This is a genomic window from Aquimarina sp. AD10 (genome assembly GCF_003443715.1).
GTDB lineage: Bacteria > Bacteroidota > Bacteroidia > Flavobacteriales > Flavobacteriaceae > Aquimarina > Aquimarina aggregata.
In genome coordinates, this window is sequence record NZ_CP031965.1 from 5,990,001 (window position 1) to 6,047,671 (window position 57,671).

General features: G+C 31.3%; 59 protein-coding genes (1 of these 59 only partly in view). 29 read left to right on the plus strand and 30 right to left on the minus strand.

The window, feature by feature from the left end; translation table 11 throughout:
* Positions 1-100, plus strand: the end of a protein-coding gene (locus D1816_RS25005) for a DinB family protein (RefSeq protein ID WP_066311638.1). 410 nt of this gene lie to the left of the window's left edge; only the last 100 of its 510 coding nucleotides appear in the window; its start codon lies off the left edge, out of view; its stop codon occupies positions 98-100.
* Positions 101-270: 170 nt separating this feature from the next.
* Here D1816_RS25005 and D1816_RS25010 read toward each other — a convergent pair whose 3' ends face one another.
* The 15 genes from D1816_RS25010 to D1816_RS25080 all read right to left on the minus strand — a co-directional run bounded on the left by D1816_RS25010 (position 271) and on the right by D1816_RS25080 (position 17,154).
* The gene (locus tag D1816_RS25010; RefSeq protein WP_066311636.1) at positions 271-513 is read right to left on the minus strand and encodes a DUF6095 family protein; all 243 of its coding nucleotides are present in this window, start codon (positions 511-513) and stop codon (positions 271-273) included.
* Positions 500-1,315 (minus strand): N-acetylmuramic acid 6-phosphate etherase, encoded by an 816-nt coding sequence (murQ, locus tag D1816_RS25015; protein ID WP_118506118.1) that lies wholly within the window; start codon positions 1,313-1,315, stop codon positions 500-502. Before murQ ends, D1816_RS25010 begins: the two co-directional genes overlap by 14 nt.
* Positions 1,316-1,376: 61 nt before the next feature.
* Positions 1,377-2,195 (minus strand): DUF4249 family protein, encoded by an 819-nt coding sequence (locus D1816_RS25020; protein WP_066311632.1) that lies wholly within the window; start codon positions 2,193-2,195, stop codon positions 1,377-1,379.
* Between the two features lie 4 nt (positions 2,196-2,199).
* Positions 2,200-4,578 (minus strand): TonB-dependent receptor, encoded by a 2,379-nt coding sequence (locus tag D1816_RS25025; protein WP_233565327.1) that lies wholly within the window; start codon positions 4,576-4,578, stop codon positions 2,200-2,202.
* 367 nt (positions 4,579-4,945) lie between these two features.
* On the minus strand, positions 4,946-5,497 hold the full coding sequence (locus D1816_RS25030) for an outer membrane protein (protein ID WP_118506119.1): 552 nt from the start codon (positions 5,495-5,497) through the stop codon (positions 4,946-4,948).
* A 34-nt stretch (positions 5,498-5,531) separates the two neighbouring features.
* Complete coding sequence (locus tag D1816_RS25035; protein ID WP_066311623.1) at positions 5,532-6,179, minus strand: hypothetical protein; 648 nt, start codon at positions 6,177-6,179, stop codon at positions 5,532-5,534.
* Between the two features lie 116 nt (positions 6,180-6,295).
* Positions 6,296-7,387: a hypothetical protein gene (locus D1816_RS25040; RefSeq protein ID WP_066311620.1), complete on the minus strand. Its 1,092-nt coding sequence runs from the start codon at positions 7,385-7,387 to the stop codon at positions 6,296-6,298.
* On the minus strand, positions 7,368-7,907 hold the full coding sequence (locus D1816_RS25045; protein WP_066311618.1) for a hypothetical protein: 540 nt from the start codon (positions 7,905-7,907) through the stop codon (positions 7,368-7,370). Before D1816_RS25045 ends, D1816_RS25040 begins: the two co-directional genes overlap by 20 nt.
* A 5-nt stretch (positions 7,908-7,912) precedes the next feature.
* Complete coding sequence (locus D1816_RS25050; RefSeq protein WP_118506121.1) at positions 7,913-8,452, minus strand: RNA polymerase sigma factor; 540 nt, start codon at positions 8,450-8,452, stop codon at positions 7,913-7,915.
* A 189-nt stretch (positions 8,453-8,641) separates the two neighbouring features.
* Positions 8,642-10,864 carry an NADP-dependent isocitrate dehydrogenase gene (locus D1816_RS25055; protein ID WP_118506122.1) on the minus strand — a complete coding sequence of 741 codons (2,223 nt, stop codon included), beginning with the start codon at positions 10,862-10,864 and terminating at the stop codon, positions 8,642-8,644.
* 953 nt (positions 10,865-11,817) lie between these two features.
* Positions 11,818-12,168, minus strand: coding sequence for a 50S ribosomal protein L19 (gene rplS / locus D1816_RS25060; RefSeq protein ID WP_066311612.1), 351 nt, complete (start codon positions 12,166-12,168; stop codon positions 11,818-11,820).
* 184 nt (positions 12,169-12,352) lie between these two features.
* The gene (gene trmD / locus D1816_RS25065) at positions 12,353-13,030 is read right to left on the minus strand and encodes a tRNA (guanosine(37)-N1)-methyltransferase TrmD (RefSeq protein WP_066311610.1); all 678 of its coding nucleotides are present in this window, start codon (positions 13,028-13,030) and stop codon (positions 12,353-12,355) included.
* A gap of 81 nt (positions 13,031-13,111) precedes the next feature.
* On the minus strand, positions 13,112-13,735 hold the full coding sequence (locus D1816_RS25070) for a hypothetical protein (RefSeq protein ID WP_066311608.1): 624 nt from the start codon (positions 13,733-13,735) through the stop codon (positions 13,112-13,114).
* A gap of 413 nt (positions 13,736-14,148) precedes the next feature.
* On the minus strand, positions 14,149-15,597 hold the full coding sequence (locus D1816_RS25075) for a glyceraldehyde-3-phosphate dehydrogenase (RefSeq protein WP_066311605.1): 1,449 nt from the start codon (positions 15,595-15,597) through the stop codon (positions 14,149-14,151).
* A 138-nt stretch (positions 15,598-15,735) separates the two neighbouring features.
* A complete protein-coding gene (locus D1816_RS25080; RefSeq protein ID WP_118506123.1) occupies positions 15,736-17,154 on the minus strand; it encodes a trypsin-like peptidase domain-containing protein in 1,419 nt (472 codons plus the stop codon).
* Between the two features lie 164 nt (positions 17,155-17,318).
* On the opposite strand from D1816_RS25080, the gene dapF reads away from it, so the two are divergent.
* The 4 genes from dapF to D1816_RS25100 all read left to right on the plus strand — a co-directional run bounded on the left by dapF (position 17,319) and on the right by D1816_RS25100 (position 20,654).
* Complete coding sequence (gene dapF / locus D1816_RS25085) at positions 17,319-18,104, plus strand: diaminopimelate epimerase (protein WP_066311599.1); 786 nt, start codon at positions 17,319-17,321, stop codon at positions 18,102-18,104.
* Positions 18,098-18,625: a GNAT family N-acetyltransferase gene (locus D1816_RS25090; protein ID WP_066311592.1), complete on the plus strand. Its 528-nt coding sequence runs from the start codon at positions 18,098-18,100 to the stop codon at positions 18,623-18,625. The genes dapF and D1816_RS25090 overlap by 7 nt, the downstream gene beginning before the upstream one ends.
* Positions 18,615-19,658, plus strand: coding sequence for an endolytic transglycosylase MltG (gene mltG / locus D1816_RS25095; protein WP_118506124.1), 1,044 nt, complete (start codon positions 18,615-18,617; stop codon positions 19,656-19,658). Before D1816_RS25090 ends, mltG begins: the two co-directional genes overlap by 11 nt.
* Positions 19,659-20,009: 351 nt before the next feature.
* Positions 20,010-20,654: a peptidoglycan-binding protein LysM gene (locus D1816_RS25100; RefSeq protein WP_118506125.1), complete on the plus strand. Its 645-nt coding sequence runs from the start codon at positions 20,010-20,012 to the stop codon at positions 20,652-20,654.
* Positions 20,655-20,657: 3 nt separating this feature from the next.
* Here D1816_RS25100 and D1816_RS25105 read toward each other — a convergent pair whose 3' ends face one another.
* The 3 genes from D1816_RS25105 to dnaA all read right to left on the minus strand — a co-directional run bounded on the left by D1816_RS25105 (position 20,658) and on the right by dnaA (position 23,403).
* A complete protein-coding gene (locus D1816_RS25105) occupies positions 20,658-21,386 on the minus strand; it encodes an SAM-dependent methyltransferase (protein WP_118506126.1) in 729 nt (242 codons plus the stop codon).
* 109 nt (positions 21,387-21,495) lie between these two features.
* Entirely contained in the window at positions 21,496-21,960 is a 465-nt protein-coding gene (locus D1816_RS25110) for a low molecular weight protein-tyrosine-phosphatase (protein WP_066311581.1), read from the minus strand.
* Between the two features lie 15 nt (positions 21,961-21,975).
* Positions 21,976-23,403, minus strand: a complete 1,428-nt coding sequence (gene dnaA, locus D1816_RS25115; RefSeq protein WP_066311578.1) for a chromosomal replication initiator protein DnaA — start codon at positions 23,401-23,403, stop codon at positions 21,976-21,978.
* 186 nt (positions 23,404-23,589) lie between these two features.
* On the opposite strand from dnaA, the gene D1816_RS25120 reads away from it, so the two are divergent.
* Positions 23,590-23,994: a thioesterase family protein gene (locus D1816_RS25120; protein WP_066311576.1), complete on the plus strand. Its 405-nt coding sequence runs from the start codon at positions 23,590-23,592 to the stop codon at positions 23,992-23,994.
* Here D1816_RS25120 and D1816_RS25125 read toward each other — a convergent pair whose 3' ends face one another.
* From D1816_RS25125 to D1816_RS25145, 5 genes are read right to left on the minus strand one after another with little or no spacing between them, the layout of a single operon-like run.
* Positions 23,995-24,606 carry a YigZ family protein gene (locus D1816_RS25125; RefSeq protein ID WP_118506127.1) on the minus strand — a complete coding sequence of 204 codons (612 nt, stop codon included), beginning with the start codon at positions 24,604-24,606 and terminating at the stop codon, positions 23,995-23,997.
* A 14-nt stretch (positions 24,607-24,620) separates the two neighbouring features.
* Positions 24,621-25,490 (minus strand): DMT family transporter, encoded by an 870-nt coding sequence (locus D1816_RS25130; protein WP_118506128.1) that lies wholly within the window; start codon positions 25,488-25,490, stop codon positions 24,621-24,623.
* On the minus strand, positions 25,487-26,092 hold the full coding sequence (locus tag D1816_RS25135; RefSeq protein ID WP_118506129.1) for an HAD family phosphatase: 606 nt from the start codon (positions 26,090-26,092) through the stop codon (positions 25,487-25,489). Before D1816_RS25135 ends, D1816_RS25130 begins: the two co-directional genes overlap by 4 nt.
* Positions 26,085-27,131 carry a bifunctional diaminohydroxyphosphoribosylaminopyrimidine deaminase/5-amino-6-(5-phosphoribosylamino)uracil reductase RibD gene (gene ribD, locus D1816_RS25140; RefSeq protein ID WP_118506130.1) on the minus strand — a complete coding sequence of 349 codons (1,047 nt, stop codon included), beginning with the start codon at positions 27,129-27,131 and terminating at the stop codon, positions 26,085-26,087. Before ribD ends, D1816_RS25135 begins: the two co-directional genes overlap by 8 nt.
* A 1-nt stretch (position 27,132) precedes the next feature.
* Positions 27,133-27,594, minus strand: coding sequence for a hypothetical protein (locus D1816_RS25145; protein WP_118506131.1), 462 nt, complete (start codon positions 27,592-27,594; stop codon positions 27,133-27,135).
* 126 nt (positions 27,595-27,720) lie between these two features.
* Between D1816_RS25145 and D1816_RS25150 the strand changes: the two genes are divergently transcribed.
* The 23 genes from D1816_RS25150 to D1816_RS25260 all read left to right on the plus strand — a co-directional run bounded on the left by D1816_RS25150 (position 27,721) and on the right by D1816_RS25260 (position 49,126).
* Positions 27,721-28,206, plus strand: a complete 486-nt coding sequence (locus D1816_RS25150; RefSeq protein ID WP_118506132.1) for a GNAT family N-acetyltransferase — start codon at positions 27,721-27,723, stop codon at positions 28,204-28,206.
* A gap of 16 nt (positions 28,207-28,222) precedes the next feature.
* Positions 28,223-29,071, plus strand: coding sequence for a peptide chain release factor N(5)-glutamine methyltransferase (gene prmC, locus D1816_RS25155; RefSeq protein ID WP_066311559.1), 849 nt, complete (start codon positions 28,223-28,225; stop codon positions 29,069-29,071).
* A gap of 55 nt (positions 29,072-29,126) precedes the next feature.
* The gene (locus tag D1816_RS25160; RefSeq protein ID WP_118506133.1) at positions 29,127-29,717 is read left to right on the plus strand and encodes a TIGR00730 family Rossman fold protein; all 591 of its coding nucleotides are present in this window, start codon (positions 29,127-29,129) and stop codon (positions 29,715-29,717) included.
* A gap of 101 nt (positions 29,718-29,818) precedes the next feature.
* Positions 29,819-31,813: an NAD-dependent DNA ligase LigA gene (gene ligA, locus D1816_RS25165; protein ID WP_118506134.1), complete on the plus strand. Its 1,995-nt coding sequence runs from the start codon at positions 29,819-29,821 to the stop codon at positions 31,811-31,813.
* Positions 31,810-32,496 (plus strand): lysoplasmalogenase family protein, encoded by a 687-nt coding sequence (locus D1816_RS25170; RefSeq protein WP_066311551.1) that lies wholly within the window; start codon positions 31,810-31,812, stop codon positions 32,494-32,496. Before ligA ends, D1816_RS25170 begins: the two co-directional genes overlap by 4 nt.
* Positions 32,497-33,005: 509 nt before the next feature.
* Entirely contained in the window at positions 33,006-33,326 is a 321-nt protein-coding gene (locus tag D1816_RS25940) for a hypothetical protein (protein WP_162900353.1), read from the plus strand.
* Positions 33,327-33,350: 24 nt separating this feature from the next.
* On the plus strand, positions 33,351-34,046 hold the full coding sequence (locus D1816_RS25180) for a hypothetical protein (protein ID WP_118506136.1): 696 nt from the start codon (positions 33,351-33,353) through the stop codon (positions 34,044-34,046).
* A gap of 197 nt (positions 34,047-34,243) precedes the next feature.
* Positions 34,244-34,771: a hypothetical protein gene (locus D1816_RS25185; RefSeq protein WP_118506137.1), complete on the plus strand. Its 528-nt coding sequence runs from the start codon at positions 34,244-34,246 to the stop codon at positions 34,769-34,771.
* Between the two features lie 211 nt (positions 34,772-34,982).
* Positions 34,983-35,543, plus strand: a complete 561-nt coding sequence (locus D1816_RS25190) for a hypothetical protein (RefSeq protein WP_147405063.1) — start codon at positions 34,983-34,985, stop codon at positions 35,541-35,543.
* Positions 35,544-35,660: 117 nt separating this feature from the next.
* Positions 35,661-36,182 (plus strand): hypothetical protein, encoded by a 522-nt coding sequence (locus D1816_RS25195; RefSeq protein ID WP_233565263.1) that lies wholly within the window; start codon positions 35,661-35,663, stop codon positions 36,180-36,182.
* Between the two features lie 2 nt (positions 36,183-36,184).
* Positions 36,185-37,063, plus strand: a complete 879-nt coding sequence (gene dapA / locus D1816_RS25200) for a 4-hydroxy-tetrahydrodipicolinate synthase (protein ID WP_118506139.1) — start codon at positions 36,185-36,187, stop codon at positions 37,061-37,063.
* A 35-nt stretch (positions 37,064-37,098) separates the two neighbouring features.
* Positions 37,099-38,013, plus strand: a complete 915-nt coding sequence (locus D1816_RS25205) for an ion channel (protein ID WP_118506140.1) — start codon at positions 37,099-37,101, stop codon at positions 38,011-38,013.
* A gap of 209 nt (positions 38,014-38,222) precedes the next feature.
* A complete protein-coding gene (locus D1816_RS25210) occupies positions 38,223-39,017 on the plus strand; it encodes an outer membrane protein assembly factor BamD (RefSeq protein WP_118506141.1) in 795 nt (264 codons plus the stop codon).
* Between the two features lie 14 nt (positions 39,018-39,031).
* Entirely contained in the window at positions 39,032-39,364 is a 333-nt protein-coding gene (locus D1816_RS25215) for a DNA-directed RNA polymerase subunit omega (RefSeq protein ID WP_066311532.1), read from the plus strand.
* Positions 39,365-39,368: 4 nt separating this feature from the next.
* Entirely contained in the window at positions 39,369-40,577 is a 1,209-nt protein-coding gene (coaBC, locus tag D1816_RS25220) for a bifunctional phosphopantothenoylcysteine decarboxylase/phosphopantothenate--cysteine ligase CoaBC (RefSeq protein WP_118506142.1), read from the plus strand.
* Positions 40,574-41,461: a DUF4835 family protein gene (locus D1816_RS25225; RefSeq protein WP_066311527.1), complete on the plus strand. Its 888-nt coding sequence runs from the start codon at positions 40,574-40,576 to the stop codon at positions 41,459-41,461. Before coaBC ends, D1816_RS25225 begins: the two co-directional genes overlap by 4 nt.
* Before the next feature lie 93 nt (positions 41,462-41,554).
* Positions 41,555-43,210 carry a DNA repair protein RecN gene (recN, locus tag D1816_RS25230; RefSeq protein WP_118506143.1) on the plus strand — a complete coding sequence of 552 codons (1,656 nt, stop codon included), beginning with the start codon at positions 41,555-41,557 and terminating at the stop codon, positions 43,208-43,210.
* A 104-nt stretch (positions 43,211-43,314) separates the two neighbouring features.
* Positions 43,315-44,133 carry an enoyl-ACP reductase gene (locus tag D1816_RS25235; RefSeq protein ID WP_066311525.1) on the plus strand — a complete coding sequence of 273 codons (819 nt, stop codon included), beginning with the start codon at positions 43,315-43,317 and terminating at the stop codon, positions 44,131-44,133.
* 72 nt (positions 44,134-44,205) lie between these two features.
* Positions 44,206-45,210: a glycosyltransferase family 2 protein gene (locus D1816_RS25240; protein WP_118506144.1), complete on the plus strand. Its 1,005-nt coding sequence runs from the start codon at positions 44,206-44,208 to the stop codon at positions 45,208-45,210.
* A gap of 6 nt (positions 45,211-45,216) precedes the next feature.
* A complete protein-coding gene (locus D1816_RS25245; protein ID WP_118506145.1) occupies positions 45,217-46,173 on the plus strand; it encodes a CdaR family protein in 957 nt (318 codons plus the stop codon).
* Between the two features lie 10 nt (positions 46,174-46,183).
* Complete coding sequence (gene coaE, locus D1816_RS25250) at positions 46,184-46,762, plus strand: dephospho-CoA kinase (protein ID WP_118506146.1); 579 nt, start codon at positions 46,184-46,186, stop codon at positions 46,760-46,762.
* 84 nt (positions 46,763-46,846) lie between these two features.
* Positions 46,847-48,409 carry a sensor histidine kinase KdpD gene (locus D1816_RS25255; protein WP_066311514.1) on the plus strand — a complete coding sequence of 521 codons (1,563 nt, stop codon included), beginning with the start codon at positions 46,847-46,849 and terminating at the stop codon, positions 48,407-48,409.
* 3 nt (positions 48,410-48,412) lie between these two features.
* Entirely contained in the window at positions 48,413-49,126 is a 714-nt protein-coding gene (locus tag D1816_RS25260) for a response regulator transcription factor (RefSeq protein WP_066311511.1), read from the plus strand.
* A 69-nt stretch (positions 49,127-49,195) separates the two neighbouring features.
* Here the strand turns inward: D1816_RS25260 and miaA are convergent, their stop codons facing one another.
* From miaA to D1816_RS25295, 7 genes are all read right to left on the minus strand, one after another.
* Positions 49,196-50,092, minus strand: coding sequence for a tRNA (adenosine(37)-N6)-dimethylallyltransferase MiaA (miaA, locus tag D1816_RS25265; protein ID WP_118506147.1), 897 nt, complete (start codon positions 50,090-50,092; stop codon positions 49,196-49,198).
* Positions 50,085-50,924 (minus strand): ion transporter, encoded by an 840-nt coding sequence (locus D1816_RS25270; RefSeq protein ID WP_099098771.1) that lies wholly within the window; start codon positions 50,922-50,924, stop codon positions 50,085-50,087. The genes miaA and D1816_RS25270 overlap by 8 nt, the downstream gene beginning before the upstream one ends.
* A 34-nt stretch (positions 50,925-50,958) precedes the next feature.
* Entirely contained in the window at positions 50,959-52,929 is a 1,971-nt protein-coding gene (locus tag D1816_RS25275; RefSeq protein ID WP_118506148.1) for a DUF3857 domain-containing protein, read from the minus strand.
* Positions 52,922-54,295: an exonuclease domain-containing protein gene (locus D1816_RS25280; protein WP_066311502.1), complete on the minus strand. Its 1,374-nt coding sequence runs from the start codon at positions 54,293-54,295 to the stop codon at positions 52,922-52,924. Before D1816_RS25280 ends, D1816_RS25275 begins: the two co-directional genes overlap by 8 nt.
* 151 nt (positions 54,296-54,446) lie before the next feature.
* Positions 54,447-55,115 carry a YggS family pyridoxal phosphate-dependent enzyme gene (locus tag D1816_RS25285; RefSeq protein WP_118506149.1) on the minus strand — a complete coding sequence of 223 codons (669 nt, stop codon included), beginning with the start codon at positions 55,113-55,115 and terminating at the stop codon, positions 54,447-54,449.
* 86 nt (positions 55,116-55,201) lie between these two features.
* On the minus strand, positions 55,202-56,440 hold the full coding sequence (locus D1816_RS25290; RefSeq protein ID WP_118506150.1) for a DUF1015 domain-containing protein: 1,239 nt from the start codon (positions 56,438-56,440) through the stop codon (positions 55,202-55,204).
* 15 nt (positions 56,441-56,455) lie between these two features.
* Complete coding sequence (locus tag D1816_RS25295) at positions 56,456-57,580, minus strand: TlpA disulfide reductase family protein (RefSeq protein ID WP_118506151.1); 1,125 nt, start codon at positions 57,578-57,580, stop codon at positions 56,456-56,458.
* Positions 57,581-57,671 lie beyond the last annotated feature (91 nt).

Below are 57,671 nucleotides of genomic sequence, written 5' to 3' on the forward strand. Positions count from 1 at the left end.
AACAATTGGTTATATTTTAGATAATTTGGGAATAGATATCAAAATCCCTGGTTTTGGTTATAATCCAACGACTCCCGTGAATAAAAGGGAAGGTATATAATATATCTTTTAAGTTGTCCTTGTATTTTTTTTTTGATAATCTCATAATTTGAGACTACTAAATCGTATAAATAGTGGAGGGGGTTATGGCCGTCACATGAATACTCATGGAAAACTTTAATTCTTGTTTATAGAAATAACTATATATCTCGTATGAATTTTTATACGGGATTATTTTTTTCCGAACATAGAATCCATAATAGTTTTTAATCCTTTAAATGCCATAAATATTGCAAATGCGGCACTTATTAATCCTAGTATTAAAATAGGAACGTATAATGGGTGCTCCTGGTTTTTGAATGAAGAGTATATTATCACAGGACTGATAAACATAAATATAAGAGCGATCGCCATACGCTGTATACCTTTGCCTAAAAGTTCTTTATCGGTACGTTTAGTTTCAGGTTCTTTCATGATTTTCTATTGCATTTCTGACATTACCATATTTCTCTAATAGATTAGCTGCTACTTCTTCTGCAATATCTAGCTCTTCCATAATCATTTTGGTTCCTCTTTCTACAAGTTTATTATTGCTTAGCTGCATATCTACCATTTTATTCCCTTTAACTTTTCCTAATTGAATCATGGCCGTTGTAGAAATCATGTTTAGAACTAGTTTTTGAGCTGTACCAGCTTTCATACGTGAACTTCCAGTTACAAATTCAGGTCCAACAGTAACTACGATTGGAAGTTTAGCGGTAAGAGCTAAAGGGCTACCCGCGTTACACGTTATGCATCCTGTATGAATATTATTAGAATTGCAATGCTCTAATGCGCTAATAACATATGGAGTAGTTCCAGATGCAGCTATACCTACTACTATATCTTTTTCAGAAATATTATACTCTTTTAAATCACTCCACCCTTGATCCGTACTATCCTCAGCAAATTCTACGGCTTTTCTAATAGCACTATCTCCTCCAGCAATTAATCCTATTACCAAATCATGAGGAACTCCAAAAGTAGGAGGGCATTCACTTGCGTCGACTATTCCTAATCGACCACTAGTACCAGCGCCAATATAAAAGAGTCTACCCCCTTGTTGAAGATTTTTTACAATTTGAGAAATTAGTGCTTCAATTTGGGGAATGGCTTTTTCAATAGCATTTGGAACAGTTTTATCCTCGGTATTAATGTTAGTTAGAATCTCAGTTATGCTCATCTTCTCTAGATGATTATATTTTGAGGATTGTTCTGTAGTTTTTATAAATGACATGTGTCAAAAATACTCATTTTTAGTGTGAGATGGTTATATATTCCTCATGATTAAAAAAGAACTATTTTTCCTGAATAGTAAAGTCTAATTGATTTGCTTCTGAAAGATTAAAATATCCTAAAGCATAATTGTCGGAGTTTGTTGTATTGATTACATTTCCTCTTAACAGAGCAGGAGGAGTTGCAAATGGTCCCCCACCATCAGGATCACTTTGATCTATTAATAAACCCGCGTAATTAAAAAATCGCTTATCAATACCTAGAATCTTGATTGTAATGTTTTGTCCAGCTGTCACGTCCTCATAGAAATACGAAAAATTGAAAGATTCTCCTTGATAAAAACGATCTTCACTTACTTCAAGTAGGTCAAAGTCAAAATTGAAAAGATAAAAGTCATCTCTGGCTCCATCATCTGTAAAACTAACTATTATTTCGGTTTCATCTCCCTCAAAAAGAGTACCATCTCCTTGTTCGATATTATCTATAGGAACTGAAGCAAACATTTGGGTTGTTGCTTTGTAAGTTTCAGAATTATAAATTATAGTAAGTTCATAATCTACATTGAACTCTGGTAAAAAAGTACTGCTTGGGATATAAAATCCAGTTCCGTTGGTTTCGGTATAGTTTATAATTGTTCCATCACTAAGATCCGTAATAAATACAGTTGCATCATTTACTTTTGGGATAGTATTACCAAAGAAAGGAGCAGATAATGATAGTTGAATACTGTTTTTAACAGTTACAGGCACTTCATTAAGGTAGACTTCAAAAGATGCATCTACAACAAGTCTAGGCTCTCCATTGGGTACGTCAACATCAATAACATCTTCACAACTTGTGAATCCTAATAGTAGTATGAATATATAGAATAGCTGTTTCATTAATTTAAAATTTAAAATTATAAGTAACTGCAGGAACAATACCAAAAATGGCTGTTCTGGTAGCTTCATTTACACCTGTATCTGTATTTCGACCAAATGTTATTGAGGCAGCATTTTTACGATTATATAAGTTATAAACACTAAACACCCATTCTCCTTGCCACTTTCGTGATTTGTTTTTTCTTGGTGTTAATGTAGCTGAGATATCTATTCGATGGTATGAAGGTAAACGTTGGTCATTACGTGGACCATCATAAATGGGAATGACTAACCCTTGAAACTCAAATTGACCTGATGGATAGTTTGTTGGTTGCCCTGTTTGGAATACAAAATTGGTCCCAAACTTCCATTTTTTATTTAGTTCATAACTCCCATTAAATGATATGTCGTGCGTCTTGTCATAGGGAGTGTTATACCATTCTCCATTATTAATACCAGTTTCAATAGGCGTTCTTCCGGGTGTTCTTTGTTCAGATTTAGACAAGGTATACGCAAGCCATCCTTTAAATTTCCCTTCGTTTTTTCTTAGCAACAATTCAAGTCCATAAGCTCGTGCTTCACCATTAAGAATGTCTTGTTCAATAGCATTATTAGCGATAAGATCTGCACCATCGATATAATCAATTCTGTTTTTTATGTCTTTATAAAAAATTTCTGTTTCTATAGAGTATTCATTATCCTTTATATTTTTAAAATAGCCGATAGCGTATTGATTAAGTAATTGTGGTTTTATATATCGACCACTGGGAGTCCAAACATCTAGTGGAGTAGGAGAACTAGTATTAGATAGTAAATGTAGATATTGAGCCATTCTATTGTAGCTAGCCTTGATAGATGTATTGTCATTAAAAGCATAAGCAAGAGATACTCTAGGTTCAAAATTGGTAAAAGTTTCTATTTGCTTACTTCTACTAATGCTTTCTGTACCTACTGGTTCTGCTGATTCATAAATTTGTAATTCTGAATTGAATAGTAATGGATTGTCGTTTTGATATATATTAAGCTCATCTTGTCCCAGTCGTATAAAGTGACTTAGACGCACTCCATATTGTAAAGTCAGATTATTTGATACTTTATGTTCAGCATCAATATAAGTACCAAATTCGTTGGCATATTTATCGATTAATTTTTCTCTTAGAATACCCGAATCAGGACTGTTTGGTTTTATTTCACCAGGGTTAAATCTAAAATATATATTATTGATTCCGTAATTAAGTTGAAAATTATCGCTGAGATAATGTTTCAAATCATATTTTAAGTTAAAATTACGAATCCCTGAATTCCATTTGAAACCAACAAAATCAAGTTCTAAACCATAAAAATAATCCGAATATATTAATGAAAGATTAGAAAATAACTTATCTGAAAATAAATGATTCCATCTCAAGTTAAGCACTGTGTTACCATAAATATTTTCAAAACTCTCGTCTATTCTAAACACATCTCTACCAAAATAACCTGAAAGATAAATATTGTTATTGTCGTTTAACTTGTAATTAAGTTTTGTATTTAAGTCATAAAAGTAGGCTATATTATCATTGTCAAATAACGGTAAGAATAGATGGGCATAAGATGCTCGTCCTCCTATTAGAAATGCGCCTTTGTCTTTTACGATGGGGCCTTCGGCTAATAATCTACTTGATACGGCTCCGAGTCCACCACTTAACTTATAATTTTTACTATTTCCTTCTTTCTGATAAATATCAAGGACAGATGAAACACGTCCTCCATATTTTGCAGGAATACCTCCTTTGTAGAGTTTAATATCTTTGATGGCATCTGGATTGAAAACTGAGAAGAAACCAAACAGGTGAGAGGAGTTAAAAATTGTGGCTTCGTCTAACAAAATTAAGTTTTGGTCGGCAGCTCCACCTCGCACATTAAAACCAGAAGCACCCTCACCGCCACTAGTTACTCCAGGTAAAAGGATAATCGATTTGATCACGTCTGCTTCTCCTAAAACTACTGGGATTTGTTTTATAGTGCTTGCAGAAAGTTTATTAAGACTCATTTGAGGTTTCTTAATATTTATTTTTTCTGCTTTTTCAGTGATAATTACTTCATCAAGCATTTCTGAAGACTCATTAAGTTGAAAATTTATCTTTTTGTCTTCATTAAGGTTAATTTGTTGAACAATATCTTTAAAACCAAGGTAGCTTACTTGTAACTTATAATTTCCTTGCGGTAAGGTAATTGAATAAAAGCCATATTCATTTGTTACTACACCTTTACCCACTTCAGGAAAAATAACATTTACACCAATAAGTGTTTCATTACTTGAACTTTCTGAGATTGTACCACTTAGTGTGAATTTTTCTTGACTTATTAGAGATAAGGGTAGTAGAAATGCTAAAACTAAACTAGATACTATATGTTTTTTCAAAAGGAGTTTTTTTTATCAATTAAGCACTTTAATAATATGTGACAAAGAAATGCATACATTACTAATTCTACAATTATACAAGAGTTAATTGTTAGTTATATTATTTTTTTGATAAAATTTATATTATTTCCCATTGAAAATTTGTGGGGAACCACTCATCGCATTTAATACCATTATTTTTGAAAGTTTCAGTATTAGAATGTTTTCTTACAAAAACTTGATTGTTTTTTGAGAATACGTAAATTGTATTTATTGTATTGTTTTGTACTGTCTTTTTTAAATTCTGCATTTTTAATGAGGTTTTATGTTTGAAGTACTAATCAATTTCTATGCCTAAACTAGCAAAAGCTTTTATTCTGTATCCATATTATAATTTATATCCTAAGCCTACTTTTAATATGTTTACATTTCTATTAAAACTTGTATTTGGTATGTCATCTTCTTTACCAAGTTTAATAAAATCATATTGAATTTGGGTAAAAAATCTGTTATTGATATCGTATGAAACTCCAAAATTTAAATTAAATCCATTTTGATTATCTGCGTCAACATCTAGAGGTCTTGATACATCAAATATCATGACTGTATACCCAATACCTATAGAGGGATGTATTTTAGGAAGTGATTCTAAATTCAATTCTCCAAATATTCTGGGTTGTAGTGTATAAGAGGTAATTTTAAAATCATCTCCAACATTATTTTTTAATAATCCTCCGTTTAGTGATACTCCAATGTTTACTGGGTTTAAATTAGCAAACTTATAATCAACTCCTAAGTCGATAATCCCGTTGTAACCATTTTCTATAAAGTTATCTCCTACGGGAATAGGGTAATTTAATTCGAAACTAACTTTTGAATCTTGTGAAAACGTTTTAGAAATAAAGGTCAATACAAATGCTAATAGAAGTAATTTTTTCATGTTTTTTATTTTCTTAATGAGTGTTTATAGCTTATTATTTATCTTTTAATTCTTTCTTATATCTGTTTTTTCCCAAATTGAATACACCGACTTTTACTCCAAGATTTATTGAAATACCGTTAATATTTTCTATGACAGTGGGTACGGGGTCAATAGGAGTTGAATATCGATATTTTACACCTCCTTCGAATTGTATGTATTTGTTTAGATTAAAAAGCGCATTAATTCCGGGTTCAAATACTAGCATCATGTCATTAGACGTTAAAATAGAATCTCTATGAAGTTCTATATATCCTAGACCTATTAGAAAGGGAATAGACAGTTTTATTTTTTTTTCATTAAACAATACATTCTCTACATGTAAGCCTCCGTATACACCATAGATTTCAAAATCTCTATTTAAGGATCGATCAACTTTTTTTAATGGAGAATAAAATGTCTTTACAGCAACGCCCAGTTCCATTGTTCTATTTGCAACATAAGCCAGTTTGGTACCTGCAAGAAAAATTTTATTTCCGCCATCAATTTGTCCATATCCTACATCCACACCGAGATATACACCATGTAAAATGTTTTTTCTGTCATTAAATTCTATATAATCATTATTTTTTTGTTCCTGAGAAAAACAGTTATAGCTATTTGCTAATGTTAAAATAGATATGATGATGATTAGCTTTTTCATTTTCATTAATTTTTGTGTCACTAGTATTGACAATTGGGATAAAGAATGGTTGCATGTGATTTGATTTTTAACAACCATTTAAAATAATCGCTATGTTAAAGAGATAATTATTGATGTTATTCTGATAATACTATGATTCCTTTTTTGCCAATAATTTGAAATTTTCCTTTAGAACTATTTTTGCCATAAGAAGCACTAACATCTCTAATTCTTTTTCGTTTATCAATCATATCCGTTTTTATGTTTGTAAACGATTTAGGAATTCGTAATACTCCTTGTTCGAGAGATGCATTAAAATCTATTGAGGTTCCTGAAATATTAATATTAAGTTCTGAGGATTCTTGAGTTATAATTACGTTTGTATTACTTTTTTTGAGTTTAGAGACCCAAAAATCGGCTACTTCCATCGTAAGATTAATATCATCGCTTACACTATTAAGATTCATATTGCTAAACATAAGTTCACCTTTTATATTTCCTAATTGTTGTATGTTGATTTTGTCTTTACTTGAGTGTATTTCTAAAGAAGCTACATTTTCTATAGATATAGTAGTCCCGCTACTATTTATTTTTAATTCTTTAGATTCTTCTATATCAATTTCTCCGTTTTTGAATTGTATATTTCCGTATGTAATGGATTTAGTTTTTAGTTTACCAAATTTCATTTCAATATTGGCATTTTCTAAACTTTTATTTATCCAAATGTCGCCATGTTGTTGATTCATTTTTAATTTTCCGTTCCAACCGCTCATAATAATATCCCCAAATTTATTTGTGATGTTGATTTCGGCGTTTTGCGGTAAATAGATGTCATAATTAATTTGAATGTTTGCTTTATCAAAATCAAATGGATTGGCTTTTTCAAAAAGACGAGAAAACATACTATTACTTTTTTCTTCGATTAAAGACGTAATGCTTATAAAGTCATTTGTGCTATTAATTTTAGGATTGATACGGGCTAACAAGTCAAGCGCATCTTCTTTCTTCTTTTTACTTACCTCTATTTCAACAACAATTTGAATTGTATTTTCTTGCCAGCCGTTTATGATAATATTTCCATATTTATTGTCTAGGTGTAGTTCTCCTGTATTTGTTAATGGATATGTTTTTTCAATTGTTTTAGATACTTTTTCTTGTGACCATATACTATGAATAGAAAACAACAAAAATAGTATCGCTAATGTGAGATTATAAAATGTAGTCTTCATCACTATTTATTTTTTTGGAATTGTTTATCTGACTTAATAAATTTTCTATTAGTTCTATTCTTTTTTTATAGTTGTTAATAATAGCTTCTAGGATGTACTCATTATTAAGATTTTTTGTCATTTCTAGTTTTAGAATTTCATATTCCTGATCCAGGTCATCCATAAAAGAGAGAAACGCTACTTTATCCTTTTCTTGTAACTTAGGATGTTCTTGTATTAGCTTAACTTGAAAAGAGACTAACCCCTTGTAGTAGGTGTCAATATCACTTAATTCATTGTTTACTATCTGATGTTTTTCGGTACCATTAAATTTAGAAGAAACAAAAAGGTGATATGTAGAGAATCCACTTAATATGATTAAAATACTAGCAGCAATTTTCAAAAAAGGTGATTGCCAAAACGTAGTGGATTTTGGAGTATCTAGACGTTCATCTATAGTAGCCCATATTTTGGCTCTATCAGCTTTATGTTCGTCAAACAAAGGTTTGTTTTCCTTTATATATTTTTCTAAATCTTCCATTGTATTTATGGGGTGTTTATAATTTTGATTAATTTTTTCTTCGCTCTATGATATTGTGATTTTGATGTCGATACAGAAATGTTTAGTATTTCTCCAATTTCAATATGGTCATATCCTTCGATCAAGTATAAATTAATTATCTGTCGATATCCTTGAGGTAACATTGTAATACTTGTTTTTATTTTTTGAATATCAAGTGTTGTAATTACTGGGTAGATTTCTTCATTTAAATGATATTCATGCTGATCTAAGGGAACAAGAGCAATTTTTTTTTGTTTTAATTGATTGATACTTTTATTAATAACTATTCTTTTTAACCAAGAACCAAAAGTACTTTCATATCTAAATGATGATAAATTTTTAAAGGCATCCACAAAACTATCTTGTATAACATCTTCAGCATCTTCTTTGACATTAAGAATTCGCATACTTACATTATACATGGCATCTACATAGAGGTCATACAATTGGTATTGTGAATTTCTGTCCCCAGACTTGCTTTGTTCAACAAGATCCTTATGTGTATAAAGAATTTTGGTTTTCAATAGATTATAAGTTTCTTTAAAGACACTTTTTATTCTTAGTTATTAGTATTGACAAGATAAAGGTACAAAGGTTGCATTTGCGATAAATTAATTTGTTTTTTTTTAGTTGGGTGCAGGTTTGAAATACAAAAAGCCCTGTGTAAATCATTTACACAGGGCTTTTTAGAATTAATTCTTTTTTTACTATTTCTAATTCATAATAGTATTAAATGTTTCACTTGGTCTCATGGCTTTTGCTACCTTATCAACATTTGGCCAGTAGTACCCACCCATATCTACAGTGCTGCCTTGAGCATCATTTAATTCATTAATGATTTTTGTTTCATTTTGAGCTAATGCGTCGGCGATACTAGCAAATTCTTTTTGAAGCTCTGTATCTTGAGTTTGAGCTGCAAGCTCTTGTGCCCAATAAAGAGAAAGATAAAAATGACTTCCTCTATTATCCAATTCATTTACTTTTCTAGAAGGGGATTTTTTGTTGTCAAGAAATTTTATTGTTGCTTGATCAAGGGCTTCAGCAAGTAGTAATGCCTTTTTGTTATTATTTGTTTCTCCTAAATGTTCAAGAGATACAGCAAGAGCTAAAAATTCTCCTAAAGAATCCCATCTTAAATGACCTTCTTTATTAAATTGCTGTACATGTTTTGGAGCAGAACCTCCTGCACCAGTTTCAAAAAGACCACCACCATTCATTAAGGGTACTATTGATAACATTTTTGCACTAGTTCCTAATTCTAAAATAGGAAATAGATCTGTATTATAGTCACGTAATACATTACCTGTAACAGATATAGTGTCCTTACCATCTTTTATTCTTTCTAAAGAAAAACGAGTCGCTTCTACAGGAGACATGATTCTGATATCTAAACCATTAGTATCATGCTCTGGTAAGTATATTTCTACTTTTTTGATTAACTCGGCATCATGAGCTCTGTTTTTGTCTAACCAGAAAATAGCAGGAGTGTTAGTGGCTTTGGCTCTACTAACAGCAAGTTTAACCCAGTCTTTTATTGGAGCATCTTTTGTTTGGCACATTCTCCAGATATCTCCTTTTTCGACTGTATGTTCTGTTAAAGTAGTTCCTGAAGCGTCAACTACTCTTACAATACCATCAGCTTGGATTTCAAAAGTTTTGTCATGAGAACCATACTCTTCGGCTTTTTTAGCCATAAGTCCAACATTAGGAACAGTACCCATAGTTGTTGGGTCAAAGGCACCATGCTTTTTACAGAAATCTATAGTTTCTTGATAAATTCCAGCATAACTACTATCAGGAATAACCGCTTTGGTGTCTTGTTGTTTTCCCTCTGCATCCCACATCTGACCTGAAGTACGAATCATTGCAGGCATTGAGGCATCTATAATTATATCACTAGGTACATGTAGATTAGTAATTCCGAGATCAGAATTTACCATAGCTAATTTTGGACCTTTTTCATAACAAGCCTCGATATCAGCTTTTATTTCGGCTCTCTTATCGTCGGGAACTTTTTTCAGTTTATTTATTAAATCTCCAAACCCGTTATTTACTTCGACTCCTATTTCTTCTAAAACTGCGGCATGTTTTTCAAATACATCTTTAAAAAAGACTTCTACAGCGTGTCCAAAGATGATAGGGTCAGAAACTTTCATCATTGTTGCTTTCATATGTAGTGAAAACAATACATCTTTTTCTTTAGCATCTGCTATTTGTTGTTCTAAAAAAGAAATAAGTGCTTTTTTGCTCATTACAGATGCATCAATTACTTCTCCTTCTAATAAGGCGGTTTTTTCTTTTAATACTGTAACGTTGCCATTTTGTTCTACAAGTTCTATTCTTACATCACCTTGTTTAGAAACTGTAACGGATTTTTCGTTAGAACAAAAATCTCCGTTAGACATAGTAGCAACATGTGTTTTAGAACTAGAACTCCATGCACCCATTGAATGTGGATTTTTTCTAGCATATTGCTTTACAGGTTTAGGAGCTCTACGATCAGAATTCCCTTCTCTTAAGACAGGGTTTACTGCACTACCTTTAATTTTATCATATCTACTTTTGATATTTTTTTCTGTATCATTTTCTGGTTCTTCAGGATAACTAGGTATATCATAACCTTGAAGTTGTAATTCTGCAATTGCTGCTTTCAATTGAGGAATCGAAGCACTTATATTTGGAAGTTTAATGATGTTAGCCTCTGGTTGTTGTGCAAGTTGGCCTAACTCTTCTAAAGCATTAGCTTGTTTCTGCTTATCACTAAGTTTTTCAGGAAATATAGAAAGAATTCTAGCTGCTAGCGATATGTCTTTCGTTTCAATAGTAATATTTGCACTTCTTGTAAATTTTCTAACCAATGGTAGGAAAGAATAGGTAGCTAAAGCTGGTGCTTCGTCAGTTTTAGTGTAAACAATTTTTGAGGTGTTAACTCCCATATTTCTTGCTTTTTGTAAAGGTATCTTGATTTCTTGTACGACTTAGGAATTTGATACCTGATATATTATTCTATTATTTTAAGGAAATATTAGTCGTTTAATTTTTCTGTGACAAACAATATTAGCAGTAATTTTGACAATATATCTTAAATATTTCTATTTGTCATAGAATTTTCCGTGCGCGAAGATACAAATCTAGTCAAGCAAATGCAACCTGTAGATTGTTAGTTTTGAGTTAAAGAGACTGAATTAGAATTTCTTGAAATAATGATAGTAATAAATATAGAATGAAGAATTTTTGACTCAAATTTAAAGGTATTCATAATGCATAAAAAAAGCCATATCAAGAATATAAATATTTTGACATGGCTTCATTAGAAATATTCTTTATGGTAGCTGTTTTACCCGCTATAAAATAAAAACTTTCGTTAGTTATAACATAAATAAAATACTTCTATTTTGAGTAGATTTACTTGTTAAATAATGATTTAACTATTCGATACTACTCATACGACTATTATGAACGCTGCGTTTTTAAATTGTGATTGCAATTTTTCAGTGTATATGTTCATATAGTCAAATGCCATTTAAAATTAAAAAGGTGTCAAAACTTAATTTTTTCCTTCAAACTTCATTTTGAAATGATTTTAAAGTAAGGCCTTTAAATTGATTTCAAGGATGTATTCAAAAAAATAACTTTCGTTTCATATTTATTTTAATTCTAAGCTGGGCTTTTTATGTTCAAAGAACGTTTAGTAAAATTACAAAGCTTTAAGAATCCTTTTGTCATCTTGATGATTTTGTAATCTACTTTAAAGATAAGAAAAATAGATAAGCCTTTTGTGAATTGTTATATTATTAGTTATCAAATGGTTATGAACTACACTTGTTAACTATTGTTCATAAAAAAAGGCTGCCTTAAAGACAACCTTTTTTTTATAAAACTATATGAACTAGCTTCTTTTTTCTTTAATTCTAGCTTTCTTACCAGTAAGACCTCTAAAGTAGAAAATACGAGCTCTACGTACGCTACCTTTTTTGTTTACTTCAATTTTTTGAAGTGCTGGTAAATTTATAGGGAAAATACGCTCAACTCCCACAGTTCCCGACATTTTTCTGATTGTAAAAGTTTCTGTAGAACCAGAACCTCTTCTTTGTATAACAACTCCTCTAAAGAACTGGGTACGTGTTTTATTACCCTCTTTAATTTCATAATAAACAGTGATAGTATCACCGGCAGAGAATTCAGGGAATTCTTTTTTTGTTACAAATTCGTCTTGTACGAATTTTACTAAATCTTCCATTTTGATATAGTTTCTTTGGTTTTATTAAAGCAACATATTCACGATTTTCGCCAGAGGTTGTTTTAATCAGGGTGCAAAAATAAGTATTATTTAATTATTTGCAAGATTTTTATTATTTAATTTTTGCTTTGTCAAAGTTTTCTTTTTTTTTGATAAATCTATGAAATTCTGCGTTTTAGGATTTTTAATCTTTTAAAAGATCAGGTCTTTTTTCTTTTGTTCTTTCATAAGCTTGATCTTCCCTCCAGGTTTCTATTTTCGGAAAATTACCAGAAGTTAATATTTCTGGAACTTTCCATCCTTTATAATCGGCAGGTCTTGTGTAAATAGGAGGGGCTAAAAGGTTGTCTTGAAAAGAATCGGTAAGGGCCGATGTTTCATTTCCTAATACCCCTGGGATTAGACGAATAATAGCATCACATAAAATTAATGCGCCCAGTTCACCTCCAGATAAAACATAATCTCCTACAGATATTTCCTTAGTGATAAAATGATCTCTAACGCGTTGATCTACACCTTTATAATGCCCACATAATATAATTAAGTTGCCTTTTAAGGATAATTGGTTTGAAATTTTTTGATTTAATGTTTCTCCATCAGGAGTCATGTAGATTACTTCATCATACGTTCTTTCTGACTTTAGTTTGGAAATACACTTGTCTATTGGTTCTATCATCATAACCATGCCTGCTCCTCCGCCAAACTGATAGTCATCTACTTGTTTGTAGTTAGTAGTGGTATAATCTCGTAAGTTATGCAAATGTACTTCTACGAGCCCTTTTTCTATTGAGCGCTTCATGATTGAGGCTTCAAAAGGACTTTTTAATATTTCTGGTACTACAGTGATGATATCTATACGCATTCTAGCTTTACATTCTTTGTTGAGTGCAAAGATGCAAAAGAATATACGATACTAAAAATCTAGTATTAGAAAAGAATTATGTTATTTAGTTCCTGCTTTTCTTTGTTTATTGATTTCATCTTGAAGTTTACGCATTACTTTTTGCTCACGCTCTAAGGACCTGCGTCTGTGATCTTCAAACTCTTCTTCAGTTTCAGCAAGAGCTTTTTTGGCTTGTATAGTTACTGCATTACTGTTTTTAAATCGGTATATAAAAAAGCCTAGAAGTCCCAAAAGGATTCCGATAATAACAAGCATTATTGTGTTATAGCTAGCTTTGGTTACTGCAATACCAAAAAAGCTCATACTGTCTTTTTCTTCTGTTACAGCAGAGAGATCACCATTTGTTTTGGCTAAAGATTCTTCAAGCCCTGTTATAGTAGTTTTTTGATCTGTAATTTGTTTATTCGTAGCAGTTAACTTTGACTCCAAAGTTTTAAGCGTATCTATAGTATTTGCTTTTAGCTGATTTATCCAAACTTGTTTGATTACTTTATATTCTTGGTATCTACCAGATTTTTTGATTACAACATCAAACTGTTCTGATATGTTGGATTGTTTTAAAGCTTGCTCTGCAGTGAGCGTAGATTCTTCTTGCGCCTGAATGGTTTGGGAAATTGGTGATAATATCACCATCAATAAAAGTAGATATTTAGGCAATTTCATGTGTTGTTTTTGAATTTTTAAAGATTGCACATAAAATTAATGAATAAAAGAATAATTTAGAAGATACGAGTAAGATTTTGGTCATACGGATTTCTGCAAATATCTGGGTTATTCATTAATTTCTTCTGTAACGTGAATAAATGTACGATATTGTAGGTAATGTGCAAGAATTTTTGACTAGAGTTTATAGTTTAATTTTAAGCTTTTGTTATTTCTCTAATAAGAAATAAATAAAGAATATGTAAATCAATCTCATTTACGATAACTTTTTTTTGAAGTAAATGTTTTAAATTCTTACAGTTATCGTTGTTTTATTTAGTGCGAAAGAATTAGGATCCATCGTTATCGAGAACTATAAAAAAAACCTCTTAAAAATTAGTTTAAGAGGTTTCGTAGATTGTGCTAGTATAATCCTAGTAGTACGTAAAACGTCTTACTTTAGCAATATATTTAGATAAGCGAATTACTTGATGGCTATATCCATATTCATTATCATACCAAACATAGACTATAGCATTATTACCATTGGTGTCTACGATTGTTGCGTTACTATCATATATAGATGGGGCAGAAGACCCTACAATATCACTAGAAACCAATTCATTATCTAGAGAATATTTAATTTGTTCTACCAAATCACCTTCGAGCGCGTATTTTTTTAGAACAGAGTTTAAGCTTTCTTTAGATGTTTTCTTTTCTAATTTAAGGTTTAAAATAGCTAAAGATCCATTTGGAACAGGAACTCTAATAGCATTAGAAGTTAATTTACCTTCAAAACTTGGCAACGCTTTAGAAACAGCTTTTCCAGCACCGGTTTCGGTAATAACCATGTTTAGAGCGGCAGCACGACCTCTTCTATATTTACTATGCATATTATCTACCAAATTTTGATCATTGGTATAAGCATGTATAGTCTCTAAATGACCATTAATGACCCCAAAACTTTCATCTATTGCTTGCAAAACGGGCGTGATTGCATTTGTGGTACAAGAGGCTGCAGAAAAGATATTTACTTTATCTGGATCGTGTTCTTTATGATTTACACCATGAACAATATTTGGAATGCCTTTTCCAGGGGCAGTTAGTAATACTTTATCAATACCTTTTGCTTTTAAATGTCTGCTTAAAGCCTCTTTATCTCTAAAAGCTCCTGTGTTGTCAATAACTAAAGCGTCATTTATTCCATAAGCGGTGTAATCAATTTCTTCAGGTGCATTTGCGCTTATAATTTTAACTGTAGTTCCGTTAATAATAAGACAGCTGTTCGCTAAATCTGTTTCTACCGTGCCTGCAAAGTCGCCATGTACAGAGTCATTTCTTAAAAGTGATGCTCTTTTCTCTAATATTTCTTCTGTAACAGCACCGCGAGTAACAATAGCGCGAAGTCTTAATTGACTACCTTTACCTGTAATGGTCATTAATTCTCTGGCAACAAGACGACCAATTCTTCCAAATCCGTATAAAACGACATTTTTGGGTGAAATAGGTTTTACTTTTTTAGCATCTTTTAATTTATTTTGAACAAAACGATTTATAGAGCCATGTTCATCATTTGATAAATGGTATTCATAAGTAAGTTTACCAATATCCAATTTTGAAGGTGGTAAATCCATTAATTTGATCGCTTGAGCAATTTCTACAGAATCAAAAATTGAAATTGGTTTTTGTACAAATTCTCCAGCATATTCGTGAAGATTAATAATTTCACTAACATTTTTATCAATTAATTGATTGCGAAAAAGTACCAACTCTACTGAGTTGTCGTACCATAAATCGCTTACAGTTTTAATAAATGCTACTGTTGCGCGACGCCTGTCTGCTTGAAAGGCTAATTCTTTTTCATAAACTTCGTTAGAACTCATAATTCGTTGTGTTTTTTACAGTCTTGAAATTTCGTGCAAAAGTATATATTTCAAACGTTTTCGTAAAGCTTTTTTGATAAAAAAAATCCCGATACCTTTTTAAGATATCGGGATGCCTTATTTTATGGGGTGTTGTGATTAGTTTTGAAACACAAATTCTTTTTTGTCTCCATTGCGATCAACCAAACTAATCGTAATATCTTCATCGGGATATTTGCTATCTATAATTTCTTTTACTTCTAATACAGTTTTTACTTTCTTTCCATCTATTTCACTAATAATAAGACCTTCTAGATTGTATCTCTGCATTCGTGCACTTAGTGCTTTGCTTATTACGACTCCATGATCTAAATCAAATTTCTTGAGATAATCTTTAGGTGGATTTGTTACTTCTACACCGACATCTGCAATATTATAGTTTTGAATCACGTATTTAGATAGGGTTACTGGTAGCGTAAGTTCTTTGTCTTTTCTAAGTACTTTGACGCTAATAATATCTTTAGGTCTTTTGCTATTTACATACCCAGTTAAGTCTGCAAATTTTCTAATAGGTAATCCATCTATTTCTTTAATTACATCTCCAACTTTTAATCCGGCTTTTTTGGCACCACTATCATCTGCTACAGAAGCTACAAAAACTCCTTGCGACGTTGAAATGTCATATGCTTCTATAGCCTTAGGGTTAATCGTTCCCCCGGTAATTCCTAGAATTCCTCTTTGTACATCTCCAAACTCGATTATGTCTTCTACAATTTTACGAGCATTATTAGAGGGAACAGCAAAAGCATAGCCAACATAACTACCGGTCTGAGAGGTAATGGCTGTATTGATACCTATTAATTCACCTTTTGTATTTACCAATGCTCCGCCACTATTTCCAGGATTAATAGCTGCATCAGTTTGTATAAAAGATTGGATATTGTCATCTCTTTCATTAAGATCTCTAGATTTAGCACTTATAATTCCGGCTGTCACTGTAGAAGTAAGGTTAAAAGGGTTTCCTACTGCGAGTACCCATTCTCCAATTTTTGCCGAATTAGAATCACCAAAAGGTATGTAAGAAAGTTTATTGTCGGTATCAATTTTAATAAGTGCAATATCTGATTGAGGTGATGTGCCTACTACTTTAGCCTTGTATGATTTATTATTGTTTAAAGTGACTTCAAGATCACTTGCGCCAGCAATTACATGATTGTTTGTAACGATGTATCCATCTTCTGTAATGATCACACCAGATCCAGCTCCTTGAATAGTCCTTTCTTGAGAACCACCATTTCTAAAAAATTCCATTAAATTTCTGGGAGTACGACTAATACCATATTGCTTAACATGTACTACTGCATTTACTGTTTTTTCTGCAGCAACAGTAAAATCAATATCAGATGCTGCAATAGTATTTGCACTTGTGTTGGTAAAGTTATAATTTGTTGGAATCAGGTTAGGTGTAGTTTCACTTTGGTTAACAATAGTATCTGGTTCTAAAAACATTTTATATGCTCCTAGAGTAAATATTCCTGCTAGAATTGCTACTGCCAATAAACTCAAAAATCTTTTCATCTCCTTAAATTTCTTTTTTTAGTTTAACATTATTTATCTTAATAGACTCTCTATAAATCTTAAAATTACAATTATTGCAAACTTTTTTTCGATATTTAACTCGCAATTAACAGCGGTTTTTTGTTTACATTCTTTGTACCTTTGCCTACATTAAATAAAGAATAATGACCCTTACTTTTTATAAATATCAAGGTACAGGTAATGATTTTGTAATCATTGATAATAGAAAATCAATACTCTCCAAAAATAATACCAAATTATTTGCACGACTTTGTGACAGAAAATTTGGAATAGGCGCAGATGGTTTAATGCTGTTAGAGCTTCCTCAAAATAAGGAAGATGACTTTACAATGGTGTATTTTAATGCTGATGGTAATGAAAGCTCTATGTGCGGTAATGGAGGAAGATGTCTTGTTGCTTTTGCTGCTTTTTTAGGCGTGATAAAAGATCAGGCTGTGTTCACAGCTATTGACGGAAAACATAAGGCAGAGATTAAAGATGGTTTAGTGCATTTACAAATGCAAAATGTCTCTGAGATCGAGGAGCATGATTCTCACTTATTTCTGGATACCGGATCACCGCATCATGTAACTTTGGTAAATGAATTACAAAATTATGATGTAGTGTCAGAAGGGCAAAGAATCAGGAATGGGGCTCCATATTTTGAATCAGGGAGTAACGTAAATTTTGTTGAAAAGAAGAATGGGAAATTGTTTTCTGTAAGGACATATGAAAGAGGAGTCGAAAATGAAACTCTATCTTGTGGAACAGGAGTTACTGCAGTGGCATTGTCGATGTATCAAACAAATCAAACCGATAGTAAAGAAATTGATATCGAAACTCCTGGAGGTGCATTAAAGGTGACTTTTCAGAAAAAGGAAAAAGGATATCAAAATATTTTTTTAATAGGGCCAGCAGAGCAAGTTTTTAAAGGAGAGATTGAATGCTAACATTAAAAGGAGAAAATATCTATTTAAGAGCTTTAGAACCTGAAGATCTGGATTTTATTTATCGAATTGAAAATGACGAGCATATTTGGGAAATGAGCGCTACTCAAACGCCGTATTCTAAGTTTTTAATTAAACAATATTTAGAACATGCGCACAAAGATATCTATGAAGTAAAACAATTGAGGCTAGTAATTTGTTCGAAAGACGAGATGGTGTTAGGTTTGATTGACTTGTTTGATTTTGACCCTATGAATAACAGAGCAGGAGTCGGGATATTAATTGCCGGGAAAGAAAATAGGGGTCACGGATATGGTACAGAAGCGCTTCAGCTTGTAGTGAATTATAGTTTTAAGCATCTTCATTTACACCTGTTGTATGCAAATATAGCAAGTGATAATGCTACAAGTATTAAATTGTTTGAAAAACAAGGATTTAATAAGGTAGGGGTGAAGAAAGATTGGAATTTAGTAGGAGACGTTTACAAAGATGAATTTTTATATCAATTAATACATGTACATTAAGAAAATATTATTGGCTATTGTTTTATTAGGTCTTGTTGGAGGAAGTATTTTTGCCTATTTCGTTTATCAAGCTATTTTTTCCCCGAATACAAAATTTGAAACAGAGACGGCGACAATTTATATCCCTACAGATGCCACTTATACAGAGCTTATCGAGGAAATCAGTCCCTTAGTAAAAGATGTATATAGTTTTGATAGAATTGCTAGAAGAAAAGGATATATAGATCATATTAAGGCAGGACGTTATATTTTAACTAAAGGACTTAATAATAACGATATTATTAATACGCTTAGAAGTAAAAACAGACCAATTCAACTTAGTTTTAATAATCAAGAAAGACTAGAAAACTTGGCAGGAAGAATTGCTAAACAGATTGAAGCAGATAGTATATCTTTATTAAATTCATTTAAAGATTCTATTTTTTTGAAATCTAAAGGTTTTACTGAAGAAAGTGCTTTAGCAATGTATGTTCCTAATAAATATGAATTTTTCTGGAATACATCTGCAAGTCAATTTAGAGAACGAATGTTTAAAGAGTATACTAGATTTTGGAATGATGAGCGATTAAGAAAGGCAAAGGAGATAAAACTAACACCTATACAAGTTATTACTATAGCCTCGATCGTTCAAAAGGAAACTGCTAAAGTTGATGAGCGTCCCAGAGTAGCAGGAGTGTATCTAAATAGATTCTTAAATGGATGGAAATTAGATGCAGATCCAACGGTAATCTACGCAATTAAAAAACATCGAAATGATTGGGATACTGTTATTAAACGAGTTCTTTATAAAGATTTAGGGTTAGATAGTCCGTATAACACCTATAAATATGCCACTTTACCACCTGGCCCAATAGCAATGCCTGATATTTCTTCTATCGATGCTGTTATTAATTATGAAAAACATGATTATTATTTTTTTGTGGCCAACGTAGAAAATTTTGGATATCACAAATTTGCTAAAACAATTGGGCAACATAATCGTAATAAAAAACAGTATATAAATTGGGTAAATAAGCAAGGTATAAATCGATAAAATTGTAAAACTTTTTCTTGAAGGTAAAAGGTGCAAAAGCTTTGTTTTTAATTTAAATCGATGCTAACTTATTAACAAAATCCTTGTTTTTTTGTGAATTACTTATGGGAGGTCTTGTTTCGTTTTTATCGTTAAAATAACCTTGTTTGACGTTTAAGTGTTTTTTTGATAGCTTTTTTAACACTATTTTGACTTTATTATCGCTTTTTTTATATGTAAATCACTGTTTTTCAGTATTATAATTATTTTAACATGTGTTGATTGGTTATTAATTTATAATATGTATCTTTGCACGGCAAAAATTTAAGTAGAGGGGACCATTTTTTTAATGGCTACTTAGAAATTTTTTATATGATAAAAAGGATAACAGGATTATCTGTAACACTCATTATTGGGGGCGTTCTTTTGTTAGGTTTTAAGACGAAAGAATCTGTAGATTTTAGTTCATATAGTACTGCCGGTTTGGATTTGTATTATGTGGCGCCAAATTTTAATGAGATAGAGGATGAGGGTGTGTTTATTTCACCTGAACTTGGGAAATCTTACACAGGATTTAAAGAGGCAGTTGCTTTTAAAGAATCAAGAGGAGATTACGGAGTTGTGAATCAATTTGGTTACATGGGGAAATACCAATTTGGAAGAGGTACACTAGAGCTTATAGGGATTAAGAATATTAGTCGAAACGATTTTCTTAATAACCCTCAACTTCAAGAAAAAGCTTTTTATGCGTATTCAGCTCGTAATAAGTGGGTTTTACGAAGAGATATGAAATGGTTTATTGGTAGAAGGATGAATGGTGTTGAGGTTACTGAATCTGGAATTTTAGCCGCAGCTCACTTAGCTGGTCCTAATGCTGTCAAAAGATATCTGCGTAGTGGAGGTGTAAGTGGTTTTGCAGATGCATTTGGAACGACTATTAGATATTACATGAAAAGATTTGGGGGTTATGATACTTCATTTGTAGAGGCTGATAGAAGAGCTAAGGTTAGTTTGTAGTTTTTAATCTTTCTGGATGATGTATATCGCAGGTCTTTTGTGAAGATCAATAGTTTTTTCTTTCCATTCTCTAATTGTTTTAGTTGAAATAAATTCTGTGGTAAGTGTTATGTCGCAAGCGATACATAATCGGGTGTTATCTTGTAGTATATTTTTTAAATCATCAAGCATTTTGTCGTTTCTGTACGGGGTTTCAATAAAGATTTGAGCCTGATTTTTTTCAAAAGAAATTTTTTCTAATTGTTTTATGGCAGACTTTCTTTCTGCTTTGTCAATAGGTAGGTAGCCATTGAAAGTAAAACTCTGTCCGTTCATACCGCTACTCATCATAGCTAGAAGGATAGATGATGGGCCTACTAAAGGGATAACCTGTATGTCTTTTTCGTGAGCTATTTTTACAATTTCAGCGCCAGGATCTGCAATACCCGGGCATCCAGCATCTGATAATAACCCGATAGATTCACCATTAAGACAAGGTGTAAGATATCCTGGCATTTCGGCAATATCTGTGTATTTGTTTACCGTATGTATTATTAATGATCGTTGTGACTTGCTTGGGCTTATTTTTTTTATAAATCTACGTGCGGGTTTTTCGTTTTCAACTATATAGTGATTTATTTGTTCCAAGACCTTTTTTATAGATATCGGAAGTACTTCTAAGGGTACATCATCTCCTAGTCTAGTAGGGATGAGGTAGAGTTTTCCTTTGGGGTCCAGAGGTTTAAGCTCCATAGGTTTATTGGGTAAGGGTTTGGTATTTTGTAATTTGTTGTTTTAGCGTAATTGGTTATATATTATGATATCTGTATCTAAATATACGAAAACTTTATTTTTAAAAAAGTTAATGCTGTTTTTCGAGTTTGTGAGCGATATGGTTGCATGCTTTGTTAAGCATCTGATAAACGTTTTCAAAACCTTCAGATCCCCCGTAGTATGGGTCGGGGACTTCTAGGTTTTCGTTTGGATAAAGCTCGTTAAGAATAAGATTAACTTTATTTTTGTCTTGGTTTTTATCTGTGAGTTGTATGATATTCTGATAATTTGATTTATCCATTACGTAGATGTAGTCGTAAGTAGTAAAGTCGCTTTTATTAAATTGCGCTGCTCTTTGTTTTGAAATATCAATATTGTATTTCTTGCTTATTTCTATTGAGCGCACGTCGGGTTTATTGCCGATGTGGTAGTTACTTGTTCCACATGAGGCGACAGTGTATTTTTCTGGATCTAATTTGGATTTTAGGATACCTTCAGCTAATGGTGATCGGCAAATATTACCGAGGCATACCATTAAGATTTTGATTTTCATTTTTTAATAAAATTACTATAGGGTAAGCTTTTTTCCTAAATCTTCAACATACTTTCTGAATTGTTTGTCTGTAGAAGAGAGGTTGTCTACTGTTTTACAAGCATGTAATACTGTAGCGTGATCTCTTTTTCCTATTTGTGTGCCAATACTAGCTAAAGAAGCTTTAGTGAGTTTTTTGGCAAAAAACATAGCAAGTTGCCTGGCTTGTACAATATGTCGTTTTCTAGTTTTAGACTGTAGTGTTTCAACATCCATTTGGAAATAATCACTAACTACTTTTTGGATATAGTCTATTGATACTTCGCGTTTGGTGTTTTTGACATAATTATCGACAATAGCCTTAGCTAAATCTATAGTGATGTCTTTTTTGTTGAAAGAAGAATGTGCAATTAATGAGATAATTGCTCCCTCTAACTCACGAATATTGGTTTTTATGTTGTTGGCTAAAAATTCAACAATTTCTTCTGGCATTTCAACACCATCACGATATAATTTATTTTTAATGATTGAGACTCTTGTTTCAAAATCAGGTTGATGCAGCTCGGCAGATAGTCCCCATTTAAACCTAGAAAGAAGGCGTTGCTCAATATCTTGCATATCTACAGGAGCCTTGTCACTAGTAAGGATTACCTGTTTTCCATTTTGGTGTAAATGGTTAAAAATATGGAAGAATACATCCTGAGTTCCAGCTTTACCTGATAAAAGTTGTATGTCATCAACAATAAGTACATCTATAATTTGATAAAAATGAATAAAATCGTTTCTATTATTCTTTTTTACTGATTCTATGTATTGTTGGGTAAATTTTTCAGCAGAAATATATAAAACTGTCTTTTCTGGGTAGTTGTCTTTTATGTTTACACCAATAGCGTGTGCCAAGTGTGTTTTTCCAAGACCTACTCCTCCAAAGATTAGTAACGGGTTAAAAGACGTTCCTCCTGGTTTATTAGCTACAGCCATTCCTGCAGATCTAGCCAATCTATTTGAGTCTCCTTCTAGGAAATTTTCAAAGTTATAACTAGGGTTTAATTGTGATTCTATTTTTACGTTTCGTATCCCTGGAATTACAAAAGGATTTTTTAATTCAGGATTTTTACTTTTAATAGGTACATCAACCTCTTGAGAATTTACGGCTGTACGATTTGCACTAGGTATTTTTTCAGTAAAAGGTTTTTTGTTGCCATAAGTATTTTCCATCTTAATGACGTATACCAATTTAGCGTTTTCTCCTAATTCGCGAGTTAAAGATACTTTAAGAAGGTTGACATAGTGTTCTTCTAACCATTCGTAGAAAAACTTACTGGGTACCTGAATGCTTAAAGCGCCATCTGTAAGTTTTACAGCTTTGATTGGTTCAAACCAAGTTTTAAAAGCTTGTGGCGTAATGTTGTCTTCTATAAAAGATAAACAATTATCCCAAACTGATTGCGCAGTTAAATTCATGCGAGTGATTAGTTTACTATTTTTCTGTTAAGTTACTAAAAAGAATTGTTGAAAAACTCCTTACTGTTTTTGCTTGACAAATATGTGAACAAAAAATGTAAAAAAAAAACGTTTTAGGGGTTGAATTTTAATTATTTTTTTTGCATAATTCGTTAATTCTACTGTCAACAATATTCTATCAATAATATGAAAATTATTTCAGAAACCAAGCTAAAAGTTCGATATTCCGAAACAGACCAAATGGGTGTCGTTCATCATGGTAACTACGCGCAGTACTTAGAATTAGCTAGAATAGACTGGCTGTCGAAACTAGGGTTTTCTTATAAAACAATGGAAGAAAATGGTGTTATGCTTCCAGTATTTACCTTAGATCTTAAATTTAAGAAATCTGCTTTTTTTGATGATGAATTGACTGTTAAAACTTCATTAAGGAAAATTCCTACAGTAAAAATTATTTTTGACTTTGAAATCTTCAATAAAAATAAAGAATTATTAACTACAGCCACTACTACATTAGTCTTTGTTAACAGTAAAACAAGAAAACCCATCATGTGTCCTTCTTATTTACTTGAAAAAATAGAAGACAATTAATTAATCAAGTCTTTCTATTTTTATTTCATACAACGGAGAAAAAATCGGTTTTATTTTATCAGCAAGCTTTTTTCTGACAGAAATGTGAATTTTGCAATTTAGTTCTAGTTCTTGTTTTGTGATGTTTAGATTATGTTCTTTTATAATTCGCATTACTTTATTCATGTCTTTGTATTCAAAAATGATGATAAAATCAATATTGATAGTTTTTTCAATAATATTTGAATTTTCTAAAGCCAATTGAGCCGATGTTCTGTAGGCATTGATTAATCCACCAACACCAAGTTTTACACCACCAAAGTATCGAACAACTACAATTAGAATGTTAGTTACATCAAAAGATTGAATTTGCCCATAAATAGGTTGTCCTGCAGAATTCGAAGGTTCTCCATCATCATTGCTGCGGTACCGAATTGTTTCTGTACCTATTTGCCATGCGTAACACCAATGTCTGGCAGAATGATGTCGTTTTTTGAGTTGATCTATAATTTGTTTTACTTCTTCTTCGTTGGTAACCGGAAAGGAAAAACCAAAAAACTTACTATTCTTATCTTTAAAAAGAACCTCTTTAGAAGGGGTAGTAATAGTTTTATATGTGTCTTTATGATCCAATAATTAGTTCTGGTTTATATAGAAAAAGTAACTAAGATAATACTAAGAATAGCTAAACCAATACCAATCCAATTTTTGAGCATCAATTTTTCTTTGAAGAATAAGATACCTGCAATGGTTGATACTAGTAAGACTGCTACATTGTTAATAGTAAATACGGTAGAACTATCCATGTTTTCATATCTAAGTGCTTTTATTAAAAAGTAAATTGAAAAATAGTTAGGTACTCCTAGTCCGATTCCTGCAATAACGTTTTTTAATTGGAGTTTTAATGTGCCATTTATTCTTTTATAAATTAAGGTACATACTCCAATAATTGCAGCAAAGCCAAAGATAGTTGCTGAAAAAATAGAAACGTCATTTGCGGCCACATAATGTGTTTCAAAAAATTTTAAGCTGGTGTCGATTATCCCACTACCAATAAAAACCAATAATGGAAATATTAAGTTTCTTTTTGTAAGTGAAACACCTTCTGTAGTTTTTGCAGAGGTTAGATATACGGCTACTAGTGCAATTAGTATACCCGTAATTTTTAGGATGCCTGTGCTTTCTTGATACACAATAACTCCAAAAATGATTGGGATCGCTAGGCTCATTTTAGTCGCTACGGCAGCAACAGATAATCCGTTTCTTTGTGTGGTTATTGCCATTAAATTAAAAACGGAAATGAAAACAATCCCTAAAATAGCAGCTCCGTAAAACCAACCTTGATTTGTAATGTATGTTATTTGTACAGGTTCAGAATAAGCAATGATTCCTGATACCGCAGCTACTACGTAGTTAACAATAATAGCTTGAAGAGTGTCGACATTATATTTTGCAAATAGTTTGAAAATGACAAAAATCAAGCTTGAAGCTAAAACGCTAAAGATTAAATAGATCAAAATAAATTAGATTTTAATGTAAATAGATTTGATACGTCTTCTGTTTTGGGGTCATTATTCCAGATGTGGATCCCAAGTTTAGAAGCTGTATCCGTATTTTCTTTGGTGTCATCGATAAAAATTGTTTGATTGGGCACTATTTGGTGTTGCTCTAATACAAATTCAAAAATATCGGTATTTGGTTTTCTTAACTGTATTTCATGAGAAAGATAAAAATAGTTAAAGGAAGATCTGAATGCTTCATAAAATGAGACATTCTTTTTGATCCAATCAATATGTAACTCGTTCGTATTACTTAAAAGTATAAGATTATATTTTTTTTCTAATGCTAATTTTTGAATAAAATCTAATCTATGTTTCGGAAAATCTAATAAAATAGAATTCCATGCATGAGTAATTTCATCTTTAGATGCATTAGAGAGTATTTTTTGAAATAAATTAATACATTCAAAAGTAGAAATCTTTCCTACCTCATAAAGTAAATTAATTTCAGAAATTTCTTCAGTAGAGATTGGTCCTAATAATGAAAGTTCTCTAAATATTGCTTGTTTGTCTAAATTGATAAAAACATCTCCAAAATCAAAAATAATGGTCTTAATCATTTTGATATATTCTTAAAGTATCATTTACTATTTTCTCTTCAGCAATAAGGTTTCCTTTTAGTAAAGGGGCTTTTATTCCGTTTTCAAAAGTAGTGTTTCCCTCAAAAATTCTGGCTTCATCCCAAAGGTTTTCATCAATGAATGATTGGATTGTATGTCTACCACCTTCTATAATAATGGATTGAATCTCTTTGTTGTATAAAATATCACATATTTCTGTTAGAACATTCGTGTTTTTAGGAACCTTTTTGTATTGGGTATTGCCCTTGTCTTCTTCCTTATTTTCTTCTGAAGTAATAATAATAGTTTCTGTAGTTTGGTCTAATATTGATGATTTTAAAGGGATTTTATTGGTAAGATCAATTGCTATTCTTGTTTGGTGATTTCCATGCCATTCTCGAATGGTTAATTTAGGATTGTCTTTAATAACAGTTTGATTTCCTACTAAAATAGCAGACTCTTCTGCACGCCATTTATGTACTAGTTGTCTCGAATTTGGATTTGTTATCCATATAGGTTTTCTCTCAGTATTGGTGTTGATAGGTGCTATAAAGTGGTCGCAAGTTTGAGCCCATTTTAATATAATATAGGGACGCTTTTTATTGTGAAACGTAAAAAAACGTTTATTTAAATCATTACATTCTTTTTCTAATACGCCAACTATTACATCACAACCAGCATTCATTAATTTTTTAACTCCTGATCCAGATACTTTAGCAAAAGGGTCAATTGTACCAATTACCACCTTTTTAATTCCTTTTTCTATAATTAAATCACTACAAGGAGGGGTTTTTCCATAGTGGCTGCAAGGTTCCAGGCTTACATATATGGTAGCTTCTTTTAGTAAAGACTGATCTTTAACAGAATTAATAGCATGTACTTCGGCATGAGGTTCACCAGCTTTATAGTGCCAGCCCTCGCCAATAATTTTGTGATTTAAAACAATCACACTACCTACTAATGGATTAGGATATGTAGTCCCCAATCCGTTTTTGGCTAACTGAATGCAACGGTTTATGTATTTTTGGTGTGTATTCACGTTACTTTATGCTTACCTGTTGTTGTTTATTGATTTTATAAGGATAAGAAAAACTTCCTAAATGGTATCTGATCGTACCTTTGTATTCTATATTTAGTGAATCTGTTTGTATTACCTTAAGAACGCTATTTAAAATACTATTTTTATTGTTTTTATAGATTTTAGAAAGAGAAAAAGTTCCTTCTAAAGGAATTGTAAATTCACTTTTTGCTGGAATGTCGAATTCTTGAGCAGAGATCGTTCCAACATCAATATTATCAACAAAAACATGAAAATCTTCTATAGATAGTTTTCCATTTAGTCGATTTGGGTTGTCAAAAATGGCATTTGCTTTTATGGTAACATCACGAATACTGGCATTTTTAATTACAATAGCATCGACATATTTAAATTCTGGTTTTTTAGATAAAGAACATGCTGTTAAGAAGATAAATATTGTTAATAATAATAAAGGTCTCTTCATTGACTTCTGTTTAGATTTAGCTTATATTTCGATATCTATTAGAAATAATAGTATTACACAAAGTAAAATGTGTTTTCTGATTATTATTTCTTTAATAGTGTCACAAAAGTAGTATTTATAAATAGAATGAGTAGTATAAAAATACGTTCGATAGAATATAAAGATAACGAGGCAATAGCACTAGTAATACGAAGTGTTTTGTTAGAAATGGGCGTTCCTAAAATAGGTACTGCTTATGAGGACGAATCTTTAGATAAGATGTATGAAACGTATAGTAAAGACAATCGAATGTATTTTGTTCTTGAAGAAGAAGGTAAGATTGTTGGTGGGGCGGGTATTGCTCCTCTAAAAAATGAAGATATTACCATTTGTGAACTTCAAAAAATGTATTTCTTATCAGAGGTTAGAGGAAAAGGAGTTGGATTTATGATGATAAATACATGTCTTGATTTTGCAAAAGAACAAGGTTTTTTGAAATGTTATTTAGAAACAATGCCTTATATGACGGCAGCAAGGAAGCTGTATAAAAAAGTAGGTTTTCAAGATCTTGAGAAACCCGTTGGAAATACAGGGCACTATAGTTGTCAGGCATGGATGATAAAAGACCTTTAATTCAAAAAGATTTACATTGAAAATAAAAGATCTTAGAACAGGTTTTGTAAATTCTTTATCTGACCTTTATGATAGAGAAGAGGTATTGTCTTTTTTCTATCTTCTTTCTGAAAAAATTTTAGAATTAAGAAGAGTCGATATAGCGCTTAAATTGAATGATTCACTTTCGGTAGAAAGTGTAGAGCAATTTAGGAATGCTCAAAATAGGTTGCAATCTCAGGAGCCTATTCAATATATTCTTGGGGATACAGAGTTTTATGGGGGGGTATTTACTGTAAATAAACATGTGTTAATACCTAGGCCCGAAACAGAGGAGTTGGTAGATTGGATCTTGCATGATCAAAAAAATAAAAATACTTCGCTGAAAATTTTAGATATAGGAACAGGTAGTGGTTGTATCGCTATTTCTTTGGCTAAAAATTTAAAAAAAGCAGAAGTATACGCTATTGATGTGTCTGAGGAAGCTCTTAAAGTGGCCAAGGCAAATGCAGAAAAAAATCAAGTAACTGTAAAGTTTATAAAACTTGATGTGTTAGCGGCTAGTGATTTATTTCAGAGTTTTGATATCATTGTTTCTAATCCGCCTTATGTTAGAGAATTGGAAAAAGAGGAAATGAAGCCTAATGTTTTAGATAACGAACCTAACTTGGCATTATTTGTTTCAAACGGAAAACCCTTGGTATTCTATGAGAAAATAACCAAATTGGCAAAAAAAAGATTGGATAGAGGAGGTGCATTATATTTCGAAATCAATCAATATTTAGGTAATGAAACAAAACTAATGATAGAAAATCTGGGTTTTAAGACCGTAGAATTACGTAAAGATTTGTACAATAGTGATAGAATGATTTGTGCAAAACTTTAAGATGTCAACTATCTGTTACTTGTTTAAAAGAGATAACTATATAAATATAATATAAATGACTACTCTTAATTCGATTTGTGTATTTTGCGGAAGTAGTGAAGGGAATGATATCACTATAATTGAAAAAGGTTTTTCACTTGGCGAAGAATTAGCTAGACGACAAATTACATTGGTCTATGGGGCTGCTAAGATTGGTATAATGGGAAAAGTAGCAGAAGGTGCTCTTACATCGAAAGGAAAAGTGATTGGTGTAATTCCAGAATTCTTAAAGTTAAAAGAAGTGATGCATTTAGGATTGCATGAGTTAATCACTACAGAAAATATGCATCAACGTAAAATGAAAATGCATGATCTTAGTGATGGCTTTATAACGCTGCCTGGTGGATTCGGAACTTTAGAAGAGCTTTTTGAAATTATTACTTGGGCGCAACTAGGTTTGCATCAAAAACCAATTGGTTTGCTAAATGTTGGAGGGTTTTATGATGATCTCTTGCAACTGTTGGAGACTATGGTACGTAGAGGGTTTTTGAAAATAGAAAATTATGAATTATTGATTGTAGATGATAGTATAGATCAACTTTTAGAAAAAATGAAAATGTTTAAACCTAAAGAAGTGCCTAAATGGTTAAAACCAGAAAGGACATAGGAAATTAAATTTATAGATCGGTAAATGTTCGTAGCGTGTCTAAAAAAGGAATCATTAAAAGAATTATCATCAATCAAAATCTATAAAAAGGGAATTATCAAATGAGTACAGAAGAACAAATTAATCAACTTAGAGAAGAGTTACGTAAGCATAATTATAATTATTACATTCTTGATAAGCCTACAATTACGGATTATGATTTTGATATGAAGTTAAAAGAACTTCAAAAATTAGAAGAAAAACACCCTGAATTTTATGATGCTAATTCTCCTACATTAAGAGTAGGAGGCGAGGTAACCAAAAATTTCGAAACTCTGGTTCATGAATTTCGCATGTACTCTTTAGATAACTCCTATTCAAAAGAAGATTTACTGGATTGGGAAAAGCGGATCAAAAAATTAGTTGATGGTGAGGTTAATTATACTTGTGAACTTAAATATGATGGTGCATCAATTAATTTGACTTATGAAAACGGAGAGTTGCTTAAAGCGGTTACAAGAGGAGACGGTATTCAAGGTGATAATGTCACCACAAATGTAAAAACAATAAAGTCTGTTCCATTAAAATTAAAAGGAGATTTTCCTGCAAAATTTGACATTAGAGGAGAAATTGTTTTGCCATACGAAGGTTTTGAGCAAATGAATAAAGAACGTATTGCTCAAGGTGAAGAACCCTATGCAAATCCAAGAAATACAGCTTCTGGAAGTTTAAAATTGCAAGATAGTAGTGAAACAGCTAAACGACCTTTAGATTGTTTGTTATATAGTATACAAGGAGAAAGGTTAGGAATTACTACGCAATATGAAAATTTAGAAAAAGCTAGAGAATGGGGGTTTAAAGTTCCTGTAGAATCAAAAATGGTAAACTCAATTGATGAAGTATTAGAGTTTGTGAACTATTGGGATAAACATAGGCATGATTTGCCATATGAAACCGATGGAGTGGTTATTAAGGTTAATAATTTACAACAACAAGAAGAACTTGGTTATACTGCAAAAGCGCCTAGATGGGCTATGGCTTATAAATTTAAAGCAGAGCAAGTATTTACCATACTTAATGAAATTACATATCAAGTAGGTAGAACAGGTGCAATAACACCAGTCGCAAATTTAGAGCCAGTACAATTAGCAGGAACTACCGTAAAACGAGCTTCTTTACATAATGCCGATCAGATTGAGAAATTAGATGTTCGAATTGAAGATACTGTTTTTGTTGAAAAAGGAGGAGAAATTATACCTAAAATAGTTGGGGTAGATCTTCTTAAAAGACCTGAAAATTCAATGCCGACTTCTTATATAACAGAATGTCCGGTATGTAGTACAGTATTGATTCGGAAAGAAGGTGAAGCTCAACATTATTGCCCAAATTATTATGGATGTACTCCTCAAGTTGCGGGTCGCATTCAGCATTATATTTCTAGAAAAGCAATGGATATAGAGGGATTGGGAGGAGAAACTGTTTTGTTATTGGTTAATGAGGGGTTAATAAAAAATTATGCGGATTTGTATACGTTAACCAAAGAACAGGTTGTCCCGTTGGAACGAATGGCAGATAAAAGTGCAGACAATCTTATTCTTGGTATAGAAAAATCCAAAGAAATCTCTTTTGAAAGAGTGCTATTTGCATTGGGAATTAGATATGTCGGAGAAACTGTAGCTAAAAAACTCGCAAAGCATTATAAAACTATAGATGCTATTATGCTAGCAACCGAAGAAGAATTGGTAAATGTAGATGAAATTGGAATTAAAATAGCGCAAAGTGTAGTGGAGTTCTTTTCTTCTGAAGATAATAGGAACTTAATTAATCAATTGAAACAACATGGTGTGCAGTTGGAAATCTCTGCTGAGAAATTAGCTAATCAAACAGATACGTTACAAGGTCAGATTTTTGTTGTATCTGGTGTGTTTGAAAAAGTAACTCGTAACGAACTTAAGAAGCTCATAGAAGATAATGGAGGTAAAGTTTCAAGTTCAATATCCTCAAAAACATCATATGTAGTTGCTGGAGCTAACATGGGACCAAGCAAGTTAGAGAAAGCGAGTTCATTAGGGATTTCAATTATTAGTGAAGATCAGTTTCTTGAAAAAATAGAATGAAAATAAGAACATTAATTAAAGTACTATTAATTTTAACAGGAGGACTTTGTGTGCTTAGTGTAGCGCTGCAAAACTCCAGTTTAGAGTTGTATGTGAAACCAATGACAGTTCCATTGTTTTTCATGTTGTATTGGTTTAATGTGAAAAAAATTGACATCTTATTTCTTGTAATTTTATTGCTTTGTTTTCTAGGAGATGTGTTTCTATTAACAGATATAAAAAACAGCTTTATTTATGTTTTGATAAGTTATGTGCTTTGCTATGTAATTTTATTCTACTATCTATTAAAAAATCACAAAAAGATTAATTTTAGTACTACTGATATAATTTACTTGTCAGTGTTTTTTGTGATCTGGACATATGTGGTTTATGAAATTTATTCGGCCATAGAAGGGCAAATGGGAGATATAAGATTATATGGATTGATTTACATGATTGTTTTGTATTTTTTGCTTCTTGGTGCGGTTTTTCAATATACTAACATTAGATCAACAAAGTCTTTATGGTTTTTAATAGCAATTCTTAATTTTGTGATAAGCGATTCTTGTTTTGCTTTAAATAGATTTTATATTTCTTCAATAGAGTTAGAGGTAATTAATGCAATCTATCAATTACTTGCCGTGTTTTTTCTAGTTAAGTATAAAATATCAAGCCCAGTCTCCTTAAAATTAAAAAGCCCATGACCTTGGGTGTATTATGATTTTTGATTCTTTTAAAAATTAGTATATTGTACTTAAAAAGAGTCTTTTAAATGTTTGCGTGATTAACTTTTTTGGGTATATCACATAATTGTTTTTGAGTACAAGAAAAATTAATGAATGGAGAGAAAATACTAAAGCTTTTTATTTCCTTTTTGATTGTATTGCAAGTATTAGAATTTGTGTTTTTTACAAGTTACTTAAATGCTTATCTTAATATTGCAATTTTGATATCGATAACGGTTCTGTATTTAGTAAGTACAAAAAGTATAAAAACCCTACATATTGTTGTTTTGTTGGTGTTTTTGTTAAGGGAGCTAATACCATTTTTTGGTGATTTAAGTAGTATGATAGAATATCAAATGACTGCAAATCTAATTGCTAATATCTTGTTGTTTTATTTTTTGTACTATAATCACAAGTCCTTTGTTTATAACAAAAGGGATGTTTTTACTTTAGTTTTAGGTAGTTCCTTGTATACTGTAATCTTTTTTATGGTTTATCAAATCCTTAAAGAACCTATGGGAGAATTGTATTTACTGGGTTTTCTTCATTTAGTATTGCTTTATATATTGTTGGTAGTAGGGGCGATGCATTATATAAATATAAGATCCGAGAAATCTTTATGGTTTTTTTTAGCAATGTTGAATTTTTCATTTAGTGAAAATATGCTGCTAATCGATCGATTTTATTTAGAATCTTATGAGTTAGAGGTTTTAATACTAATATGTAAACCATTAGCAATGTTTTTTTTGGTTAATTATATGATAACAAAATCTCTTAAACTTAAATCAGAAGAATTTGAAGGTTTTTAAAAAACATAATTTTAAAAGGAGTATTTGGATACAAAAAAAAGCACATATCATTTGTTTTATGCCACTAGTTTCTTAACATTAATTGTAACAATTTTTGCAAAGGATTTAGTGATTTACTTTAAACCTCCGGTTATAATCTCTTTGGGGATACTTTACCTAGTAAATGCTGAGCATAGAAATTTTGGTGTAATTTTAAGTCTTATATTAATCATAATATGTGAAGTGCTTTTTTTGCAGGATTATTTAGGCAATTTCAAATTGCTACATATTTTGTTTTCCTGTTATTACTTATTAAATATTATTTTACTTTGGAAAAGTCTTAAAGTGATAAAAATACAGTTTAAGAAAGTTGTGACTTTGCAGTTAATTGTTTCAATGTTGTTAATAGGTTATGTGTTGTATACTGTAGCTTATTTGATTTTACCTCAGGTAAATGATCATGTTGTGGTTTTGATTGTTCTTATTTTCTTTTTTGCAGTTTTTATAGGGGTTTGTTATTATATATATTTAAATAGTAAAACTGTTGTTAGTTATTCTTTAATGGTAGCGGCTTCCTGTTTTTTGATTGTGAATATTGTAACTGCATTAAATAGACTTTATATTTATTTAGAAATTTTTCCGGTTATCACAACAGTTTTGCAGATTTGTGGACAGTTTTTTTTGATAAAGTTTTTTATAGAGAGGCATAAGTTAATGCCTAATAATGAAGAATATTTTTAATTATAAAATTTTATTTCTATTTGAAAAAAACAAGTATAACATATCTGTTTTTCTATTTTTCTTTTTTATTGATAATAGGTGTTTCTATATTTTTTGAGAGAACGTTGCTTCTTGTTGTAAAGCCAATTATTCCGCTATCTTTAATAGTGATTTATCTTCAATCTGTAAGGGAGAGAAATATTCTTTTCTTAATATGTATGCTATTGATTTTAGTTGTTGATATTTTTATTTACACAGATTTTGTGAGGTATTATGATATTATAGCGGTATTGATTACGCTTTTTTATGCTTTAGGATCTTTTTTGATTAAAGATTATATTTTGAAAGAAGATTTGCAGATAAAAAAATTGATTTCGATATCGGTAGCCATAGGTACTCTCTTTATTGTTTATTTGATATATTCAATAACAGAATTGGCAATGCCCAAAATCAATGACTCTCTGTTTTCTGTGGCATCAATTACGATTAGTTTGTTGTTGTTTTCAGCTTGTAGTTTTATTGTGTATAAAGCTGATCGATATGAAAAAGGAATTTACTTGTTTATAGCAACTTGTTGTACATTGTTTACAGATGCTTTATTGGCAATTAATGAATTATACTATTATACTAGGGAGTTTACGGTTCTTGCCAATATTTCAGAAATAATAGGTCTGTACTTTTTTACAAGTTTTTTTGTTCAAACTAGTTTAAAGGATAAAACACTTGATGAAAGTGATTTTTTCTAAAATTCCCTTAGTTTTATTTTAAAGAGTAGATCTTTTGGTTACCTTAGGTTCTAAATTTTGTTACTTTTTGAAAAGATCTGGTATTACATATTTGTTTTTCTATTGCACCTTTCTCATTGTAATGTGTTCTGCGATTTTTTTAGATAAATCAAGTCTAATATATACTAAGCCATTTGTTCAAATAGCACTCATAGTCCTTTACCTTACAGAAGTGAAAAGAATTAATTTTCTATTTCCAATAATGATGCTTGCAGTACTTGTATTAGATATCTTTATTTATATCGATTTTGTCAAATATTTAAATCTTATAACTGCATTAGTTTTGGTATATTACTTGGGAGGCGTATTAATGCTAAAACAATATATCTCTAAAGAGGATATAAAAGTTAGTAAGCTTGTTTCTCTTCCAGTACTTGTGAGTGTTGCTTTCGTGTCATATTTAATTTATGCTATCGCAGAACTTGCTTTACCTAGAGCAAAAGATTCTATTGGTGCTATATTATTAATTGCAACAGGGGCATTAGTATTTTCGATGGCTAATTTTATAGTGTATATGGTGGATAGATACGAGAAGTCAATATATCTGTTTGTTACCGCCTGCTGCACATTGTTTATCGATGGTCTTTTGGCGATTAATGAGATGTATTATTATGCAAAAGTATTTACAATTTTGATTAATCTTGTGGAAATAACAGGATTGTATTTTTTAACAAGTTTTTTTATTGAAACCAAGCTTATAGAAACAAAATCTTCTAAAGGGAAATATTTTTGAAGTAAATATGTTTAAGGTGTATGTCTGATTATCAAGGCTTTCCTTTTTTCTTAGAAGGGAGTAGGTGATTTTAATGAGTAAAATGGCTACATTTGTGGCTTCTTAATCTTTTTGTGAATGATTTTAAAGGGTCTTAAAAGAAATGCTATCAAAAAAAATATTGAAGCACATTTGAAGAAAAGAAATTCTTCTTCAGATAGTATTTCTACTCTTAAAACGCTAGCAGTTCTTGTTGATGCCTCTTATGATATAAATATTATTTCCTTAATTAAATTGGCAAATGAATTAGGGGTTTCACCAGATAAATTAAAGATAGTTGGCTATAAAGAAGAAAAAGATTTAGATGATGATAAAGATGCAGCGTATTACAATGATAAAAGTTTTGGAGTTAGTGGGGGAGTTAAAAGTAATTCTTTACAAGAATTTGTAAATAAGGATTACGATGTTTTGATTAGTTTTTATTCAGAAAACAAACTCGAACTTAATTATGTTGCAGCAGTTTCAAAAGCTAAATTTAAAGTTGGTTTTGGAACCGTAGATAATAGGATTAATGATTTGATTATAGGAGCAACAGTTGATAATCCTAATCTATTTATCAAGGAACTTAAGAAGTATTTAAAAATTTTACAGATTATATAATTATGAGTGGTTTTCTTAGAGGGACAGGTGTAGCATTAGCTACTCCATTTAATGAAGATGGTTCAATAGACTATCCTGGAGTAACATCTTTAGTTGATTTTTGTGTCAAAGGTAATATAGAATATCTTGTAGTATTAGGGACTACTGCAGAATCGGTTACCTTATCAAAGAAGGATAAGGTGGAATTAGTAAATCATATTATTAAAGTAAATAACAAAAGGCTTCCTTTGGTAGTAGGTATTGGCGGAAATAATACACAGTCAATTCTCGATGAAATGAAAGACACAGATCTATCAGATTTTGATGCTATATTATCTGTAGTTCCTATGTATAATAAACCAACTCAAGAAGGTATTTATCAACATTACAAGACTATTAATGATAATGCTCCTTTGCCAGTACTCTTATATAACGTTCCTTCTAGAACAGGGACTAATATGACCGCAGAAACTACGCTTAGATTAGCAAAACTAGAAAATATAGTTGGTATTAAAGAAGCGGTTGGAGATTTTACTCAAGTGCTTAAAATTATAAAAAACAAGCCACAGGGTTTTCTTGTAATTTCAGGAGATGATGCATTGGCATTACCTGCAGTTGCTGCTGGTGGTGATGGCGTGATAAGTGTTGTTGGTCAGGGATTTCCCGAAGAATTTTCTGAAATGATACGTCTAGGATTAGCAGGTCAAACGCAAAAGGCTTTTGCTATACTCTATAGTTTGCTTCCTGTTTTAGATTATGCTTTTGAAGAGGGTAATCCTGCAGGGATTAAAAATATTTTAAAAATAAAGGGTATTTGTGATGATTATCTTCGTTTACCGCTAGTTTCTGTTTCTAAGGAGTTAGAAGGGAAAATAAAAAAATTTATAGAGAACTATAAGTAATGGTAGCTTAAATATGTACTAGTATTTGTGTGAAGATGGCTAAAAAAATTAAAGATCCAGGAATAGGAAAGCATTCTAACAAATACGCTAGACGTTTTATTAATGCAGATGGTTCGTTTAATATTAAACATGTCAATAAGGTTAATTCCTTGTCTGAAAGTTATAATTATCTCATAAATATAACATGGGGTAAATTTTTTTTATGGGTTTTGCTCGGGTATACATTGGTTAATTCCTTATTTGCTTTAGTGTATACATTTTTAGGGATAAGTAATATTGCACAACCAACAGGAGATATTTTTAAAGATTTCTTAAACGCTTTTTTCTTTTCCGCTCAGACTGTTACAACTGTAGGGTATGGCGCAATGGCTCCAAAAGGGTTGCTTTTTGGGGTGATATCGTCTTTTGAAGCATTGATTGGCCTACTTAGTTTTTCATTTATAACAGGTTTGTTGTACGGGAGGTTTTCGAAACCAAGGGCGAATATTAAATTTAGCTCTAGTATTATTTTGAAAAAACATAAAGAGGTTGATGCAATTATGTTTAGATTAATGAGCAAAAGTGACAATGTTATGATACGACCTAATATAGAGGCTACACTAGCATTATCTTTAAAAGATAAACATAATGAGTTTACTAATAATTTTTATAAACTGAAATTAGAGAGAGATGCGATAACATATCTTCCTACCACATGGACTATTGTACATGGTATAGACGAATCTAGCCCATTAAAAGAGTTTAGTAGGGAAGAATTGAAGCAACTTCACGGGGAAATTTTACTCCTGGTAAGCTATTATGATGAATCATTTGCTCAAGAAGTGCATCAGGTACATTCTTATATCTTAAAAAACATTAAGTATGATCAACGCTTTGTTCCAGCATTTTACTATGATGATGATGGGTATACGATCCTTGATCATGATAAGCTAGATCAAACAACTAAATAGTCCTTGATAGCAATAAAATCCATGTAATACCACTTTTTTCTTTGCAACAAGAGTTTGAAAATTACGTCCTTTAAAAGGATCATTGTGTCATGTTAAACACAAATTAAATGATTTATTTATCAATTCAATTGATATGCAAATGAATTGGTGAATTAAAAGTTTTTGTAATAGCGCAGAAATATATATTTTTGCCTGATGTTTTTTTATCTATGAAGAGATTATTTTATTTATTGATTTTTGTATTATTCCTTGGTTCTTGTAGTGAATACCAAAAAGTATTGAAGGGTGAAAATGTGGGTGATAAGTATAAAGCCGCAGTAAAATTGTATGAAGACGGAAAGTATACAAAAGCACTAAGACTTTTTGAGCAGGTTGTGCCACAATATAGAGGGAAGCCACAAGCAGAAAGAGTAATGTATTTTTATGCAGATACGTATTATCAATTGGGAGATTATTATTTAGCTGGATATCAGTTTGAAAGATTTACAAAATCATTTCCGAAAAGTGATAAAAGACAAGAGGCAGCGTATAAAGGGGCAAAAAGTAATTATCATTTGTCTCCGAGGTTTAGTTTAGATCAAGAAGAAACAACTAAAGCTATAGAAAAACTTCAAGCGTATATAAATGCATATCCAGAGAGTGAAAATCTAAAAGAAGCAAATACTTTAGTAGCCGAACTTAGAGAAAAAAAGGAGAAAAAAGCATATAAAATAGCAAAACAATATCACCATCGAGAAGATTATAAAGTAGCGATAAAAGCATTTGATAATTATCTAATCGATTACCCTGGTTCTGCTTATAGAGAAAAAGTTTTGTATTATAAGCTTGAATCAGAATACCTCTTAGCTGTAGGAAGTTATGCAGATTTAGTAAAAGAGCGTTTAGAAACAGCTAATGGTTTTTATAATAACTACAAGAAGTATTATAAAACAGAAGGTGAGTACATTGAGAAAGCAGACGAATTAGGAGAAGATATAAAGACTAGATTAGAACAGTATAAATAGAAAAAAAGTAGAAGATGGATTTGAAAAAAAGCAATGCACCAGTAAACACAACTACTATTGATAAGAATCTTATTGATCAACCAACAGATAATATATATGAGGCTATTTCAGTAATATCTAAAAGAGCTACTCAGATAAATACAGATATCAAAAAAGAGCTTCTTGAAAAGTTAGATGAGTTTGCAACTTATAATGATAGCTTAGAAGAAATTTTCGAAAATAAAGAACAAATAGAAGTTTCTAAGTTTTATGAAAGATTACCTAAGCCACATGCTTTAGCTGTTCAAGAATGGTTAGAAGGTAAAATTTATCACAGAAATACTAAATCAGACACAGAATCTCTATAAATCTATGTCAATTTTAAGCGGTAAAAAGATTTTATTAGGTGTCACCGCTGGTATTGCTGCATATAAGACTGCTGCTCTTGTAAGATTATTTATCAAAACAGGAGCAGAAGTAAAAGTTGTTATGACTCCCGCAGCAAAAGATTTTGTTACTCCACTTACACTATCTACATTATCAAAGAATCCTGTTTATTCTTCATTTTATGATGAAGATGATGAAAATGCGGTTTGGAATAATCATGTGGATCTTGGTTTATGGGCAGATGTAATGATTATTGCACCAGCTACAGCAAATACATTATCAAAAATGGCTTCAGGAGCTAGTAATAATTTATTACTAGCTACGTATCTATCAGCAAAATGCCCAGTGTATTTTGCTCCTGCAATGGATTTAGATATGTATAATCACCCTTCAACGCATAATACATTTAAGAAATTACAAGAGTTTGGTAACATAATGATTCCAGCAGAATCAGGTGAATTGGCAAGCGGCTTAGTGGGGCAAGGAAGAATGGCAGAACCTTTAAATATTGTCGACTTTATAGAAAACGATATTTTAGATAAATTGTCACTTCGAGGTCAGAAAGTACTCATTACAGCTGGTCCAACATATGAAGCAATAGATCCGGTACGATTTATAGGAAACCATTCTAGTGGAAGAATGGGGATTGAATTAGCTAAGACTGCAGCAAATCTTGGAGCCCAAGTTAGCTTGATCTTAGGTCCGTCATCATTATCCGTTAATCATAGCTTGATAGATGTTGTTAATGTTGTAAGTGCAAAAGATATGTATGAAGCGGTTGTTTCTAGATATCATGACTGTGATATAGCAATCGCATCTGCTGCAGTAGCAGATTATAGACCTAAAAATATATCTGATCAAAAAATTAAAAAAGCAGATACGGCATTTTCTATCGAGTTAGAAAGAACCACTGATATTTTAAACTGGATGGGAACCGAAAAGAAAGATCAGTTTCTTGTGGGCTTTGCTTTAGAAACAGAAAATGAAGAGGACAATGCTAAAAATAAACTAAAAAAGAAAAACTTAAATCTAATTGTTCTAAATTCACTTAACGATAAAGGAGCTGGTTTTAAAGGGCAAACGAATAAAGTGAGTTTAATCAATCATAAATTAGAAATTAAAGCGTTTGATTTAAAAACAAAGTCAGAAGTCGCACAAGATATATTCAACGAAATTAATACGCTAAAAAAATGAATAAATTATTCTTTGTTATAGCCCTTGTATTTAGTATTACTGTAAATGCTCAAGAATTTAATGCTCAAGTAGTGGTTAATGCAGAGCAAACAGCAAGTCCTGATTTACAGGTGTTCAAAACATTGGAGCGATCGTTGATCGAATTTATTAATAATACAAAGTGGACAAAAACAGACTATAGGACAGAAGAACGAATTAATTGTAGTTTTTTTATTACCATCGTTAGTTTTGATAATGATGCCTTTACTGCGACTGTTCAAGTACAAGCGTCACGACCTATATATGGATCGAATTATGAAACTGCTATTTTAAATGTTAATGATAAAGATTTTAATTTTGACTATGTAGAATTTCAGCCATTAAACTATAACCCAAATAGTTTTGATTCTAATTTAATTTCGGTAATATCTTTTTATTTATATACAATACTTGGTGTAGATGCTGATACTTTTTCGTTAAATGGAGGGACCAATTATTATGAAGAAGCTAAAAGTATTGTGGGTAATGCTCAAGGAGGTGGTAGTACAAAAGGATGGCTTCGTGAACAAGATCCTAACAGATACAGGTTAAATGACGATTTACTTTCTGGAGCATACGATGGATATCGATCAGCGATGTATACATATCATAGAGAAGGATTAGATGTTATGTATAATAATATTAAAAAAGGTAAACAAACTATTACAGAGTCAATAAAACCGCTACAAGAAATGAATAATAGTAAGCCTAATTCTTATCTTATGCGTGTATTCTTTGATGCTAAGGCTGATGAGATTTCTAGCGTGCTATCCGGAGGTCCATCTGTAAATATTGCAGAAACTATACAAATGCTTAATAGAATAGCTCCTACCTATACTGATAATTGGAAAGATATTAAATTTTAGATTCTTTCAACTATAAAAAATTAAATATACAGGTGTAATCTTTTTAAAACTGTAGTATATTTACTTTTTAAACATTAAAAATATTTCTATCCTTTGCTTAGAGGTCTTTCTATAAAAAATTTCGCTTTAATCGAACAGCTACAAGTGTCTTTTGATACCGGTTTGATAACAATTACTGGAGAAACAGGAGCAGGTAAATCTTTGCTTTTAGGTGCTTTGGGTTTACTTCTTGGAAAAAGAGCAGATTTGAGTAGTGTTAAGGATAGTTCAAAAAAATGTACCATCGAAGGTGTTTTTGATATAGCGCATTATGAATTGGCTGCTTTTTTTGAAGAGGAAGATTTGGACTATGAAAACGAAACTATTATAAGAAGAGAGATCTTACCTTCGGGAAAATCTAGAGCCTTTATTAATGATACTCCTGTAACATTACAATCATTAGCAGCATTAGGTGCTAAACTTATTGATATCCATAGCCAACATCAGACGTTAGAGGTTACTACTACCGATTTTCAGTTCGAAGTATTAGATGCGTTGGCAGGAGCAGCACGCGAGATTAAATCTTACAAAAGAGGGTTAAAGTTGCTGAAAGAAAAAGAAAAAGAAGTTAATAATTTGGTTGCAAATCGAGAAGTGTTTACCAAAGAATATGAATACAATACTTTTCTTTTAAAAGAACTTGAAGATGCCAAACTACAATCAGGAGAATTAAAAGAGTTAGAGGAGCGTCATGATCGTTTAAATAATATCGAAGAAATACAAGAAAGGTTATCGGGATCAATTGCTATTGTAACCTCTGAAGAGATAGGTGTTTCTGATCAATTAAATGTTATAAAATCTAACCTTTCTAAAATAGCTTCTTTTTCAAGTGGGTTGAATGACCTTTCAGAACGGATTCAGAGTATTTATATAGAGTTAGATGATATACAAGTCACTTTACTTGATGAATTGGATAAGTTAGAGGCAGATCCACAGCAACTAGAGCAGGCAAGTCAAAGATTGCAATTGTTACATAATTTGCAGGTAAAGCATAATGTCTCTACAATTGATGAACTAATCATATTAACTCAGGAACTTCAAGAGAAGGTTTCTAAAACAGAATCATTGTCTGAAGATATAGAAAAATTGAAAAATGAGATGATTACCATACAATCTCAGTTGGATGAGGTAGCGGGTAAGATTCATAAAAAAAGAAAAAAAACACTTCCAGTATTTATAAAAGAATTAGAAGATATTCTTCAAGCATTAGGAATGTCAAATGCCAGTTTTAATGCCGAATTAAAACTTCAAGACAATTATTTTTCTAATGGTAAAGAAATATTAGAATTTTTGTTTTCGGCAAATAAAGGAGGTTCTTATGGCGAGCTTAAAAAAGTTGCATCTGGTGGTGAACTGTCAAGAATAATGATTGCCATAAAGGCTATCCTCTCAAGATACGCACAATTACCAACAATTATTTTTGATGAAATTGATACAGGAGTGTCGGGTGAAGTAGCACATAAAATGGCTGATCTAATGATGAATATGAGCAAGAATTTACAAGTTTTTAGTATTACTCATTTGCCACAGATAGCTGCTAATGGCCAAAATCAATACAAAGTATATAAAGAAGATATTAATAATACTACAGTTACACAACTTAAGTTATTAGATGAAAATGAACGAGTTAGAGAGATTGCCGAAATGATCGGCGGTAAAAATATTTCTGATTCTGCAATTACACATGCCAGATCATTGTTGAAACTATAATGATCAAGTTATGTTTTTGATCTAAAAATCGTTTTGTTTAACAACAGTTTGGGGCGTTTTATTATCTTTACTGCTTGTATAACTATACTTTAATTTACAACTAAATGTCACACAATTTATTAAAAGGTAAAAGAGGGATTATTTTTGGAGCACTTGATGAAAATTCAATTGCTTGGAAAACCGCAGAGCGTGTATTTGAAGAAGGTGGGAGTTTTGTGCTTACTAATGCTCCAGTTGCAATGAGAATGGGAGCTATTAATACCTTAGCAGAGAAAACAAATTCACAGATTGTTCCTGCTGATGCCACTTCGTTAGAAGATCTTGAAAACCTTGTAGAGAAATCGGTTGAAATTTTAGGAGGTAAAATAGATTTTGTTTTACATTCTATAGGAATGTCAGTAAACGTTAGAAAAGGACGTCATTATACTGATCAGAACTACAGTTTTACTGAAAAAGGATGGGACGTATCTGCACTTTCTTTTCATAAGACAATGCAAACGTTGTATAAAAAAGATGCTATGAATGAGTGGGGGAGTATTGTTGCATTAACCTATATGGCTGCGCAAAGAGTATTTCCTGATTATAATGATATGGCTGATAATAAGTCTTATTTAGAATCTATAGCGCGTAGTTTTGGATACTTCTTCGGAAGAGATAAAAAAGTACGTGTGAATACAATTTCACAATCCCCGACACCGACAACAGCAGGAAAAGGAGTAAAAGGTTTTGATGGGTTTATTGAATATGCAGATAAAATGTCACCTTTAGGTAATGCTACAGCTGGAGAATGTGCAGATTATACAGTAACGATGTTTTCTGATCTAACTAAGAAAGTTACTTTACAAAACTTATATCATGATGGTGGTTTCTCAAATATGGGAGTAAGTCAATTGGTAATGGATAAATTCATCGATGAAGAATAATACTATTCTTATATATAATTTAGATAATCCCATTCATTGTAAATGGGATTTTTCTTTGGTTAACTTTATGATATGAAACCAGACTTTTCCTTTATAATACCTGTTTATAATAGGCCAAATGAGATTGATGAATTGCTTCATAGTATGGTAGCAATGCAATATGATTCTTCTTATGAGATTGTTATTGTAGAGGATGGTTCTAGCGATAGTTCTAGTCATATCGTAGAAAAGTTTACGGATAGACTATTCATAAGCTATTATCAAAAACCAAATACAGGTCCTGGAGATTCTCGAAATTACGGTATGCGTAAAGCAAAAGGGAATTACTTCATTATTCTTGATAGTGATGTGATATTACCAGAAAATTACTTAGCTAAAGTTGATGATTTTTTATACCAAAATTTTGTTCATTGTTGGGGTGGTCCCGATGATGCTCATAAGAGTTTTTCGGATCTTCAAAAGGCAATAAGTTATAGCATGACTTCGTATCTTACTACTGGTGGTATACGCGGTAGAAAAAAGACTATGGGTAAATTTCAACCACGTAGTTTTAATATGGGGTTGTCTAAAGAAGCTTTTTTAGCTTCTGAAGGCTTTGGAAATATCCACCCTGGAGAAGATCCTGATCTTACAATTAGACTATGGAAATTGGGTTACGAAACTGCTTTAATTCCGGATGCTAAGGTATTTCATAAAAGAAGAATCTCTTGGAAAAAGTTTTACATTCAAGTAAATAAGTTCGGTCTTGTTCGGCCAATATTAAATAAATGGCATCCAGAAACAGCAAAACTTACATATTGGTTTCCTTCTTTATTTATTGGGTATACTCTCTTTTCAATGTTAACAGCAGTTTTTGGGATTTGGTATTTTTTAATGTTATGGGGGATATATTTTTCACTTATATTTTTAGGTGCAACTCTTATGTTTAAAAGTATTTCTATAGGGATACAATCTATTTTAGCCGTTTTGATACAATTTTATGGCTACGGAAAAGGATTCTTAAAATCTTATTATTATATTCATATACTTAAAAAGGTTCCAGAAAAACAATTTAAGAACCTGTTTTTTTCAAAGTAAGTATTTATGTCAAATAGAAAAAAGAAGATTTTTTCATTCAAAAGAAATAGCGTAAAAACCTTTTTGTTTTTTCTAATATTTACATCCGCTCTTTGGTTGCTAATCCAATTTTCAAAAAACTATACTAAAGAAGTAGAAATCGCTATTCGATATACGAATCTTCCGGAGGATAAAATTTTTAATGAAGAAAGCGATCAGATCGTAAGAATGACGCTTAACGGGAATGGTTTTAGGCTTATGAATCATAGTTGGAAGAAACCTATTTTAGAATTTAATATTGATGATGCGTCTTCTATGATAAACGATCAATATTATTTTCGACTTGATAAAGGATCTCGTATTTTAAAGAATAAACTGGATTTTAAAGGTAATATTCTTGCATTGCAGAAGGATAGTTTACGATTAAAATTAGATATAAACCTACAAAAGAAAGTACCAGTACAATTAGTTCAAGATGTTAAGTATTCTGTTGGTTACGGAAGTGATAAAGGGCTGGTTATACAACCGGATTCTATTGTCATAAGCGGTCCTTCGAAAATTATAGATACTATAAAGTCTGTTAATACAGCGTCTTTGCAGTTAGAAGGTCTAAATGTTGATTATGTTGATGAATTAACTATAGATCTTGAGTCATTGCCTGAAATTATAAAAATCAAACCTCATAAAGTTACTGCTACTATTGAGGTTAGTAAGTTTACAGAAGGAAATCAGAAAATACCCATTACAGTCAAAAATGTACCTGAAGATACAGAAATTAAAATTTTCCCTAAAGAAGTGATGGTTGTATACAGAGTAGGCTTGGATAAATATAACGAGATAAGTCCAAGAGATTTTATGGTGGTTGCAGATTATGCAAAATCAGGAGAAAGTTCATTTTTGACATTAGAACTTTTTGATAAGCCAGAATCAATACATGATGTACGTTTACGAGAAAAACAAATTCAATTTGTAGTGCTAAAATAACGCTATTGTTATGAAAGTAGTTGGTTTAACAGGGGGCATCGGTAGCGGTAAATCTACTATTGCCCAAATGTTTAAGAAATTAGGCGTGTCTGTCTACATTGCAGATGATGAGGCAAAATTATTGATGAATACCAATCAAGTGGTAAAAAAGCAGATTAGTGAATTATTCGGCGATAAAGCTTATATATCTGGCAGTTTGAATAGAGAGTATATAGCCAGTGTAGTCTTTAATGATTCTTCTATATTGAATAAACTAAACGGGATAGTGCATCCTGCAGTAGCAGAGCATTTTGCCCAATGGAAAGAGAAACAAACTGGAAATTATGTTGTCAAAGAAGCTGCAGTTTTAATTGAAAATGATGGATACAAGCAATGTGATTATACTATTCTTGTCACAGCTCCTATAGATATTAGGATCGAACGAGTATTAAAAAGAGACAATATAACTCGAGATCAGATACTTTCAAGAATAAATAACCAGTGGGAAGATTCGAGAAAAATTCCATTAGTCGATTTTGTTATAGATAACGTAGATTTAGAAGACACTGAAAACCAGGTGTATGAAATTCATAATAAAATATCTTTTTAAAGGGGTTGTAATACGAATCCTTCATTTTGTTAACATTTGGTTAAACCGTAAAGTAGCTAAATGTTAAAGTCTTACTTTTGACCTATGAATAAAAGGTTATTCGTATTGCTGATAATCTTAATGAGTTTATCGCTAATTGGGATTATTTTCGTTCAGGGATATTGGATTAACAACACGGTTGAGAATAATAAAGAACAATTTTCTTTTAATGCCAAGCAAATATTAATATCAGTATCTAATGGTATTCAGTATAGAGAATTTGAGGAAATGTTTTTTCCTCTACAGGGAATTTTAGATAGTATAGATGAACCTGATAATAAGACTATACGTCAATTATTAGATATTAGTATTGATAATACAAAGTCGTTTGCATATGCAAATGGTATTTTAGAAGAAGACTATAAATTGTTTTCATCATTTGTTAACTTTAATATAGATACGGTAAAACTGAAGAATATCCTAAATCGAAATGTAGATACTGCGGCACAAGATACTAAAAGTGATATTGTAAAGCAGAATTCTAAATCTAAGTTGGAGAGAATAAGAGGATTAACGGATCTTCAACGTAGAGATTATGAGATTGTGATTGGAGAAATTGCTAGTTTTATACCAATACATAGAAGAGTTCAGAAAAAGGAAATAAAATATTTGCTTAAAAAAGAACTCGAAGAACGGGATATAAAGGTAGATTTTGAATATGCGATTTACAGCAATGCTTTAGCAACAAAAGTACGTTCTGACGATTTTAGTTTGGATTATCCAACGACATATGCGATACCACTTTTTGTCGACGATGAAGGAGTGAGTGATTATCAGTTATATGTTAATTTTACTGGAAAAAAGCAATATGTGCTTTCTACCATTAAGGGTATGGCAATACTATCAATAATTTTTACTTTGATTATTGTAGTTGCGTATTCCAGTGCATTGTCTCAGCTAATGCAGCAAAGACAGATATCCCAAATTAAAACTGATTTTATTAATAATATGACCCATGAGTTAAAAACTCCTATTGCAACAATAAACTTGGCATTGGACTCTATCAAAAACCCAAAAATTGGGGGAGATCCAGAAAAAGTGCAGCGGTATATGAAGATGATACGAGAAGAGAATAAACGAATGCATGCTCAAGTAGAGAACGTTTTAAGAATATCTCAGTTAGAGAAAAACGAGCTTAATATCAAGAAAGAAAAACAAGAGTTGCATGATATTATTGAAGATGCTGTAACACATGTCTCTTTGATAGTTGAGGATAGAAATGGGTACATTAAAATGCATTTGGGCGCACTTAAAACAACAATATTGGCAAATGATAGTCATATGACCAATGTAATTGTGAATATTTTAGATAATGCCGCAAAATATTCAGATAAGGAGCCAAAAGTAGATATATATACAGAAAATGTAAAGAACAGTATAATTCTTAAGATTCGTGATCAAGGAATAGGAATGAGTAAAGTTGCTGTGAAAAAAATATTTGAAAAGTTTTTTAGAGAACACACAGGTGATTTACACAATGTAAAAGGTCACGGATTGGGATTAACATATGTAAAAAGAATCATTGATGATCATCACGGTCAGATATGGGTGGAGAGCGAAAGGGGAAAAGGCTCCACATTTATAATTAAATTACCATTAATATCATAAAATATGGAAACAGAAAACAAAAAGATTTTGCTTGTCGAAGATGATCCAAACTTTGGAACGGTACTAAAGGATTATCTAGTAATGAATGATTATGATGTTGTGCATGCTAAAAATGGTATGGAAGGCTTCGAAAAGTTCAAAAAAGATGACTACGACATGTGTATTCTTGATGTAATGATGCCTTACAAAGATGGATTTACGTTGGCAAAAGAAATTAGGGATAAAAATGAAGAAATACCTATTATCTTCTTAACTGCAAAAGCAATGAAAGAAGATGTTTTAAAAGGATATAAGGTAGGAGCAGATGATTATCTTAATAAACCTTTTGATAGCGAAGTCTTGTTAATGAAAATACAGGCTATCATGCAACGTAAAAGCACAGAATCTGTAGCTGATAGTAAACAATTTGAATTTAAAATTGGAGGATTTCATCTTAATTCTAAATTGCGCTTTTTGACGTATAAAGAAGATGATGCTATAAAGTTATCTCCAAAAGAAAATGAATTACTTCGTTTGTTAGCATTACATCTTAATGATTTAATGCCAAGAGAATTGGCTTTAACAAAAATCTGGAGAGATGATAATTACTTTACATCTCGTAGTATGGACGTTTATATCGCTAAGCTTAGAAAGTATCTAAAGAAAGATGAGAATGTTGAGATACTTAATATTCATGGAGAAGGATTTAGGCTTGTTGTTAGAAACGAAGAGGCCTAGATAGTTGATAAAAATTATAAAAAATCACTATATTTTTAAAAATATAGTGATTTTTTTATGTCTTGAAATTTAAGGAGCAATATGTTTTGTTACCCTGTCTAATTGACTTAGATAATCAAACCATTCTATTTCTGTATCTTTTTTAAACCAGGTTAATTGTCTCTTGGCAAAGCGACGCGTATTTTTCTTAATTTCAGAAATGGCAAAATCTAATTCCCATTCCTGGTCGAAATATTTAAATAATTCTTTGTACCCTACAGTATTTAAAGCATTAAGTGTTTTATACTCGTAAAGATTTTTTGCTTCATCCAGTAAGCCTTCTTTAATCATAAGATCTACTCTCATATTTATTCTATCATAAATGATATTTCTATCTGCTGTGATACCAATTTTGATACATTTAAAAGGTCTGTTTTTTTTACTAGAAGTAAGAAAAGAAGAATAAGGTTTACCGCTGCTTAAACATACTTCAAGAGCTCGCATTACACGATGTGTATTTTGTAAATCAACGCTGTCGTAATATGATTTGTCAAGCACTTTTAGTCGTTCTTGTAAAGTTTGAATACCATTAGTATCATATTCTTTTTGTAGTTGTTCTCTAGTATTTATATCAACTTCAGGAAAATAATCTAAACCTTTGGTAACGGCATCAATGTATAAGCCGGACCCTCCAACTAGGATAGCATAATCATTAGTGTCAAAAAGTATTTTAAGCTTGTTAAGCGCTTCTTTTTCAAAATCTCCTACGGTATAGGTTTCGTGAATACTTTTATGTTGTATAAAATGATGTTTTGCTAGTGCAAGTTCATCATCACTTGGTACAGCAGTACCAATCTTCATTTCTTTATAGAATTGCCTACTATCTCCGGATATAATTTCACAATTAAAGTGGTTCGCAAGTTGTATACTTAGATTAGTTTTACCTATTGCTGTTGGTCCGACAATTACAATTAGATTTTTATTCATTACGTAAGTCTTCTCCGCATTTACGGCAAAATTTGGCTTCGTCTCTATGATCAGATGCATTACAATTTGAACAAACTTGCGTGTTTATATTTACTTTCTTAGGTTGATGTCCAGAAGAAGCATATTCAGCACTTACAATACCTGTAGGTACTGCTATAATACCATAACCAACAATCATTATCATTGCGGCAATAAGTTGTCCTAAAGGGGTAGCAGGAGCGATATCTCCGTATCCTACAGTAGTTAATGTAACAATACACCAGTAAACACTTATAGGTATGCTTTTAAATCCACTTTCTTCACCTTCTACCAAATACATTACTGTTCCTAAAATGATGCAAAGTACTAGGACAGCAAATAAAAATACAAGAATTTTAGCACCACTGTCTTTTATTGCTTTAGCTAATTTATTTGATTCTCCTATATACCTAGAAATCTTTAATATTCTGAATATACGAAGTAGCCTTAAAGCTCGCACAGCTAATAAAGCGCTAGATCCTGTAATGAAAAAGGTTAGGTATAATGGTAGTGTAGATAATAAATCAATGATACCATAAAAACTAAATATATATTTAGAAGGTTGTTTTATAGAAACAATTCGTGCGATATACTCAAAAGAAAAGAAAATTGTAATAACCCATTCAGCATAATATAGATACCTGTAAGTCGCGGGTGTTAGTCCTTTAACACTTTCAAGCATTACAAAAATGATACTCAATAAAATAAGAATAAGTAAAATAACATCAAATGCTTTTCCAATAGGAGTATCGGCTTCATAAATAATATCATGAAGTTTGTCTTTCCAGGTTTTATGCGATGAATTGTTTTTCAAAGGTTTTATGTTTTAAATAAAAGTACTAAAAAAACTAGATTAATTTTTTTACTGTAATTAGTGTATCATTTTCTATAGCTACAATAAGGTTAAAAAACTCTTTTAATATGGTGTAGTATTCTGTGGGATAGTAAGATGAGTTAAACAAAATTCTGTGCGTTATAATAAGTTGGTCTCCGCGAAGTAGAAAATTGGTTCGTATGCTTCCTAATTTATTGGGAATAACATATGTAGAATTTTTTGGAAGATCAATAAACTCATAGTTTTTGGGTAGTTTGATAGATACATTATAGGTGTACGAATCTTTGTGCCCAAAATCCACTGGATACGTTCTTTGATTTAATTTAAAAGGATTTTCTTTAAAAAATGGCCTATTAAATGGTTTGATGTATAAAATACCATCTAATATTTCTATATTCTGATTAAATTCATATTCTTCTTTGTATGTTTTTTCAGGATCGTCTTCATTTTTAATAGATATATTAGTTATAGTAACTTCTTGATTCTGTCTTTTGGTTTCTTCAATCAGTTTCTCTTTATTTAAATGTTCCAGATCTTTTCTTCGGTCTGAAGCATGATAACCAGATAATAAGTATGCGCCTTTGCCATTAAGATTATGGTTTTCTTCTAAAATTATCTCTTCTTTATAATAGAAAGAAGATTTTTTAGTTGGTTCTATCAAAATCCAAGAGCTTCCATTTTTAAAATCTAAGACCCTACCATCTCGATTTAAACACCTAAAAGGTAATTGACCAAAGGCTAACATTTTTTCTGTAGCGTCTAATACGTATTTTTTTCCATCTAAAGATAGTTGTACGATCAAATAATTAAAATCATAGATTACAGGATATATTTTTGTTACATATCCGTTTTTTCTTGTAGATAATAAAACCGGATTCACCTCAAAACCTTGTTGCTTTAAAGTATTGTGTAAAAGAATATTAATACCTGATACATTACCTGTTTTATGGGCTATAACTTCTTTGATTTTTACATTTCGAAATATCTCAAATTTATTATTCCAAGCATATGTTTTGCTAATGTAGCGATATATTGCGGTGGCTTTATCAATGGTATTCGGTAATCGAGAAATTGTATCGGGAAGAATATTTTTGGTTAAGTTAATTTTATTTAATTGAGAACCAATATTTGGATCTTCTTTGAATTTTCTATCTGCATTTTCCCAGGTTTCAGTATACTTTTTGTTTATTCCATCAAAACCTTTAAATTCTTTAAGTTCATAATCAATTCTGGAAAAATAATTCTTTTTGGCGGTCATATACTTTTCCTCCTTAAAAGCAGGAATATTCTCCATAATATAGATATTATGAGAGCAGTCAGCATAGCTTCCATTAGCTATTTCAAGACACTTTTTTTTGATAGTTGATTCACTTACCTTTAATTTTAAGGTGCCTATTAGTTTTATGTTATAAACATAATTTCCGGGTAGATCAGCTACACATTCACTATATAATTTGGGGATAGTATCTTGAAAATCCCATCCATTAAATTTAACAATAAAAGGAGATTCTATTTGATAAGAATATCTAATTATAGAGCCGGGCTTAACATTGGGAAAGGTAAACTTGATTAGCGTATAGTGTTCATCGTATTTTTCAGTATGAATATCAGTTTTAGAAACTTCTGTTCTAACTATTTTGTTATTTTCGAGATTATAAGTGTGAGCAACTAAATCATGAATTGTTTCTCGATTACTTTTATTCCTGTATAATAAAATTTCTATACTTGCTTGATCAAAACCTTTGCGGTTAAGTATTTTAATCTTTCTTTCGTAATCTGTTAATAGATTATAATTTCTGCCATTTTCAACTCTGCTATACCCTTTTTCATAAATAAAAAATGCATTCGCTGTACTATCGTTTTCAAAAGTGTTGTTTTCTAAATCTGCCATGGTCACTACCATACTGGCAGTATTGTATTTTTTCTGTGCGGATAGTAGAAGTGTGATGCAACACAGAAATAAAGCTAGTAAATGTTTAATCATTTTTAGGCAATTTGGTAATCTTCAATTTTTTATTCTGCCGAACATAACTTTGTATTATGTGTTTGGCATCCCTATTATGACTCATGGGGGTAATAATAGATCGTAAAATTTCTATATTATTTATTTGATGATTTAAGGTAAAATGACCAACCCCTATAAACTTTCCTTCTTCTATTAAGATAGCACTTTGTTCATCAATATTTCTACCTCGATCTATAATAAGCATATCTTGATTTTCAAATGAGTTTTTTAGAATCAGTTCTTGTACTCGTTCATTGTATTCTTCAGGAGATTCGTCCAGAATACAAGCACCATTACATTGTTTTATAGAATAATTAAAGCAATTTCCTGTTCCAGAGTCCAATCCCATTAATCGTTGACATAAACGAAAAGTTTCTGCCCATTTATGCATATATGATTTAGCTTGTTGTCTATTTGAAAATGTAGTAATATTTTTTTTGCGATTATCGTTTTTCCCTATTTTAAGATTAATATATCCGTTATTATCTACGAACTGATATAAAGCTTGGTCAAATTTGCTTTTCCTTAATGCTCTATTGTATTTGGGTCTATTTCGTTTTATTTCTTCATTTTCTTTTAACAATGCAACGAGCTCGCTACCCGTAATTTCATAGGAAACACTAGTGACTTCTGTTTGAATTCTTCTAGATTTTTTATTATCATTTGTAAAATGCTGATTAAGACGTTTTTTAATGTTTTTACTTTTTCCGATGTAAATGATTTTACCATCTTCTCTATGTATATAGTATACTCCGGTAGCAATAGGGGCTTTTTCTAGTAGCCTTAACAATTTATCGTCCATTTGACGTCTTGTATCTGCACGAACGGTATCTGTAATGATGTCTTTTTCTACATCTTTACTTAATAAAAGTTTGAATAACTTAACAGTGGCTAAGGCGTCACCATTTGCACGATGACGGTCAGAAAGAGGAATACCTAAACTACGAACTAATTTACCAAGGCTGTAGGATTCTTGATCAGGAATTAATTTTTTTGATAGTTCGACAGTACAAAGTGAGTGTCTTTCATAATCAAAACCTAGTCTATCAAATTCTGTTCGAAGAATACGATAATCAAAACTAGAATTGTGAGCTACAACAACGCAATCTGTTGTGATTTCAACAATTCTTTTGGCGACTTCGAAAAACTTAGGAGCATTACGCAACATTTCGTTATTAATCCCAGTTAGATTGGCTACAAAGGGTTGTATTGGTCTTTCGGGATTAACTAGAGTGATAAACTGATCGACAACCTCATGTCCATCAAATTTATAGATAGCAATTTCAGTAATACCTTCTTCATTATACTTACCACCGGTAGTTTCTATATCTAAAATTGCATACATACTAGCTAAAAATAATAAAATTATAGAGGTTCGTAAATCTGTAGTGTACTAGTATGTTCATTAAATAAAAAAACTAAAGGTGTTATACCAAAGATCAAAAGTACTAATATAATATTAAATATAATCCTTAAGAAGGTTTCTGTGTAATGAACTAGGCATTTGAATAGTCTCTTGCTCCAAAAATAGAACTTCCTATCCTAACCATTGTACTTTTACAAGTAATGGCTGTTTTATAGTCACCACTCATTCCGATAGATAGTGTTTTTAACTCAGGATATGTTATTTTCAATTCATCAAAAAAAGTACTAATTTTCATAAATTCGTTCTTTATTTGTTCCTGATCATCAGTAAATGTTGCCATCCCCATAAGTCCTTGTATTTTAATGTGATCTAGATTTTTCGTTTCCTCAGCAGTTAATAAAGAAAGTACATCTTCTTTACTTAAGCCAAATTTACTCTCCTCTTCAGCTATTTTTACTTGCAATAGACAATTGATAACTCTGTTATGTTTTTGAGCTTGTTTATTAATTTCTTTTAATAATTTCAAACTATCAACAGCGTGAATTGTATCTACATAAGGAGCCATGTATTTAACCTTATTAGTTTGCACATGACCTATCATATGCCATAAAATATCTTTTGGCATTTCTTCCCATTTCTGGGTCATTTCCTGAATCTTATTCTCGCCAAAAATACGTTGACCAGTTTCGTAAGCTTGTAGTATATCAGATATAGGTTTGGTTTTGGATACAGCAACTAAGGTGACATCTTTTGGTATGGATGCTTGTATAGCTTTAAGGTTCTTTTGTATAGAATTCATAGGTAACAAAGATATCTAAAAAGCACTTAGCCATCAAAAGGAATTGAAAGGTTCTCGACTGCAAAAACTAGTTTTTAAAAATAGAGCTAAAACTCATAAATAGTAATGCCACTTCTTAATTTGGGTTCTATATATGTACTTTTAGGAGGCATTTTTAATCCTTGATCGGCTATTTTTTTCATTTGGTCTACAGAGGCAGGAAATAAAACAAACCCAACTTTATAATCTTCATGATCAATTTTACTTTTTACCGAGACAACGTCATTTCTACCATGAGAGTATTCAATCCTTGTATCTGTTCGTAGATCGTGGATTCCTAAAATGGGTTTAAGAATAGTTTTATACAAAATCTGAGTATCAAGTTCTTCAAGAGCATCTGTAAACTCATATATTGTTTTTCTTAAGTATAAAGAATAAAAATCACCATCTAAGTACATGCTAAAGTGATGTGGTTTTGAAGGTTTATATACTTCGTTACCCCTATTTTCGATTCTGAACCAGGTGTCAAGTTGAATTAAGAATTCTTCTTTAGAGAGCCCGTTTAAATCTTTTATAAGTCTATTAAATTCATATATTTTAAGATCTGACTCCGGAATTAAATAACTCATAAAAAAGTTATATGGCTCGGTACCCTTATGATCTGGATTGTTGTTTTTAAGATCTTTGGTAAGAAGGTACGAAGATGCAGAACGGTGATGCCCATCTGCAATATAAATTGCATTAATTTGTGAGAATGCATTTTCAATTGTTGTTACATCATCTTTCTGATCTACTTTCCATAGGTAATGCGTGTCTCTGTTAGTTGTAGTGAATTCATATTCGGCTCTATTTTTAACAGTATTTGATACTACAGTGTTTATGGTATCATTATCAGGATAGGTTAGTAATACGGGTTCGGCATTAAAACCAACGGTTTTTAAATATTCTTTAAAAGTGTTTTCTCGATGTTGTATGGTATCCTCGTGTTTTTTAATAATGTCATTTTCATAATCTTCGGCACTGGCCGCAGCAATGATTCCGCAAAAAGATTCTAATTCGCGATTAACAATTTTATAAATATAATAGCATGAAGCTTCATCTTGGACAAAAATCTCATCTTCTTTAAATTCTAAATATCTGTTTCGTACTAATTTATACCGTTCTTCTCCTGAGATTTCTTTTTGGTATTTATATCCCGGATTTACAATATGCAAAAAGGAGTAGGGGTTATAATCCATTCTAGAATCACGTTCATTTGCTGTGTAGCTTTGGTATGACCTAGAGGCTACTAAACTTACTTTGTCTCTAGTAGGCCGAATTGCTTTGAATGGAAGGATCTTGGTCATGTAGAAATGTATTAATTAAAATAATTCACCAAGCTTATCATGTAATTCTTGTCCTCTAAGATTTTCGGCAATGATAATACCTTGTTCGTCGATTAAAAAATTATACGGGATTGCATAAATCGAATAGGCGATAGCAGGGAATGTATAATTTGCCTTTAAATCACACAATTGTGTCCAAGGTAATTTGTCGGTAGCTATAGCTTTAATCCATCGGTCTTTTTTGGAATCTAGTGATACTCCTATAATTTCGAAACCTTTATCCTGAAACTGATTATATGCTTTTATTAGTGATGGGCTTTCTTTTCTGCAAGGGCCGCACCATGATGCCCAAAATTCTACCAATATATACTTTCCTTTTACATCAGAAAGTTTTAATAATTTACCTTTGGGGTCTGGTAATTCGAAGTCTACATATTTATCACCTATTTCTGGTTTTTTGGGTGCTGAAATAAAATTATTGATAAGTTTTCCATTTTTAGAATTTTTAATTTTATCTGAAAAACTATTGTATAATGTTGTTACTTCTTTTTTATCAAAAACAGATTTCATCATATAAAGACTACTACTGCTAACATATGAGTCAGGGTTAGTGGCTATAAATTCTTTGTCTATATCATATATTTGAGTCAATATTTCTGTACTTCGTTTTCCTAAAGAGTCTAGATGTTTTTCAGTACCGGTTTTTGTTCGAAGGGGTTTAATGGTTTCGCTATATTCTTGTTCAAGATTTTTCTTTTTAGATACAAGAATTTCAAATTCTTCTTGAGTTTTTCCACCAATCACTTGGGCTTCTGAAAGGTTTCCATTTTGAATTTTTACATCTATTTGTTGATTTTCTAACCATACATAAGTAATCCCTTGTTGGTAGTCTTTGGTGTACAAATAAATTAATTCGGGTTCTTCAACTTCTCCATCAAGTTCAAATTTCTCATTCATAACCATTATAGAATCTGTGTTTTTACTAGTTCCGTAAAATACCCAGGTACTATCCGGAGTGTTTTTCATGGTTACCAATACATTATATCCAGAAATATTTGGTTTTGATTCAAGTATTTGTTGTTCTTTATTTTCTTTTTTACATGAGAAAATAGAAAAGACAACTAAGAAAACAAGGAATAGAATATATGATTTAGACTTCATACTTAATATTTTTATAGAGAAGGGATTATAAAAAAGTTGGAGATATAACTCTCCAACTTGTAAATATATAATTTATGTATGTTGCAAACTA

What these genes read in the sequence shown, in the direction of transcription:
- D1816_RS25010 (WP_066311636.1), bottom strand. Translation starts at nt 513, where the DNA reads ATGAAAGAACCTGAAACTAAACGTACCGATAAAGAACTTTTAGGCAAA.
- murQ (WP_118506118.1), bottom strand. Translation starts at nt 1,315, where the DNA reads ATGTCATTTATAAAAACTACAGAACAATCCTCAAAATATAATCATCTA.
- D1816_RS25020 (WP_066311632.1), bottom strand. Translation starts at nt 2,195, where the DNA reads ATGAAACAGCTATTCTATATATTCATACTACTATTAGGATTCACAAGT.
- D1816_RS25030 (WP_118506119.1), bottom strand. Translation starts at nt 5,497, where the DNA reads ATGAAAAAATTACTTCTATTAGCATTTGTATTGACCTTTATTTCTAAA.
- D1816_RS25035 (WP_066311623.1), bottom strand. Translation starts at nt 6,179, where the DNA reads ATGAAAAAGCTAATCATCATCATATCTATTTTAACATTAGCAAATAGC.
- D1816_RS25040 (WP_066311620.1), bottom strand. Translation starts at nt 7,387, where the DNA reads ATGAAGACTACATTTTATAATCTCACATTAGCGATACTATTTTTGTTG.
- D1816_RS25045 (WP_066311618.1), bottom strand. Translation starts at nt 7,907, where the DNA reads ATGGAAGATTTAGAAAAATATATAAAGGAAAACAAACCTTTGTTTGAC.
- D1816_RS25055 (WP_118506122.1), bottom strand. Translation starts at nt 10,864, where the DNA reads ATGGGAGTTAACACCTCAAAAATTGTTTACACTAAAACTGACGAAGCA.
- rplS (WP_066311612.1), bottom strand. Translation starts at nt 12,168, where the DNA reads ATGGAAGATTTAGTAAAATTCGTACAAGACGAATTTGTAACAAAAAAA.
- trmD (WP_066311610.1), bottom strand. Translation starts at nt 13,030, where the DNA reads ATGCGTATAGATATCATCACTGTAGTACCAGAAATATTAAAAAGTCCT.
- D1816_RS25070 (WP_066311608.1), bottom strand. Translation starts at nt 13,735, where the DNA reads ATGAAATTGCCTAAATATCTACTTTTATTGATGGTGATATTATCACCA.
- D1816_RS25075 (WP_066311605.1), bottom strand. Translation starts at nt 15,597, where the DNA reads ATGAGTTCTAACGAAGTTTATGAAAAAGAATTAGCCTTTCAAGCAGAC.
- D1816_RS25080 (WP_118506123.1), bottom strand. Translation starts at nt 17,154, where the DNA reads ATGAAAAGATTTTTGAGTTTATTGGCAGTAGCAATTCTAGCAGGAATA.
- dapF (WP_066311599.1), top strand. Translation starts at nt 17,319, where the DNA reads ATGACCCTTACTTTTTATAAATATCAAGGTACAGGTAATGATTTTGTA.
- D1816_RS25090 (WP_066311592.1), top strand. Translation starts at nt 18,098, where the DNA reads ATGCTAACATTAAAAGGAGAAAATATCTATTTAAGAGCTTTAGAACCT.
- mltG (WP_118506124.1), top strand. Translation starts at nt 18,615, where the DNA reads ATGTACATTAAGAAAATATTATTGGCTATTGTTTTATTAGGTCTTGTT.
- D1816_RS25100 (WP_118506125.1), top strand. Translation starts at nt 20,010, where the DNA reads ATGATAAAAAGGATAACAGGATTATCTGTAACACTCATTATTGGGGGC.
- D1816_RS25105 (WP_118506126.1), bottom strand. Translation starts at nt 21,386, where the DNA reads ATGGAGCTTAAACCTCTGGACCCCAAAGGAAAACTCTACCTCATCCCT.
- D1816_RS25110 (WP_066311581.1), bottom strand. Translation starts at nt 21,960, where the DNA reads ATGAAAATCAAAATCTTAATGGTATGCCTCGGTAATATTTGCCGATCA.
- dnaA (WP_066311578.1), bottom strand. Translation starts at nt 23,403, where the DNA reads ATGAATTTAACTGCGCAATCAGTTTGGGATAATTGTTTATCTTTTATA.
- D1816_RS25120 (WP_066311576.1), top strand. Translation starts at nt 23,590, where the DNA reads ATGAAAATTATTTCAGAAACCAAGCTAAAAGTTCGATATTCCGAAACA.
- D1816_RS25135 (WP_118506129.1), bottom strand. Translation starts at nt 26,092, where the DNA reads ATGATTAAGACCATTATTTTTGATTTTGGAGATGTTTTTATCAATTTA.
- D1816_RS25145 (WP_118506131.1), bottom strand. Translation starts at nt 27,594, where the DNA reads ATGAAGAGACCTTTATTATTATTAACAATATTTATCTTCTTAACAGCA.
- D1816_RS25150 (WP_118506132.1), top strand. Translation starts at nt 27,721, where the DNA reads ATGAGTAGTATAAAAATACGTTCGATAGAATATAAAGATAACGAGGCA.
- D1816_RS25160 (WP_118506133.1), top strand. Translation starts at nt 29,127, where the DNA reads ATGACTACTCTTAATTCGATTTGTGTATTTTGCGGAAGTAGTGAAGGG.
- ligA (WP_118506134.1), top strand. Translation starts at nt 29,819, where the DNA reads ATGAGTACAGAAGAACAAATTAATCAACTTAGAGAAGAGTTACGTAAG.
- D1816_RS25170 (WP_066311551.1), top strand. Translation starts at nt 31,810, where the DNA reads ATGAAAATAAGAACATTAATTAAAGTACTATTAATTTTAACAGGAGGA.
- D1816_RS25940 (WP_162900353.1), top strand. Translation starts at nt 33,006, where the DNA reads ATGGTTTATCAAATCCTTAAAGAACCTATGGGAGAATTGTATTTACTG.
- D1816_RS25185 (WP_118506137.1), top strand. Translation starts at nt 34,244, where the DNA reads ATGCTATTGATTTTAGTTGTTGATATTTTTATTTACACAGATTTTGTG.
- D1816_RS25195 (WP_233565263.1), top strand. Translation starts at nt 35,661, where the DNA reads ATGATTTTAAAGGGTCTTAAAAGAAATGCTATCAAAAAAAATATTGAA.
- dapA (WP_118506139.1), top strand. Translation starts at nt 36,185, where the DNA reads ATGAGTGGTTTTCTTAGAGGGACAGGTGTAGCATTAGCTACTCCATTT.
- D1816_RS25205 (WP_118506140.1), top strand. Translation starts at nt 37,099, where the DNA reads ATGGCTAAAAAAATTAAAGATCCAGGAATAGGAAAGCATTCTAACAAA.
- D1816_RS25210 (WP_118506141.1), top strand. Translation starts at nt 38,223, where the DNA reads ATGAAGAGATTATTTTATTTATTGATTTTTGTATTATTCCTTGGTTCT.
- D1816_RS25215 (WP_066311532.1), top strand. Translation starts at nt 39,032, where the DNA reads ATGGATTTGAAAAAAAGCAATGCACCAGTAAACACAACTACTATTGAT.
- coaBC (WP_118506142.1), top strand. Translation starts at nt 39,369, where the DNA reads ATGTCAATTTTAAGCGGTAAAAAGATTTTATTAGGTGTCACCGCTGGT.
- D1816_RS25225 (WP_066311527.1), top strand. Translation starts at nt 40,574, where the DNA reads ATGAATAAATTATTCTTTGTTATAGCCCTTGTATTTAGTATTACTGTA.
- D1816_RS25235 (WP_066311525.1), top strand. Translation starts at nt 43,315, where the DNA reads ATGTCACACAATTTATTAAAAGGTAAAAGAGGGATTATTTTTGGAGCA.
- D1816_RS25240 (WP_118506144.1), top strand. Translation starts at nt 44,206, where the DNA reads ATGAAACCAGACTTTTCCTTTATAATACCTGTTTATAATAGGCCAAAT.
- D1816_RS25245 (WP_118506145.1), top strand. Translation starts at nt 45,217, where the DNA reads ATGTCAAATAGAAAAAAGAAGATTTTTTCATTCAAAAGAAATAGCGTA.
- coaE (WP_118506146.1), top strand. Translation starts at nt 46,184, where the DNA reads ATGAAAGTAGTTGGTTTAACAGGGGGCATCGGTAGCGGTAAATCTACT.
- D1816_RS25255 (WP_066311514.1), top strand. Translation starts at nt 46,847, where the DNA reads ATGAATAAAAGGTTATTCGTATTGCTGATAATCTTAATGAGTTTATCG.
- D1816_RS25260 (WP_066311511.1), top strand. Translation starts at nt 48,413, where the DNA reads ATGGAAACAGAAAACAAAAAGATTTTGCTTGTCGAAGATGATCCAAAC.
- miaA (WP_118506147.1), bottom strand. Translation starts at nt 50,092, where the DNA reads ATGAATAAAAATCTAATTGTAATTGTCGGACCAACAGCAATAGGTAAA.
- D1816_RS25275 (WP_118506148.1), bottom strand. Translation starts at nt 52,929, where the DNA reads ATGATTAAACATTTACTAGCTTTATTTCTGTGTTGCATCACACTTCTA.
- D1816_RS25280 (WP_066311502.1), bottom strand. Translation starts at nt 54,295, where the DNA reads ATGTATGCAATTTTAGATATAGAAACTACCGGTGGTAAGTATAATGAA.
- D1816_RS25285 (WP_118506149.1), bottom strand. Translation starts at nt 55,115, where the DNA reads ATGAATTCTATACAAAAGAACCTTAAAGCTATACAAGCATCCATACCA.
- D1816_RS25290 (WP_118506150.1), bottom strand. Translation starts at nt 56,440, where the DNA reads ATGACCAAGATCCTTCCATTCAAAGCAATTCGGCCTACTAGAGACAAA.
- D1816_RS25295 (WP_118506151.1), bottom strand. Translation starts at nt 57,580, where the DNA reads ATGAAGTCTAAATCATATATTCTATTCCTTGTTTTCTTAGTTGTCTTT.